The sequence below is a fragment of the Stutzerimonas sp. FeSN7 genome (assembly GCF_030263795.1).
GTDB classification, from domain to species: Bacteria; Pseudomonadota; Gammaproteobacteria; order Pseudomonadales; family Pseudomonadaceae; genus Stutzerimonas; species Stutzerimonas stutzeri.
This window is the reverse complement of the sequence record NZ_JARPMN010000001.1, coordinates 2872724-2929372: the sequence shown is the minus strand read 5'-3', so window position 1 is coordinate 2929372 and position 56649 is coordinate 2872724. Positions and strand designations below refer to the sequence as shown.

The 56649-nt window shown below is 62.6% G+C and carries 55 protein-coding genes (2 of these 55 only partly in view); 42 read left to right on the top strand and 13 right to left on the bottom strand.

Annotated elements, in window-relative coordinates; genetic code table 11:
* Positions 1-347 carry the 5' end (the start) of a LysR family transcriptional regulator gene (locus P5703_RS13730; RefSeq protein WP_013982310.1) on the bottom strand. The gene continues 580 nt to the left of window position 1, outside the view, so the window shows 347 of its 927 coding nt (coding positions 1-347); its start codon is at positions 345-347; its stop codon lies beyond the left edge, outside the window.
* Positions 348-457: 110 nt separating this feature from the next.
* On the opposite strand from P5703_RS13730, the gene fpr reads away from it, so the two are divergent.
* A complete protein-coding gene (fpr, locus tag P5703_RS13725; protein WP_013982311.1) occupies positions 458-1234 on the top strand; it encodes a ferredoxin-NADP reductase in 777 nt (258 codons plus the stop codon).
* 60 nt (positions 1235-1294) lie between these two features.
* Here the strand turns inward: fpr and P5703_RS13720 are convergent, their stop codons facing one another.
* Entirely contained in the window at positions 1295-1780 is a 486-nt protein-coding gene (locus tag P5703_RS13720) for a YchJ family protein (protein WP_013982312.1), read from the bottom strand.
* 1 nt (position 1781) lies between these two features.
* Entirely contained in the window at positions 1782-2282 is a 501-nt protein-coding gene (locus P5703_RS13715; RefSeq protein ID WP_285587452.1) for a DUF6231 family protein, read from the bottom strand.
* Positions 2283-2415: 133 nt separating this feature from the next.
* Here P5703_RS13715 and P5703_RS13710 point away from each other — a divergent pair, with 133 nt between their 5' ends.
* Positions 2416-3054: an OmpA family protein gene (locus P5703_RS13710; protein WP_011912684.1), complete on the top strand. Its 639-nt coding sequence runs from the start codon at positions 2416-2418 to the stop codon at positions 3052-3054.
* A 53-nt stretch (positions 3055-3107) separates the two neighbouring features.
* Here the strand turns inward: P5703_RS13710 and P5703_RS13705 are convergent, their stop codons facing one another.
* Both P5703_RS13705 and P5703_RS13700 read right to left on the bottom strand, forming a co-directional pair.
* Positions 3108-4310 (bottom strand): ISL3 family transposase, encoded by a 1203-nt coding sequence (locus tag P5703_RS13705; RefSeq protein WP_161612779.1) that lies wholly within the window; start codon positions 4308-4310, stop codon positions 3108-3110.
* Between the two features lie 116 nt (positions 4311-4426).
* A complete protein-coding gene (locus P5703_RS13700; RefSeq protein ID WP_279641663.1) occupies positions 4427-4891 on the bottom strand; it encodes a CopD family protein in 465 nt (154 codons plus the stop codon).
* A gap of 86 nt (positions 4892-4977) precedes the next feature.
* Here P5703_RS13700 and dinG point away from each other — a divergent pair, with 86 nt between their 5' ends.
* The 4 genes from dinG (at position 4978) to pdxH (ending at position 9986) form a co-directional block, all read left to right on the top strand.
* Positions 4978-7122 carry an ATP-dependent DNA helicase DinG gene (dinG, locus tag P5703_RS13695; protein WP_111481999.1) on the top strand — a complete coding sequence of 715 codons (2145 nt, stop codon included), beginning with the start codon at positions 4978-4980 and terminating at the stop codon, positions 7120-7122.
* A 111-nt stretch (positions 7123-7233) separates the two neighbouring features.
* The gene (locus P5703_RS13690) at positions 7234-8382 is read left to right on the top strand and encodes a serine hydrolase domain-containing protein (RefSeq protein ID WP_285590194.1); all 1149 of its coding nucleotides are present in this window, start codon (positions 7234-7236) and stop codon (positions 8380-8382) included.
* A gap of 135 nt (positions 8383-8517) precedes the next feature.
* Positions 8518-9147 carry an OmpA family protein gene (locus P5703_RS13685; RefSeq protein WP_013982318.1) on the top strand — a complete coding sequence of 210 codons (630 nt, stop codon included), beginning with the start codon at positions 8518-8520 and terminating at the stop codon, positions 9145-9147.
* A gap of 191 nt (positions 9148-9338) precedes the next feature.
* Positions 9339-9986 (top strand): pyridoxamine 5'-phosphate oxidase, encoded by a 648-nt coding sequence (gene pdxH / locus P5703_RS13680; protein ID WP_045158475.1) that lies wholly within the window; start codon positions 9339-9341, stop codon positions 9984-9986.
* A gap of 176 nt (positions 9987-10162) precedes the next feature.
* On the opposite strand, the gene P5703_RS13675 is transcribed toward pdxH, so the two are convergent.
* A complete protein-coding gene (locus tag P5703_RS13675; protein WP_014596291.1) occupies positions 10163-10399 on the bottom strand; it encodes a hypothetical protein in 237 nt (78 codons plus the stop codon).
* A 164-nt stretch (positions 10400-10563) separates the two neighbouring features.
* On the opposite strand from P5703_RS13675, the gene P5703_RS13670 reads away from it, so the two are divergent.
* The 7 genes from P5703_RS13670 (at position 10564) to P5703_RS13640 (ending at position 16952) form a co-directional block, all read left to right on the top strand.
* Positions 10564-11025 carry an outer membrane lipoprotein gene (locus P5703_RS13670; RefSeq protein WP_011912691.1) on the top strand — a complete coding sequence of 154 codons (462 nt, stop codon included), beginning with the start codon at positions 10564-10566 and terminating at the stop codon, positions 11023-11025.
* 219 nt (positions 11026-11244) lie between these two features.
* A complete protein-coding gene (locus tag P5703_RS13665) occupies positions 11245-14037 on the top strand; it encodes a monovalent cation/H+ antiporter subunit A (RefSeq protein ID WP_279645579.1) in 2793 nt (930 codons plus the stop codon).
* Positions 14037-14366, top strand: coding sequence for a Na+/H+ antiporter subunit C (locus P5703_RS13660; protein WP_011912693.1), 330 nt, complete (start codon positions 14037-14039; stop codon positions 14364-14366). Before P5703_RS13665 ends, P5703_RS13660 begins: the two co-directional genes overlap by 1 nt.
* Positions 14363-15862, top strand: a complete 1500-nt coding sequence (locus tag P5703_RS13655; RefSeq protein WP_045158471.1) for a monovalent cation/H+ antiporter subunit D — start codon at positions 14363-14365, stop codon at positions 15860-15862. The genes P5703_RS13660 and P5703_RS13655 overlap by 4 nt, the downstream gene beginning before the upstream one ends.
* A complete protein-coding gene (locus P5703_RS13650; protein WP_011912695.1) occupies positions 15859-16359 on the top strand; it encodes a Na+/H+ antiporter subunit E in 501 nt (166 codons plus the stop codon). Before P5703_RS13655 ends, P5703_RS13650 begins: the two co-directional genes overlap by 4 nt.
* On the top strand, positions 16344-16613 hold the full coding sequence (locus P5703_RS13645) for a K+/H+ antiporter subunit F (protein ID WP_011912696.1): 270 nt from the start codon (positions 16344-16346) through the stop codon (positions 16611-16613). The genes P5703_RS13650 and P5703_RS13645 overlap by 16 nt, the downstream gene beginning before the upstream one ends.
* Before the next feature lie 9 nt (positions 16614-16622).
* Positions 16623-16952: a Na+/H+ antiporter subunit G gene (locus P5703_RS13640; RefSeq protein ID WP_011912697.1), complete on the top strand. Its 330-nt coding sequence runs from the start codon at positions 16623-16625 to the stop codon at positions 16950-16952.
* A gap of 42 nt (positions 16953-16994) precedes the next feature.
* Here the strand turns inward: P5703_RS13640 and P5703_RS13635 are convergent, their stop codons facing one another.
* Both P5703_RS13635 and map read right to left on the bottom strand, forming a co-directional pair.
* The gene (locus P5703_RS13635) at positions 16995-19697 is read right to left on the bottom strand and encodes a [protein-PII] uridylyltransferase (RefSeq protein WP_011912698.1); all 2703 of its coding nucleotides are present in this window, start codon (positions 19695-19697) and stop codon (positions 16995-16997) included.
* A 36-nt stretch (positions 19698-19733) separates the two neighbouring features.
* Positions 19734-20516 carry a type I methionyl aminopeptidase gene (gene map / locus P5703_RS13630; RefSeq protein ID WP_017244594.1) on the bottom strand — a complete coding sequence of 261 codons (783 nt, stop codon included), beginning with the start codon at positions 20514-20516 and terminating at the stop codon, positions 19734-19736.
* A 286-nt stretch (positions 20517-20802) separates the two neighbouring features.
* Between map and rpsB the strand changes: the two genes are divergently transcribed.
* From rpsB to ispD, 24 genes are all read left to right on the top strand, one after another.
* Positions 20803-21543 carry a 30S ribosomal protein S2 gene (rpsB, locus tag P5703_RS13625; RefSeq protein ID WP_285587436.1) on the top strand — a complete coding sequence of 247 codons (741 nt, stop codon included), beginning with the start codon at positions 20803-20805 and terminating at the stop codon, positions 21541-21543.
* 129 nt (positions 21544-21672) lie between these two features.
* Positions 21673-22536: a translation elongation factor Ts gene (gene tsf, locus P5703_RS13620; RefSeq protein ID WP_285587434.1), complete on the top strand. Its 864-nt coding sequence runs from the start codon at positions 21673-21675 to the stop codon at positions 22534-22536.
* 199 nt (positions 22537-22735) lie between these two features.
* The gene (pyrH, locus tag P5703_RS13615; RefSeq protein ID WP_011912702.1) at positions 22736-23479 is read left to right on the top strand and encodes a UMP kinase; all 744 of its coding nucleotides are present in this window, start codon (positions 22736-22738) and stop codon (positions 23477-23479) included.
* On the top strand, positions 23476-24033 hold the full coding sequence (gene frr / locus P5703_RS13610; protein WP_013982327.1) for a ribosome recycling factor: 558 nt from the start codon (positions 23476-23478) through the stop codon (positions 24031-24033). Before pyrH ends, frr begins: the two co-directional genes overlap by 4 nt.
* A 126-nt stretch (positions 24034-24159) precedes the next feature.
* Positions 24160-24921: a polyprenyl diphosphate synthase gene (gene uppS / locus P5703_RS13605; protein WP_017244593.1), complete on the top strand. Its 762-nt coding sequence runs from the start codon at positions 24160-24162 to the stop codon at positions 24919-24921.
* Entirely contained in the window at positions 24915-25730 is an 816-nt protein-coding gene (locus P5703_RS13600) for a phosphatidate cytidylyltransferase (RefSeq protein WP_285587431.1), read from the top strand. Before uppS ends, P5703_RS13600 begins: the two co-directional genes overlap by 7 nt.
* Complete coding sequence (gene ispC / locus P5703_RS13595) at positions 25727-26917, top strand: 1-deoxy-D-xylulose-5-phosphate reductoisomerase (protein ID WP_285587428.1); 1191 nt, start codon at positions 25727-25729, stop codon at positions 26915-26917. The genes P5703_RS13600 and ispC overlap by 4 nt, the downstream gene beginning before the upstream one ends.
* A gap of 60 nt (positions 26918-26977) precedes the next feature.
* Positions 26978-28330, top strand: a complete 1353-nt coding sequence (gene rseP / locus P5703_RS13590) for an RIP metalloprotease RseP (RefSeq protein WP_045631944.1) — start codon at positions 26978-26980, stop codon at positions 28328-28330.
* A gap of 69 nt (positions 28331-28399) precedes the next feature.
* On the top strand, positions 28400-30751 hold the full coding sequence (gene bamA / locus P5703_RS13585) for an outer membrane protein assembly factor BamA (RefSeq protein ID WP_285587422.1): 2352 nt from the start codon (positions 28400-28402) through the stop codon (positions 30749-30751).
* A gap of 48 nt (positions 30752-30799) precedes the next feature.
* Positions 30800-31303 (top strand): OmpH/Skp family outer membrane protein, encoded by a 504-nt coding sequence (locus P5703_RS13580; protein ID WP_063544005.1) that lies wholly within the window; start codon positions 30800-30802, stop codon positions 31301-31303.
* 1 nt (position 31304) lies between these two features.
* Complete coding sequence (gene lpxD, locus P5703_RS13575; RefSeq protein ID WP_264884502.1) at positions 31305-32363, top strand: UDP-3-O-(3-hydroxymyristoyl)glucosamine N-acyltransferase; 1059 nt, start codon at positions 31305-31307, stop codon at positions 32361-32363.
* A gap of 102 nt (positions 32364-32465) precedes the next feature.
* Complete coding sequence (fabZ, locus tag P5703_RS13570) at positions 32466-32906, top strand: 3-hydroxyacyl-ACP dehydratase FabZ (RefSeq protein WP_264884526.1); 441 nt, start codon at positions 32466-32468, stop codon at positions 32904-32906.
* Positions 32903-33679, top strand: a complete 777-nt coding sequence (gene lpxA, locus P5703_RS13565) for an acyl-ACP--UDP-N-acetylglucosamine O-acyltransferase (RefSeq protein WP_063543797.1) — start codon at positions 32903-32905, stop codon at positions 33677-33679. The genes fabZ and lpxA overlap by 4 nt, the downstream gene beginning before the upstream one ends.
* A gap of 1 nt (position 33680) precedes the next feature.
* Complete coding sequence (gene lpxB, locus P5703_RS13560) at positions 33681-34814, top strand: lipid-A-disaccharide synthase (RefSeq protein WP_017244589.1); 1134 nt, start codon at positions 33681-33683, stop codon at positions 34812-34814.
* Entirely contained in the window at positions 34814-35452 is a 639-nt protein-coding gene (gene rnhB / locus P5703_RS13555) for a ribonuclease HII (protein ID WP_011912714.1), read from the top strand. Before lpxB ends, rnhB begins: the two co-directional genes overlap by 1 nt.
* Positions 35453-35608: 156 nt before the next feature.
* On the top strand, positions 35609-39130 hold the full coding sequence (gene dnaE, locus P5703_RS13550; protein WP_285587414.1) for a DNA polymerase III subunit alpha: 3522 nt from the start codon (positions 35609-35611) through the stop codon (positions 39128-39130).
* Between the two features lie 184 nt (positions 39131-39314).
* Positions 39315-40265 (top strand): acetyl-CoA carboxylase carboxyltransferase subunit alpha, encoded by a 951-nt coding sequence (locus tag P5703_RS13545; RefSeq protein WP_013982338.1) that lies wholly within the window; start codon positions 39315-39317, stop codon positions 40263-40265.
* A gap of 125 nt (positions 40266-40390) precedes the next feature.
* The gene (tilS, locus tag P5703_RS13540) at positions 40391-41680 is read left to right on the top strand and encodes a tRNA lysidine(34) synthetase TilS (RefSeq protein WP_168355695.1); all 1290 of its coding nucleotides are present in this window, start codon (positions 40391-40393) and stop codon (positions 41678-41680) included.
* Positions 41681-41847: 167 nt separating this feature from the next.
* Entirely contained in the window at positions 41848-43479 is a 1632-nt protein-coding gene (gene pyrG / locus P5703_RS13535) for a CTP synthase (protein ID WP_011912718.1), read from the top strand.
* Complete coding sequence (gene kdsA / locus P5703_RS13530) at positions 43476-44321, top strand: 3-deoxy-8-phosphooctulonate synthase (RefSeq protein WP_013982341.1); 846 nt, start codon at positions 43476-43478, stop codon at positions 44319-44321. Before pyrG ends, kdsA begins: the two co-directional genes overlap by 4 nt.
* 34 nt (positions 44322-44355) lie before the next feature.
* Positions 44356-45645 carry a phosphopyruvate hydratase gene (gene eno, locus P5703_RS13525; protein WP_014596300.1) on the top strand — a complete coding sequence of 430 codons (1290 nt, stop codon included), beginning with the start codon at positions 44356-44358 and terminating at the stop codon, positions 45643-45645.
* A 117-nt stretch (positions 45646-45762) separates the two neighbouring features.
* Complete coding sequence (locus tag P5703_RS13520; RefSeq protein ID WP_161612779.1) at positions 45763-46965, top strand: ISL3 family transposase; 1203 nt, start codon at positions 45763-45765, stop codon at positions 46963-46965.
* 133 nt (positions 46966-47098) lie between these two features.
* Positions 47099-47377, top strand: a complete 279-nt coding sequence (gene ftsB / locus P5703_RS13515) for a cell division protein FtsB (RefSeq protein WP_013982343.1) — start codon at positions 47099-47101, stop codon at positions 47375-47377.
* Complete coding sequence (ispD, locus tag P5703_RS13510) at positions 47374-48078, top strand: 2-C-methyl-D-erythritol 4-phosphate cytidylyltransferase (RefSeq protein WP_011912722.1); 705 nt, start codon at positions 47374-47376, stop codon at positions 48076-48078. The genes ftsB and ispD overlap by 4 nt, the downstream gene beginning before the upstream one ends.
* A 28-nt stretch (positions 48079-48106) precedes the next feature.
* Here ispD and P5703_RS13505 read toward each other — a convergent pair whose 3' ends face one another.
* From P5703_RS13505 to P5703_RS13495, 3 genes are all read right to left on the bottom strand, one after another.
* Complete coding sequence (locus tag P5703_RS13505; RefSeq protein ID WP_017245786.1) at positions 48107-49273, bottom strand: baeRF3 domain-containing protein; 1167 nt, start codon at positions 49271-49273, stop codon at positions 48107-48109.
* Positions 49274-49349: 76 nt separating this feature from the next.
* Positions 49350-49664 (bottom strand): HPF/RaiA family ribosome-associated protein, encoded by a 315-nt coding sequence (locus P5703_RS13500; protein ID WP_011912724.1) that lies wholly within the window; start codon positions 49662-49664, stop codon positions 49350-49352.
* Positions 49665-49781: 117 nt separating this feature from the next.
* The gene (locus P5703_RS13495) at positions 49782-50681 is read right to left on the bottom strand and encodes a LysR substrate-binding domain-containing protein (RefSeq protein WP_256518957.1); all 900 of its coding nucleotides are present in this window, start codon (positions 50679-50681) and stop codon (positions 49782-49784) included.
* Positions 50682-50832: 151 nt separating this feature from the next.
* Here P5703_RS13495 and P5703_RS13490 point away from each other — a divergent pair, with 151 nt between their 5' ends.
* Positions 50833-51948, top strand: a complete 1116-nt coding sequence (locus P5703_RS13490) for an S-(hydroxymethyl)glutathione dehydrogenase/class III alcohol dehydrogenase (protein WP_020308662.1) — start codon at positions 50833-50835, stop codon at positions 51946-51948.
* Between the two features lie 88 nt (positions 51949-52036).
* Positions 52037-52882 carry an S-formylglutathione hydrolase gene (gene fghA, locus P5703_RS13485; RefSeq protein WP_011912727.1) on the top strand — a complete coding sequence of 282 codons (846 nt, stop codon included), beginning with the start codon at positions 52037-52039 and terminating at the stop codon, positions 52880-52882.
* 94 nt (positions 52883-52976) lie between these two features.
* Here fghA and P5703_RS13480 read toward each other — a convergent pair whose 3' ends face one another.
* Together P5703_RS13480 and P5703_RS13475 are read right to left on the bottom strand one after the other, a co-directional pair.
* The gene (locus P5703_RS13480; protein WP_017245784.1) at positions 52977-54026 is read right to left on the bottom strand and encodes an alkene reductase; all 1050 of its coding nucleotides are present in this window, start codon (positions 54024-54026) and stop codon (positions 52977-52979) included.
* 37 nt (positions 54027-54063) lie between these two features.
* Positions 54064-54366 (bottom strand): ArsR/SmtB family transcription factor, encoded by a 303-nt coding sequence (locus P5703_RS13475; RefSeq protein ID WP_285587410.1) that lies wholly within the window; start codon positions 54364-54366, stop codon positions 54064-54066.
* Positions 54367-54547: 181 nt separating this feature from the next.
* Here P5703_RS13475 and ispF point away from each other — a divergent pair, with 181 nt between their 5' ends.
* The 3 genes in view from ispF to surE are tightly spaced (each overlapping or abutting the next) and all read left to right on the top strand, a layout consistent with a single transcriptional unit that may run on beyond the window.
* Complete coding sequence (ispF, locus tag P5703_RS13470) at positions 54548-55021, top strand: 2-C-methyl-D-erythritol 2,4-cyclodiphosphate synthase (RefSeq protein ID WP_011912729.1); 474 nt, start codon at positions 54548-54550, stop codon at positions 55019-55021.
* Complete coding sequence (gene truD / locus P5703_RS13465) at positions 55018-56058, top strand: tRNA pseudouridine(13) synthase TruD (protein ID WP_256518958.1); 1041 nt, start codon at positions 55018-55020, stop codon at positions 56056-56058. The genes ispF and truD overlap by 4 nt, the downstream gene beginning before the upstream one ends.
* Positions 56058-56649 carry the 5' portion of a 5'/3'-nucleotidase SurE gene (surE, locus tag P5703_RS13460; protein WP_011912731.1) on the top strand. It continues 158 nt past the right edge of the window, so only the first 592 of its 750 coding nucleotides appear in the window; it begins with the start codon at positions 56058-56060; its stop codon lies beyond the right edge, outside the window. Before truD ends, surE begins: the two co-directional genes overlap by 1 nt.

The window sequence follows — 56649 nt, the reverse complement described above, 5'->3', positions numbered from 1 at the left end:
CGCTGCATGAAGTTGCCGATCAACAGCGTGGCGAGATAGTTGCCGATGGTCAGCGTGGCGCCCACCGCGAGCGAGCCGAACCCGCTCTTGCCGTTCAGCAGATCCTCGATGGCCCGCGCCTGATCCAGCAGGGCGACCGCCTGCGGCAGCAGCTGCTGGCCCAGCGCGTTCAGGCAGAGCCGCTTGCCGGCCCGGTCGAACAGTTGGCAGCCGGATTGCCGCTCCAGCTCGGCCAGTGATGTGCTGGTTGCCGACTGGGACAGCGACAGGCTTTGTGCAGCCTTGGATACGCTTTCCTGGCGAGCAATGGCGGCGAAAACTTCGATCTGGCGCAACGTGAAATGCATATCTATATAACCGATAACCTATATCTTTATTATCCAGTTAACGAATATGGCTCCGCTCGCTAGACTGCCGTCATTATCGACGTCCGTCGACACCATGAGGAATTCGCAGCATGAGCAACCTGAACGTAGAGCGCGTTCTCAGTGTGCACCATTGGAACGATACGCTGTTCAGCTTTAAGACCACTCGCAATGCAGGCTTGCGCTTCGAGAACGGTCAGTTCGTGATGATCGGCCTGGAGGTCGAGGGGCGTCCACTGATGCGCGCCTACAGTATCGCCAGCCCGAACTACGAAGAGTACCTGGAATTCTTCAGCATCAAGGTGCAGGACGGTCCGTTGACCTCCCGGCTGCAGCATCTGCAGGAAGGCGATTCGATCATGATCAGCCGCAAGCCGACCGGCACGCTGGTCCTGGACGACCTGCTGCCCGGCAAGCACCTCTATCTGCTCAGCACCGGTACGGGCCTGGCGCCGTTCATGAGCGTGATCCAGGATCCGGAAACCTATGAGCGGTTCGAGAAGGTCGTATTGGTGCACGGCGTTCGCTACGTCAATGAAGTCGCCTACCGCGAGTTCATCACCGAACACCTGCCGCAAAACGAATTCTTCGGCGAAGCGGTCAAGGACAAGCTGGTCTACTACCCGACCGTGACCCGCGAACCGTTCGAGAATCAGGGGCGTCTGACCGATCTGATGCGCAGCGGCAAACTGTTCAGTGACATCGGCCTGCCGCCGATCAACCCAGAAGATGACCGCGCCATGATCTGCGGCAGCCCGAGCATGCTGGATGAAACCAGCCAGGTGCTGGACAGCTTCGGTCTGAAAGTCTCGCCGCGCATGGGCGATCCGGGGCACTACCTGATCGAGCGGGCCTTCGTCGAGAAGTAAACGACTGGGCTCATGTCGCCGCTGTCACGCAGCGGCACGTCCGCTCATGCTCCGCGCCGCTCAGAGGTAAGCCGCACAGCACTTCTTGAACTTCAGACCGCTCCCGCAGGGGCAGGGGTCGTTGCGGCCGGCCTTGAGCGGTACCGTCGGATCGATGAAATACCAGCGCCCGTCCCGCTGGACGAATGCCGATCGCTCCTGGTGGGCATGTTCGCCGCTCTGGTCGTGCCAGCGGGCGGTGAAGGTCACCAGCGCGTGCTCGGGCTTGCCGCCCAGCACGCTGCTTTCGTTTACCTCCAGCCCTAGCCAGGTGCTCTCCAGGCTCCAGCGGCGCATCCCCTCTACATCCAGTTCATCCTGCTGCGCGGGAAGCGTAGTGGCCCGCAGATAGTCCACCAGCCCCAGTACATAAGCGCTGTAGCGCGAGCGCATCAATAGCTCGGCGCTCGGCGCGGCCATGCCTGCGTGATAGCGCCCGCAGCATTCGCCGAGGGCATCGCCGCTGCCGCAGGGGCAGTTCAGGTCGGTTGGACGCGGTTCGCTCATGTCACCACCAGTACTTGCCGAACATTTCAGGATTGGCCCAGAACCTGGCATTGAGCCAGTCCGGAACCTGCTTGTATTGCAGCAGGTCGTAAGTGAAGAGCGTCAAGGTCTGTCCGTCGCGCTGGAAGCGTTCGCTGACCTGCAGTGCCAGTGCATAGAAGTCCGTAGTCAGCCATTCGCATGCGTCGAGGTCGACGAGTACCGCCATCCGGCTGGTATTCAGATTGCGGATGCTGCCGAGCAGCTCCAGGCCGTTGCGCTTGGAGAGATGTTCGAGGCAGTCGACGAATATGGCCAGGTCGTAGCGCTGGCTGGCCAGATCTTCAGGCAGCGGTGCGGGATCGGCGCGATCGAGCTGACACTCCGTGTGGCATTCGGCGTAGGCAGCCAGCGCAGGTTGATCGCTGCGCCCCACGAGCAGCACGCGTGTTGGGGCGTAATGGTCGAGCATTGCCGCAAGCGCTTGCTGCGGCGTATGCAGCGGTACAGGGTTTTCGCTCAACAGAGAATCCTCGTTTCAAAGGTGAAGACTAGCGCGGTGCCGTTTGTCGGCCTAGTCTGAAAAGTAACCGGAGCCGCCCGGATTCCCATGCGTGGCGTTTCTGGCTGAATGTCCATACTGGAGGTTTTGATCGATGAGTACATTACGGACAGCAGTACCCGTTATTGTCATGACCACGTTCCTGGCCGGTTGTGCAGGCGTGCAGAAGCAGGACTGGCCGACCTGTGCGGCTGTAGGTGGCGTGACTGGTGCCGCGCTGGGGGCCATCGAAAGCAGCACCTACGCCGGTTGGGGTGCGCTGATCGGTGGTGGCGTCGCGGCGGCCTATTGTTGGGCCAACGGCATGGAAGAGGAAACCGTCGCGGTCGTGGAAACGGTCGAGCCGATGCCCCAGACCCAGCCTGAGCCGGAACCGGCTGCCGCGCCGGTGCGCGTCGAACTGGACGTCAAGTTCGACTTCGACCGCGACGTGGTCAAGCAGGACAGCTACAGCGACATCCAGAACCTGGCCGATTTCATGAAAGAATATCGCCAGACCACCACCGTACTGGAAGGCCACACCGACTCGGTCGGCACCGACGCCTACAACCAGCGCCTTTCCGAGCGTCGTGCCAACGCCGTTCGCAGAGTGCTGGTGGATGAGCTGGGTGTCGAAGGCAATCGCGTAAATGCAGTCGGTTATGGCGAGTCTCGCCCGGTCGCCGACAACTCCACCGAAGAAGGCCGTGCGATCAACCGTCGCGTGGAAGCCGAGGTCGAAGCGCGTCCCTGATCAATTAGCTGAGTACTGATCCAGCCGGGCCTTGCGCCCGGCTTTTTTTTGGTTCATCGCGCTTTCCCGGGGAAGGCAGCCTTGATTTTCAGGAAGAAGTATTCCGAGTCCCGAAAACCATAGGCCATACGCTTGATCACCTTGATGCGGTTGTTGACGCCCTCAAGGACGCTGGTATGCATGTGGAAGTTGGCACTGGCGAGGATGCCTCGGGCGTATTTGCGCAGGTTGCGAGCGAATCGCTGTAGCGGCGCGAGGCCGCTGTCCCGGGCGTGCCGCAACCAGGTTCGCCAGCGGCGCCAGCCCTCTCGTACGCTGGGGGCGAACCAGACATCCTTCAGCGCATCCTTGAGGACATAGACCGTAGCCAGCGGCTGGTTGGCCGCGAGTAGTTCTTGAAGCTGCACGGCTTGTCCGTCCTTCAGGTTGTTGCGATTGCGCAGCAGCAGCCAGCGGCTTTGCTTGACCGCCTTTCGTGCCGGCTTGTCTTCGCGCAGGAGGTTGGCCTGGTCAACCCGGATACGGTCGATCACATCCCGACCGTAGCGCGCGACGACGTGAAACAGGTCGTACACCACTTCGGCTTGCGGGCAATGCTTCTTCACCTCCAGGTCGAAAGCCGTGTTCATGTCCATGGCCACCGCCTCAATCTGCTGGCAGTGCTCGCCGAGCAATTCAAAGAACGGGCGGATCGCCTCACGGCTGTTGCCGTGGCCGACCCACAACACCCGCGTTCGCTCGGCGTCCATGATGACCGTGGCATAGCGATGCCCCTTGTGCAGGGCGAACTCGTCCATCACCAACCGGCGGACACCGCTTGAATCGAAGGTGCCTACCTCGGCTTGAAGGCGTCGTTTATCGAGCGTTTTGAGGGTGTGCCAGTGCAGGCCGGTGAGCTGGCTGACGTGGCTGATCGGCAGCAGCCGCAGCAGGCTTTCGAGCCAGACCCGTAACCGCCGGGTCAGGCGAGATGCAGGCTCCAGCCAGTCGATCCGCTCGGTCACCCGCCCACAACTCAGGCAATCGACTCGGCGCACGGGTAGTTGAAGCAAGACGCGCTGATCGAACAGATCACGATCGCGCACCAGACGAATCCGGCGCTCGTGAATCAACGGGCTGAGCTGACCACAACGCCCGCACCTGGGCACTGAACCGGCTTGAGGCTCAAGCTCAATCAGAAGGGAGTTGTTGGCGGATGAACGGCAGGCAACGGCGTCATAGCCTGGCCAGAACGAGGCAAGATCAATAGGATGCACGGCGACAGCAGGGACAGGTGGATGGTTGGTTTGGCGACTACCAATTTACCTGCTTCCCTGACTGTCAACTCGCTCTTCCCCCAGAGTCCGCGAAGAACCTTTTTTTTGGGGGCGAGTCAGAACAGGGGGCGGGCGCTGGCCAGTGCGACCACCAGCAGGCCCAGAATCAGGTTGATTCCCACCAGCCGGCGAATCTGCCCCAGCACTGCGCCGCCTGCTGGCCATTGCTCGGCCTCGACGGTCCTTTTGAGCGAGGGTAGCTGCAGCAGCTGGATGCGCAGGAACAGCGCCAGCATCACCAGATACAGCCCCGCCATGATGTGCACATAGCGCGGCGCGCTCTCCAGCGGGCCGAATCGCATGTGCCACATGCCGATGCCGCTGATCGGCAGCACCAGCACCGCTACCCATACCCAGACGAAGAAGCGGCGGAATACATCGGTCCACAGCCGCAGCCGCTCCGGCGCCTGCAGCATCGCCACGGCCGCTGGTCGCAGGACCATCCAGGCGAAGAACATGCCGCCGACCCACACCGTTGCGGCGAGTACGTGCAGTGCGTAAAGCAAGGCAAAAGGTGTCATGGGAAAATCTCCGGTGGCGGTTGGGCGAACGCGCGCTATCATAGCCGCCCGATCGAAGTACTGAAAATATATACAGCTCCGCGCCCATGCTCAGCACCGAACTCAAGTCCCAGATCCAGGGCGCCTATACCCGTTTCCTCGAAGCCAAGGGGCTTAAGGCCCGCTATGGCCAGCGCCTGATGATCGCCGAAGTCGCCAAGGTGCTGGGCACGGTCAAGGTCGACGATGAAGGTCGTCGTAGCAGCGAGCCGGCTGTCGTTGCCGTCGAGGCGGGTACCGGCACCGGCAAGACCGTTGCCTACAGCCTGGCCGCGATCCCCACGGCCAAGGCTGCCGGCAAGCGGCTGGTGATTGCCACCGCGACCGTCGCGCTGCAGGAGCAGATCGTGCACAAGGATCTGCCTGATCTGATGCGCAACAGCGGGCTCAGCTTCAGCTTCGCCCTGGCCAAGGGTCGGGGGCGTTACCTGTGCTTGTCCAAGCTGGACATGCTGCTGCAGGAAGGTCAGGCACAGAGCGCCACCGCGCAGTTGTTCGAGGAGGAAGGATTTCGCATCGAGGTCGACGAGCGCAGCCAGAAGCTGTTCACCAGCATGATCGAAAAACTGGCCGGCAATCGGTGGGATGGCGATCGGGACAGCTGGCCGGAAGAGCTGGGCGATGCGGACTGGGGACAGCTGACCACTGATCACAGCCAGTGCACCGGACGACATTGCCCCAACTTCCAGCAATGTGCCTTCTACAAGGCGCGGGAAGGCATGACCAAGGTGGATGTCATCGTCACCAACCATGACATGGTGCTGGCCGACCTCGCGCTCGGGGGCGGGGCCGTACTACCCGACCCGCGTGACACCATCTATGTGTTCGATGAGGGGCATCATCTGCCCGACAAGGCCATTGGCCACTTCGCACATTTCACTCGGCTGCGCTCGACGGCGGACTGGTTGGCGCAGGTGGAAAAGAACCTGACCAAACTGCTGGCCCAGCATTCGCTACCGGGTGAGCTGGGGCGCCTGGTCGAAGGCATTCCGGAGATCGCCCGAGAGCTGCGTACCCAGCAACAGTTCATGTTCAGCGCCTGCGAGCAGGTCGCGGATTTCAAGGCCGGGGAGGACATGGAGGGGCGTGAGCGGCCGCGACATCGTTTCGTCGGTGGCGTCGTGCCAGGGCATCTGGTCGAGCTTGGCACTGAATTGAAGAAAGGTTTCGCCAAGCTGACCGATCTCTTCACCCGCATCGCCGAACTGCTCAAGGAGGCAATGGACGGCGAGACCGGCAGCGGCATCGCCAGCCACCAGGCGGAGGAGTGGTATCCCCTGTTCGGCAGCCTGCTGACGCGCTCGCAGGGCAACTGGGACCTGTGGACGGCCTTCACCGTCGAGGATCCGGAAGACAGCCCGCCGATGGCACGCTGGTTGACGCTGGCCGAAGGCGGCGCGCTGTTCGATATCGAGGTCAATGCCAGTCCGATCCTGGCTGCTGAAACGTTGCGGCGCAACCTCTGGAATGTCGCCTTCGGCGCCCTGGTAACCTCAGCCACGCTCACGGCGTTGAACAGCTTCGATCGCTACCGGATGCGTGCCGGCCTGCCCAAGGCGGCGGTCACTGCCGTGGTGCCGAGCCCCTTCCATCATGCCGATGCCGGCGAGCTCAGGGTGCCGGATCTGCAGGCTGACCCTCGTGATGCGCCGGCGCACACCGCCGCCATCGTCCGCGAGCTGCCGAAGCTGGTGGAAGGCGCCCGTGGAACGCTGGTGCTGTTTTCGTCGCGCCGGCAGATGCAGGACGTCTTCGATGGGCTGGAGCGGGACTGGCGCCGACGCGTGCTGATTCAGGGCAATCTGTCCAAGCAGGAAACGCTCAACAAGCACAAGGCGCGCGTGGACGAGGGCGAACCCAGTGTGCTGTTCGGCCTGGCCAGCTTCGCCGAAGGCGTCGACCTGCCTGGGGCCTATTGCGAACACGTGGTCATCGCCAAGATTCCGTTTGCCGTGCCGGACGATCCGGTCGAGGCGGCATTGGCGGAGTGGATCGAGGCTCGCGGCGGCAATCCGTTCATGGAGATCGCTGTGCCGGACGCTTCGCTGCGGCTGGTCCAGGCGTGCGGGCGTCTGTTGCGGACCGAACAGGACCGCGGGACCATCACCTTGCTCGACCGGCGAGTGGTGACACAGCGCTACGGCAAGGCGATTCTCAATGCCCTGCCGCCATTCAGGCGGCACATCGGCTGATCGGGCCGGATCACGGGTTGCGATAGCTGTCCATCACGGCATTGGCTGCCGGTTCCCTTGCCGGGCCGCGCTTGCAAGAATCACCCGCAATCAAACATGAGGGGTAGCGACGTGCAGGTTCAGGGTTATTTCGATCTTCGCTTCGAAGCGGTTCGCGATGCGTTTGCCGCATTGTTCGACGGCACCCAGCAACGTGGCGCCGCACTCTGTGTGCAGATCGGCGGCGAGACGGTGGTCGATCTGTGGGCTGGCGTCGCCGACAACCAGGGCGAGCAGGCCTGGCACAGCGACACGCTGGTCAACCTGTTTTCCTGCACCAAGACCTTTACCGCGGTGGCCGCGCTGCAGCTGGTCGAGGAGGGCAAGCTGGAACTGGATGCCCCGGTCGCGCGGGTCTGGCCGGAATTCGCGGCCAACGGCAAGGAATCGATAACCTTGCGCCAGCTGCTTTGTCATCGTGCCGGGCTGCCGGCCATTCGCCAGCCGCTGGCGCCCGAGGCGCTCTACGACTGGACCTGCATGACCGACGCGCTGGCCGCCGAGCAGCCCTGGTGGGCACCGGGTACCGACCAGGGTTACGCCGCCATGACCTACGGCTGGCTGGTCGGGGAGCTGCTGCGTCGTGTCGATGGCTGCGGACCGGGCGAGTCGATCGTTCGTCGCACCGCTGCGCCCCTGGGGCTGGACTTCCATGTTGGCCTGGACGACAGCCAGGCCGATCGCGTCGCTTACCTGACCAGGACCAAGAACGACTTCGGCGACGCCTGCGCCCAGCGCCTGTTGAAGGCGCTGATGAGTGATCCTGCATCCATCAGCGCCCGCGCTTTCAACAATCCGCCATCCATCATGAGCAGCGGCAACAAGCCGGAATGGCGACGCATGGCGCAGCCGGCGGCCAACGGCCACGGCAACGCGCGCTCGCTGGCCGGCTTGTATACCGGTTTGCTTCAGGGCAGGCTGCTCGATGAGGCGGTCCTGCGGGAGATGACCCATGAGCACAGCGCTGGCGAGGACCGTACCCTGTTGGCTTCGACGCGCTTCGGCCTGGGTTGCTGGCTCGATCAGCCTGACGTTGCCAATGCAACGTTCGCCATGGGGCCGCGCGCGTTCGGCCATCCAGGTGCGGGTGGCTGCATTGGCTTCGCCGATCCGGAGCGTGAGCTGGGGTTCGGCTTCGTCACCAATACTCTCGGGCCCTATGTGCTGATGGACCCGAGAGCGCAATCGCTGGCTCGCTGCGTAGCCGCCTGCCTGCATTGAACCACTCGTCACTTCAAGGCGGTCGGACTTTTCAAAAGAAGGACTTGCGTCCACAATTTCGAATCAAACTCAATAGTGGCATCTCATCTTCGATGCCCGTCCAAGAAACGCGTCTGGTGCACGGAAATTTTGCTCATGAACCTGCTGAAGAGCGCCTCCCTGATTCTCTGCATGATCGTCATCGCCGGCTGTAGCTCGAAGGGCGAGAAGAAACCCAGTGAGGCAGCGGCTCCGGTTGCGCCGAAGGTGGATTACGCCTGGCTTGACGAATATGAACCGAAGCTGCGCGATGCGCTGGTGGACAGCCGTTTCGAGGTCGAGCGCCGCGATAACGTGCTAGTGGTCACGGCACCGGTGGATTCCTCGTTCAATCCCGATCGTCCCGGCATGCTGTTGCCGGTGACCCTTGGCCCGATCACCCGCGTTGCGAAGCTGGTCGAGAAGGATGAGAAGACGGCGGTCGTCATCCTCGGGCATGCCGACAGCACCGGTGCGGACGACGTCAATCGCACCATCAGCCGTGAGCGCGCCAGCGCGGTCGCGGCGATCTTCCGCCTCAGTGGCTTCAAGCACGACCGCCTGCGCATTCGTGGGCTGGGCTCCGACATGCCGCGCGCGGCCAATGACAGCAAGGAAGGCCGGGCGATGAATCGTCGGGTGGAGATGGTGCTGGCGCCGCAGACCACGATGCTGGCACTTATCGCCAAGTACGAGCGGCCGGCAGAGCCTGCGACCCAGGTAGCCCAGGCCGAGGTCGCCAAGTAGGGGCTGGATCGAGTTCGACTGCAACAGGCCCGCATGCGGGCCTGTTTTCGTTGTGGCTGGTTGCCTTGAGTCAAGGCGTGACGGGCAAACGCGGATAAGCTTTTTCGGCAGGCCGGCTCGGTTCATGGTCGTCGCCCGATCCTGCGCCCTGATACGCTGAAAGCCTGCCTATTCGATGAAGGAGCCACGCGATGATCCAGACCCTGGCCGATATGCGCCGCGATTACACCCGCGACGGACTCAGCGAGGCCAACGCGCCCGACGACCCTTTCGGTCTGTTCCGTCAGTGGTTCACCGAGGCAACTCAGACCGAGCAGGCGCCCGTCGAACCCAATGCCATGTCTCTGGCAACCGTCGACGCCGACGGTCGGCCCCATTGCCGCATCCTGCTGCTCAAGGCGTTGGACGACCGCGGTTTTACGTTCTTCACCAACTACGACAGCGCCAAGGGGCAGCAGCTCGACGCGTCCCCCTATGCCGCCATGACGTTCTTCTGGCCGACGCTGGAACGACAGGTCCGTATCGAGGGGCGCGTCGAGAAGGTGACGGCAGAGGAATCGGATGCCTATTTCCAGGTGCGCCCGCTGGGCAGTCGGCTCGGAGCCTGGGCATCACCGCAGAGTCGGGTGATTCGCGATCGCGCTGAGCTGGAGCGGCTGCTGGCCGAGACCGAGCAGCGCTTCCTCGATAAGGCACCCCATTGTCCTCCGCACTGGGGCGGCTACCGGCTGCTGCCGGAGCGCATCGAGTTCTGGCAGGGGCGGCCGAGCCGCCTGCACGACCGACTCGACTATCGCCTGGTCGCCAATGGCTGGCAGCGCGAGCGCCTGGCGCCCTGATTCGGTCGCTGCATTCGTGCCACTCGCTCCCAGCGGGCCAGCGGCACGACAGTGAGCGGGTTGGTAATTTGCCGTAACCATCCGGCAAACCGGCGGGTTCGGAAAGTCACCTTTTATCCGGTGCGATATGGCAGGCTGGCCGGGCTCGGCGGATGGTGCCCGTCGTGTGGCCGCGCTCAGGCGTCGGGGTAGCGTTGGGCCTGTTGCTCGAGCCAACCTTGCAGGTCGCGCCGCTTGACCTTCTGCTTTTTCGCGTCGGCCAGACGTTGCAGCATCCAGGCGCGCCGGTCGGGGTCGCTTCCGGCAATCGACAATGCCAGGTCGCGATCGGCCCAGCGGCGGAAGCGAATGATCAGCCAGGCGTGAAAAGCCAGGCCAGCCACAGTAGTGATGGCTATGATGAAGTAATCCATGGTTCATCTCGTTGAAGGAACCTGATACGCCAGGTTCGACTCGCATAGGTATGCTTGGAAGATGGCGAATGCTGAGTCAGGGCGGTGAAGTTGCCAAGTGCCTTTTCGTCGCTGCCACGTAAGCCATCCCCGGGAACGAAACAGCAGTCTGCAGGAGACTTTCAATGCGTAAATCCATCGTTGTCGCGTCCTTTACCGCCTTGGCGCTGACTCTGGGCGGCTGCGCCTCGAGCCTTACCGGCGATACCTATTCCCGGGACGAGGCGCGTGCTGTTCAGACCGTACGCTACGGCACAATCGAATCGCTGCGGCCCGTGAAGATCGAAGGAACCAAGACGCCGATCGGTTCAGGCGCAGGCGCCGTGGTCGGCGGCGTGGCCGGCAGTGGTGTCGGCGGTGGGCGCGGCAGTGCGGTCGCCGCGGTAATCGGTGCGGTCGCTGGCGGTATGCTCGGCGCTGCGGCCGAGGAGGGGATCACCCGCACCCAGGGCGTGGAGATTACCGTGCGCGAGGATGACGGCAACATGCGCGCCTATGTTCAGGCCGTTGAGCCGAATCAGGTATTCCGCGTCGGTCAGCGGGTGCGCATCCTCACTGTCAGTGGCACCAGCCGCGTGGCCCCTTGAGCGCGCCGAACATCGCCCACAGCTGAAGCCGGGGCGCTGTCTTCCGTTCCGATAAACGGGACGGAGGCGGCGCCTTTTGTTTTTCGAAATACATGAGTCCATGACGTCGGCATCATCCGTATGGATAATCGGGCACACATTTGTGTGCCGTTTCAGGCAGTTGCCGTGCCTGCAAGGATAAGAATGCCATCCGGACTGATGGCTTAAGGGGTCTCGTTCATGGCGCTTGCGCTGATTATCGCTTTGCCATTTCTGGGCATCTTCCTGCCCCTGCTTCTGGAGCGTTTCGGTCGTTCCGCCTGTGCCTTCGGTGCAGGTCTGGCGCCACTGGCAGCACTGGTTCTGTTGCTGACCAAACGGGCCGATGTCTTTTCCGGCCAAACCGAGATCATCCATTACACCTGGTTGCCGCAGCTGGGCCTGAACCTCAGCCTGCGGCTGGACGGGCTGGGCTTTCTGTTCGCCCTGCTGATTCTCGGCATCGGGTTGTTGGTAATCCTCTACGCGCGCTATTACCTGTCGAAGAAAGATCCCATGGGGCGCTTCTACGGGTTCTTCCAGCTCTTCATGGGCGCGATGCTCGGCGTGGTACTGTCCGAAAACCTGCTGCTGATGCTGATGTTCTGGGAGCTGACGAGCCTGTCGTCATTCCTCCTGATCGGCTACTGGAACCATCGGGCCGATGCTCGTCAGGGCGCGCGCATGGCACTGGCGGTGACTGGTGGCGGAGGGCTGGCGCTGCTCGCCGGCATCCTGCTGATCGGCTACATCGTCGGAAGCTTCGAGCTGTCGACCGTGCTGGCATCGGGCGATCTGATCCGTGCCAATGCGCTGTACCCGCTGACGCTGATCCTGATACTGCTGGGCGTGTTCACCAAGTCCGCTCAGTTTCCGTTCCATTTCTGGTTGCCTCAGGCCATGGCTGCGCCGACGCCGGTATCGGCGTTCCTGCATTCGGCGACCATGGTCAAGGCCGGGGTCTTCCTCCTTGCCCGTCTGTATCCGGCCCTGGCCGAATCGGAGTGGTGGTTCTACCTGGTCAGCATGACGGGCCTGGCCACGCTGTTGCTGGGTGCCGTCATGGCGCTGTTCCAGCACGATCTCAAGGGACTGCTGGCCTATTCGACCATCAGCCACTTGGGGCTGATCACCCTGTTGTTCGGCCTGGACTCGCGTCTGGCCGCCGTCGCAGCGATCTTCCACATCATCAACCACGCGACCTTCAAGGCATCGCTGTTCATGGCCGCCGGCATCATCGATCACGAGACCGGCACCCGGGACATGCGGCGTATCAATGGCATGTGGAAGTACATGCCGCATACGGCTGCGCTGGCCATGGTCGCGTCCCTGGCCATGGCCGGTGTGCCGCTGCTCAACGGCTTCCTCAGCAAGGAAATGTTCTTCGCCGAGACCCTCGATCAGCACCTGCTGGGCAGCTTCTACTGGACGATTCCCGCTGCGGCCACGCTGGCTGGTGCGTTCTCGGTCGCCTATTCGCTGCGTTTCGTGCATGACGTGTTCTTCAACGGCGAGCCGGTAGACCTGCCGAAGTATCCGCCGCACGAGCCGGCGCGCTACATGAAGATCCCGGTGGAGATCCTCGTGCTGCTCTGCCTGCTGGTCGGCATGCTGCCCGCATTCACCGTTGGTCCGCTGCTCGCCGCCGCGGTGTCCGGGACGCTGAACGGCAACGTGCCCGAGTACAGCCTGTCGATCTGGCACGGCTTCAACCTGCCGCTGGCCATGAGCTTCGCGGCACTGATCGGCGGCATCCTGATCTACTCCCTGCGCAAGTGGGCGTTCCGCTGGTATGAGGGCTTGCCAACGGTCGATTCGCTGGAAGTGTTCGAGCGGGTGATGGCTGGTCTGACCCTGGGCGCACGTCATCTAACCTGCCTGCTGGATAATGGTTCGCTGCAGCGCTATGTCGCGCTTATGCTCATCAGCACCCTGGTGCTGGTGGTGTATGCGCTGACGCCGCTGCAAACGCTGCATGGTCCGGTGGCTCTGACGCCGCTCGACGCGATCACGGTGCTGGGCATGGTGATTCTCGCGCTCACGTCGCTGCTCACCGTGCTGTTCCACCGTCAGCGGTTAGTGGCGTTGATGGTGCTCAGCGTGGTCGGGCTCATGGTCGCCCTGGGCTTTGCCCGCTACTCGGCGCCGGACCTCGCGTTGACGCAGCTGTCAGTGGAAGTGGTGACCATCATCCTGCTGATTCTCGCGCTGTTCTTCATGCCTGATCGTACGCCGGCTGAATCCAGCAGTCTGCGGGCGTTCCGTGATTTCGTCCTGGCCGCCGGCTGCGGCACCATGGTGGCGCTGCTCGCCTATACGGTGCTGACGCGCCCCTACGACAGCATCGCTTCTTACTTCCTCGAGAACAGCGTCTCCGGCGGGGGCGGTACGAACGTGGTCAACGTGATCCTGGTCGACTTCCGCGGCTTCGATACCCTGGGTGAGATCGCCGTGCTGGCCATTGCCGGGGTCGGCATCTACAGCCAGCTCAGCGGCCTGCGCCTGCCACATCCGATCCGGGACGCCGGCGGGCGGTTGTGGTCACTGGACAAGCATCCGATGGTGCTGGACGCACTGGCGCGCGCGTTGCTACCGATGGCGCTGCTGATTTCCGCATTCATCTTCCTGCGCGGACACAACCTGCCGGGCGGCGGTTTCATCGCCGGCCTGATTACCGCCGTCGCGCTGATCCTGCAGTACATCGCCCATGGTGTGAGCTGGGCCCAGGCGCGGCAGCCGCTCAGCTACCACTCGCTGTGCGGCGCCGGCCTGCTCATTGCCGGAGCAACCGGCCTGGGCAGCCTGCTGCTGGGCTACCCGTTCCTGACATCCGCGTTCGATCATTTCCATCTGCCGCTCATTGGCGAATTCGAGTTGGCCACTGCAATGCTGTTCGATCTGGGGGTTTATCTGGTGGTTGTGGGCGCGACGTTGCTGATTCTTTCCAATATCGGCCAAGTCAGGCAGGACGATTCCAACAGGGAGGTGGTGTGATGGAAGCGGTATTCGCGATCACGCTCGGAATCATGACGGCAAGTGGTGTCTACCTGCTCCTGCGCGCCCGGATATTTCCAGTGGTCATGGGGCTGACGCTGATTTCCTACGCCGTCAACCTGTTCATCTTTTCCATGGGGCGCCTGGCTACCGGGGTTCCGGCCGTCATCGGCAAAAGTGCCGAGTACGGTGATCCGCTGCCTCAGGCATTGGTCCTCACGGCCATCGTCATCGGCTTCGCCATGACGGCCTTCGTCGTGGTGCTGTCGCTGCGCAGCATCGGTGAAGTGCGTACCGACCATGTCGATGGGCAGGAGCCCCGCAAATGAATCATGCGCTGATCCTCCCGCTGCTGGTGCCGTTGTTCGTTGGCGCGCTGTTGCTGCTGTGCCACCGTATGGGCAAGCCGGCCAAACGAATTCTCTCCTTGGCGGCGACATGGGCGCTGGTACCCATCGCGATCTGGCTGCTGCTGCTGGCCGACGACGGACAGCTGCGCGTCTATGCGCTGGGCAATTGGCAGGCGCCGTTCGGCATCATCCTTATGCTCGACCGTCTAAGCGCGCTGATGCTGCTGGTCACTGCGGTGCTGGCGGGCTTTGCCGTGCTGTACGCCTGCCGGGGCGACGACGAGCGTGGGCCGAATTTCCATGCGCTCTATCAGTTCCAGTTGCTCGGCATCAACGGTGCCTTCCTCACCGGCGACCTGTTCAACCTGTTCGTTTTCTTCGAGATCCTGCTGATCTCGTCCTATGCCTTGCTGTTGCACGGGCACGGCCAGCGCCGGGTTCGTTCGGGCATGCACTATGTGGTGCTGAATCTGCTCGGCTCGTCGCTGTTCCTGATCGGCGTAAGCATGCTCTACGGCCTGCTGGGCACCCTGAACATGGCCGATCTGGCGGGTCGCGTCAGTGCTGCCGATCCGGCGGACGCGCCCTTGCTCGCTGCGGCCGGCTACCTGCTGCTGGTGGTGTTCGCCCTCAAGGGGGCGATCCTGCCGCTGTATTTCTGGCTGCCGCGGGCCTATGCATCGGCTACGGCCCCGGTCGCTGCCTTGTTTGCAATCATGACCAAGGTTGGCCTGTACGCCATCGTCCGGGTGTTCACGCTGGTGTTCGGCAGCGAGGCGGGAACACTGAGCAACATGGTCGAGGACTGGCTCTGGCCGTTGGCGCTGCTGACGCTCGGCGCGGCCGTGATCGGTGCGCTGGCGGCGCGCAACCTGCAGGTGCTGCTCGCCTATCTGGTGGTGGTCTCGGTCGGCACCCTGCTGGCCGGCGTGGCGCTGGGCACCGACGTGGGGCTTGCCGCGGCACTGTACTACCTGGTGCATAGCACCCTGATTGCCGGCGGGCTGTTCTTGTTGGCCGATCTGATCGCTCGCCAGCGCGGAGACCTGGGCACCGATCTGATTTCCGCTCCGGCACTGCGGCAGCCGCTGCTGCTCGGCTCACTGTTCTTCATGGGCGCGATCTCGGTGGCCGGCTTGCCGCCGTTCTCGGGCTTCCTCGGCAAGGTGATGCTGTTGCGTGCCATCGACGTAGGCCCCGATGCGGTGGCGCTCTGGGCGGTTGTACTGGTCGGCGGGCTGGGCATGCTGATCGCCCTCAGCCGCGCCGGCAGTCTCGTGTTCTGGCGCCCGGCGTCAGAGGCGGTAGGGCAGGCGGCCGACCCGGTTCGCGTCATCGCCACGCTCGGTCTTCTGCTGGGTAGCGTGGTGCTGGTCGCCATCGCCGCGCCGCTGCAGGCGTTCGTGCAGGCCACGGCAGCGCAACTGCTCGATGTTGCACCCTATCTGCAAATCATCCAGGGAGGTGCGCAATGAAGGCTCGCTGGCTACCCAGCCCCGCGCTGACAATTTTCCTCGCACTGCTCTGGCTGCTGCTGCATAACACGCTGAGCTTCGGCCATGTCCTGCTCGGTCTGTTCCTGGGCTGGGGGATTCCGCTCCTGGTGCGGGGCTTCCTCATCGAGGTACCGCCGATACGCAAACCGCTGAAGCTGTGCCTGTTCACCCTCAAGGTGCTCTACGACATCGTCGTGGCGAATGTGCAGGTCGCCAAGCTGGTGTTGGGGCCGAAAGACAAGCTGCGCCCGGCGTTTGTCGAGGTGCCCATGGCGATCGGCAACGAATTCGCGCTGGCGACACTCACCAGCATCATTTCGCTGACGCCCGGAACGGTATCGGCCTGCCTCAGCCCGGATCGCCGCGTGCTCATGGTCCATGCGCTGGACGTGCCGGATGTCGATGCGTTGATAAGTGACGTCAAACGTAATTACGAAGCGCCACTGCTGGAGATATTCGAATGCTCGCCTACGTGATTCCGCTCTGCATGGCCGTGCTTGGAATAGCCGCCGTGCTGAACGTCGTTCGCCTGATCCAGGGGCCGGACATGCCTGATCGGGTGCTCGCGCTCGACACGCTGTATATCAACGCGCTGGCGCTTATCGTGCTGTTCGGCATCTGGCTGGCATCGGACCTGTTCTTCGAGGCGGCGCTGCTGATCGCGGTGATGGGCTTCGTCAGTACCGTGGCAGTCGGCAAGCATATGCTGCACGGCGACATCATCGACTGAGGAGGCGATATGCCATTCTGGATTGAAGTGCTGGTCAGCGTGTTCCTCATCATCGGCAGCCTGTTCGCGCTGATCGGAGCCATCGGGCTGTACCGTCTGCCGGATTTCTACACGCGTCTGCACGGGCCGACCAAGGCGACCACGCTTGGTGTGGGCGGCATCGTCATCGCCTCGATGCTGTTTTTCAGCAGCCGCAATGGCGGGCTGAGCCTGCATGAACTGCTGATCACGCTGTTTCTCTTCCTCACGGCTCCCGTCAGCGCGCACATGCTGGCCAAGGCTGCCATGCAGCAGAAACTGCCCGCAGTGGAGCAGACCCGCGGCAAACCCTGGGATTGATGCCCGCAGCTGACCGCGCGTCATGGCGCGGTCAGCCGCCGTTCAGATGACGATGCTGCTCGGCGAAGGCTGCTGCTCGTTTTCCTGTTGCAGTTCCTTGATGATCGCCTGTTGCAGGCGCAGGCAGAGTTGCGGGTCCGAAAGCGGCTGGTTGTCGGCGTCGGTCACGAAGAACACGTCTTCCACTCGTTCGCCAAGCGTGGCGATCTTCGCGTTCTGCACCGACAGGTCGAAATCCAGGAACAGCTGCCCGACCCGCGCCAGCAGGCCGGGACGGTCGGGCGCGATGATCTCGAGAATGGTCTGCGGGCGCTGCGTGTCGTTGTGAATGGTGACCTGCGGTGGGAAGGCGAAGTGCTTGAGCTGGCGCGGTACACGGCGCTGGATGATGGTCAGGTAGTCGTCCGGATTGCGCAGCGCGGCGATCAGTCCGCTGCGGATTTCCTCGATGCGCTCGGGGTTGTTGCCGATGGGGCTGCCGTCGGCTTCCAGCACGATGTAGGTGTCCAGGGTGAACTGGCTGCTCGAGGTGAGGATGCGGGCGTCATGGATGTTCAGGTTGAGCTGATCCATCGCCGCCACGGTTACCGCAAAGAAATCGTGCTGGTCCGGCGCATAGATGAAGATCTGCGTGCCGCCTTCGAACTCGCGCTGCGTGGTTTCCTTGATCAGGACCAGCGGGCCGCCATTGGCCGGGTGCTCGATGATCGCATCGGTGTGCCAGGCGACATCGGTGGCGGTGTGGCGCAGGAAATAGTCGTCACCCAGCTGCGCCCAGAGCTGCTCGGCATCATCCGGATCGGTGCCATGGCGCACCAGATCGTCGAGGGCGGCGCGCTGGGTCTGGCGAATCTGCTCCTCACGGCCCAGCGGATTCTCCAGCCCGCGCTTGAGCGCGCGCTTGGTCTCCGTATAGAGCTGGCGCAGCAGGCTGGCGCGCCAGGAGTTCCATAGCGTGGGGTTGGTGGCGTTGATATCCGCCACGGTCAGCACGTACAGGTAATCCAGGTGGGTCTCGTCGCCGACGCGCTGGGCGAAGTCGTTGATGACCTGTGGATCGGATAGATCCTTGCGCTGGGCGGTGGTGGACATGACCAGATGGTTCTCCACCAGCCAGACCACCAGCCGGGTATCCCACGCCGGCAGTTTGTGGCGACGGCAGAACTGCTCGGCGTCGACCGCGCCCAGCTCCGAATGGTCGCCGCCGCGACCCTTGGCGATGTCGTGGTAGAGGCCGGCGATGTAGATCAGCTCGGGCTTGGGCAGCTTCTCAACGAGTTTGCTGGCCAGCGGATACTTCTCGGCCACGCCTGGCTTGGTCAGCTTGCGCAGGTACTTGATGACGTTGAGCGTGTGCGCATCGACGGTATAGATGTGGAACAGGTCGTGTTGCATCTGCCCGACGATGTGGCCGAATTCGGGCAGGTAGCGTCCGAGGATGCCGTAGCGGTTCATACGGCGAAGGTTGCGGTGAATGCCTTCCTTGCACTTGAACAGCTCGATGAACAGGCTGGTGTTGCGCAGGTCCTGGCGAAACGTGTCGTCGATCAGGTAGCGATGGTCGCGCAGCAGGCGGATGGTGTCGGAGCGTACGCCCTGGATATCCGGATGCTGGGCGAGCAGCACGAAGGTTTCCAGGATCGCGAACGGCGTGCGCTTGAAGATCGCCGGGTTGCTGACTTCCAGATAGCCGTCGCGTACCTGGAAGCGGCTGTTGAGCGGAACGATCGGGCCTGATTCGCCTTCCCAGAGGATCACTTCGGCAAAGTGCTGGCCGACCAGATCGCTGAGCTCGGCGATGCTCATCACCACCCGGTAGTACTTCTGCATGAAGCGCTCGATGGCCAGCTTGGCATCGCTGTCTTCGTAACCGAGGAGGGCGGCAAGGCTGCGCTGGTGGTCGAACAGCAGGCGGTCCTCGGCCCGTCCGGCGAGCATGTGCAGCCCATAGCGCACCTTCCAGAGAAACTCCTGGGCGGCGGTCAGCAGACTATGTTCGCCTTCGGTAATGAACCCCTGGTCGACCATGGCCTGCAGGTTGAGGGTGCCGAACTCGCGACGCGCGATCCAGAGGATGGTCTGGATGTCGCGCAGACCGCCGGGGGAACCCTTGACGTTGGGCTCCAGGTTGTACTCGGTATTGTTGTACTTGGCATGGCGAGCGCGCTGCTCGTTGCGCTTGGCAAGGAAGAACTCCTTGCTCGGCCACATCTGCTGGGTACTGGTGACCTGCAGCATGGCCTGGCGCAGGCGCTCCGGACCGGCGATCGTGCGGCTTTCCATCAGGTTGGTGATGACGGTGAGGTCGGCACGCGCCTCATCGGCACACTCGGCCACCGAACGTACAGCCTGGCCGACCTCCAGGCCGATGTCCCAGAGGAGGGTGAGGAAGCCCTCGATCGGCTCGCGGAAGATTTCCTGGTCGTTCTCGTCCAGCAGGATCAGCAGGTCGATATCGGAATAGGGGTGCAGTTCGCCGCGCCCATAGCCGCCCACGGCGACCAGGGCGATGTCGGCGCCCTTGTCCCAATCGAAGCGGCTCCAGGCCGAGCGCAGGATCTGATCGACGAACCAGGCGCGATCCTCGATCAGGCGGCGAATGTCCCGCCCCGCCCTGAAGCGTTCGTCCAGCACCTGGCGTGCCTGGCGAATGGCCTTCTTGTACGCAGCGATGGGGCTGGCCTTGAGTGCGAGCTCCGCCTGGAACTGGCTGCGGTCAAACAGCTCCGGATCAACCTGGGGCATGCGAACGTCCTCCCATCAATGCGGCGGCGGGGTGTCTCAGGCTGAAGTGCGGGCGATGGTGTCGTCGCTGCGCAGCGTGAAGATCTCGTAACCATCGGCGGTGACCAGGATGGTGTGCTCCCATTGCGCCGAGAGCTTGCGGTCCTTGGTGATCGCGGTCCAGCCGTCGCCAAGCAGGCGTGTTTCCGGGCGGCCCTGGTTGATCATCGGTTCGATGGTAAAGGTCATGCCTTCCTTGAGCTCCATGCCGGTGCCGGCACGGCCGTAGTGCAGTACCTGAGGCTCCTCATGGAACACCTTGCCGATCCCGTGGCCGCAGTACTCGCGCACCACAGAGAAGCCGTTCTTCTCCGCATGCTTCTGGATGACTTCGCCGATGTCGCCGAGACGGGCGCCCGGACGGACCAGTTCGATGCCTTTATATAGGCATTCCTGGGTCACCTGGCAGAGGCGCTCGGCCCACTCGGGCACCTTGCCGACCATGAACATCTTGCTGGTGTCGCCGTGGTAGCCGTCCTTGATCACGGTGATGTCGATATTGAGAATGTCGCCGTCTTTGAGCGGCTTGTCGTTGGGAATACCGTGGCAGACCACATGGTTGATCGAGGTGCAGATCGACTTGGGGAAGCCCTTGTAGTTCAGCGGTGCCGGAGTCGCCTGTTGAACGTTGACGATGTAGTCATGGCACAGGCGGTCGAGCTCCTCGGTGGTCACGCCCGGCTTGACGTGTTCGCCGATCATTTCCAGAACCTCGGCGGCGAGACGCCCGGCTACGCGCATCTTCTCGATATCTTCGGGCGTCTTGATGGTGACTGTCATGCAAACCTCTTAGTGCGCCGGCAGGCGAAGGCAATAAACGGAAAGCCGCGATGATAAACCAAAGCAACCATGCCCTGCAGGAGAGGGGGCGATCGGCAGCCGAACATGCGGCGGATGGTCAAAGCAGTAGCCTGTCGATGGCCTTTATGCTATAAAACGCGCCGCTCGACGGGGACACCCCGTCGCGCTTAACCCCACACACGTGTCGACACGGTATCCTGGGTGCTCGCAAGAGTTGGATATCGGGACGCGTGGAGGCCTAACCCGACTTATTCGAGGACTTATCATGTCTCAAGTCACCATGCGCGATATGCTGAAGGCCGGTGTGCACTTCGGCCACCAGACCCGTTACTGGAACCCGAAAATGGACAAGTACATTTTCGGCGCGCGCAACAAGATCCACATCATCAACCTGGAAAAGACCCTGCCGATGTTCAACGACGCCCTGCGTTTCGTTGAGAAGCTGGCTGCAGGCAAGAACAAGATTCTGTTCGTCGGTACCAAGCGTTCCGCTGGCAAGATCGTTCGCGAAGAAGCTGCTCGTTGCGGCTCGCCGTATGTCGATCATCGCTGGTTGGGCGGCATGCTGACCAACTACAAGACCATCCGCGCTTCCATCAAGCGTCTGCGTGAGCTGGAAGCCCAGTCTCAGGATGGTACTTTCGAGAAGCTGACCAAGAAAGAAGCCCTGATGCGTACCCGTGACCTCGAGAAGCTCGAGCGCAGCCTGGGCGGCATCAAGGACATGGGCGGCCTGCCGGACGCCATGTTCGTCATCGACGTCGATCACGAGCGCATCGCCATTTCCGAAGCCAACAAGCTGGGCATTCCGGTAATCGGCGTGGTCGATACCAACAGCAGCCCGGAAGGCGTCGACTACATCATCCCTGGTAATGATGACGCCATCCGTGCCGTGCAACTCTACCTCGGCTCCATGGCTGATGCCGTTCTGCGCGGTCGTCAGAACGGTGTCGGTGGTGCTGACGAGTTCGTCGAAGAAGTAGCTTCCGAGGCGGCTCAGGGCTGAGTGCGACGCACTGCAGCGTGATACCCGAATAAACGAAAAGGGGGCTAGGCCCCCTTTTTGTCTCTTGCGAATTGATCACCTGTGTCTTTGGGTGAGTGGTTTAGAAACCAAATCGAGAGGATTCCCAACATGGCAGAAATCACTGCAGCCTTGGTCAAAGAACTGCGCGAGCGTACCGGCCAGGGCATGATGGAGTGCAAGAAGGCTCTGGTTGCCGCCGGTGGCGACATCGAGAAGGCCATCGACGACATGCGTGCTTCCGGTGCCATCAAGGCCGCCAAGAAGTCGGGCAACATCGCCGCCGAAGGTTCGATCGCCGTTCGCGTCGAAGGTGGCCGTGGTCTGATCATCGAAGTCAACTCGCAGACCGACTTCCTGGCTCTGCAGGACGACTTCAAGGCATTCGTCAAGGAGAGCCTGGACGAGGCCTTCGAGCAGAAGCTGACCGAAGTGGCTCCGCTGATCGCTTCCCGCGAACCCGCCCGTGAGGCCCTGGTTGCCAAGTGCGGCGAGAACGTCAACATCCGTCGCCTGAGCGCGGTTGAAGGCGAAGTCGTGGGTGCCTACCTGCACGGCCATCGCATCGGTGTACTGGTCACCCTGAAAGGCGGCGACGCCGAGCTGGCCAAGGACATCGCCATGCACGTGGCTGCCAGCAACCCGGCCGTCCTGAGCCCGGCGGATGTGTCCGAAGAGCTGATCGCCAAGGAAAAGGAAATCTTCCTGCAGCTCAATGCCGACAAGATCGCCGGCAAGCCGGAAAACATCGTCGAGAACATGATCAAGGGTCGTATCAACAAGTTCCTGGCCGAAGCCAGCCTGGTTGAGCAGCCTTTCGTCAAGGATCCGGAAGTCAAGGTCGGTGATCTGGCCAAGAAGGCTGGCGCTGAAATCGTTTCCTTCGTTCGCTACGAAGTGGGCGAGGGCATCGAAAAGGCCGAAGTCGACTTCGCTGCCGAAGTGGCTGCTCAGGTCGCTGCGACCAAGAAATAAGACCGCTTCGGTGGTTCTGGCAAAGAGGCTGCCCGCTCACGCGCGCGGCCTCTTTGTCGAATTGGGCAGCGGATTTGTTTTTTTGTCACGGTATGGTCATCGCTTGGCACCAACCCCGAGTTGCGCTGTCAAAGCGCAGATATTTTTTGTCTGAGTCATTCAGACTTGGTCATAGCACGCCGCAGGAGATAACACGCCAATGGCTCAGCAGATGAGTGCACGCAATCCTCGCTATAAACGCATTCTGCTCAAATTAAGCGGCGAGGCCCTGATGGGGTCCGAGGACTTCGGCATCGATCCCAAGGTGCTCGACCGCATGGCCCTGGAAGTCGGCCAGCTGGTTGGCATCGGCGTCGAAGTCGGTCTGGTTATCGGTGGCGGCAACCTGTTTCGCGGCGCGGCGCTCTCGGCGGCCGGCATGGATCGTGTGACCGGCGACCATATGGGTATGCTGGCCACGGTTATGAATGCATTGGCCATGCGTGACGCCCTGGAGCGCTCGAATATTCCCGCGCTGGTGATGTCCGCCATTTCCATGGTCGGTGTCACCGACCACTACGATCGTCGCAAGGCCATGCGTCATCTCAAGAGTGGCGAAGTGGTGATCTTCTCTGCTGGAACCGGCAATCCATTCTTCACCACTGATTCGGCGGCCTGCCTGCGCGCGATCGAAATCCAGGCGGATGTCGTGCTCAAGGCCACCAAGGTCGACGGCGTCTATACGGCTGATCCCTTCAAGGATCCGAACGCCGAGAAGTTTGCCGAGCTCACGTACGATGAAGTGCTCGATCGCAAGCTCGGGGTGATGGATCTGACTGCCATCTGCCTGTGCCGCGATCACAGCATGCCGCTGCGAGTCTTCAACATGAACAAGCCCGGCGCCCTGCTCAACATCGTATTGGGCGGTGCCGAAGGAACCCTGATCGAGGAATCGAACGAATGATCAACGAGATCAAGCAAGACGCGCAGGAGCGCATGAAGAAAACCCTGGAAGCGCTGGACCATGCGTTCGCCAAGATTCGTACCGGTCGCGCCCACCCCAGCATCCTCGACAGCGTGATGGTCTCCTACTACGGCGCCGACACGCCGCTGCGCCAGGTTGCCAACGTGGTGGCAGAGGACTCCCGTACCCTGGCCCTGACCGTGTTCGACAAGAGCATGATCCAGGCCGTGGAGAAGGCCATCATGACCTCCGATCTGGGGCTCAATCCTGCTACTGCTGGCACCACCATCCGCGTACCAATGCCGGCGCTGACCGAGGAGACCCGCAAGGGCTATACCAAGCAGGCGCGCGCCGAAGCCGAGAACGCCCGCGTTGCGGTGCGCAACATCCGGCGTGACGCGATCGCTCAGCTCAAGGACCTGGTCAAGGAAAAGGAAATCAGCGAAGACGAGGAGCGTCGTGGTCAGGACGATGTCCAGAAGCTGACGGACAAGTACGTTGCCGAAATCGACAAGGCTCTCGAAGGAAAAGAAGCCGATCTGATGGCCGTATAAGGCCGGCATCGAGCTTTCGCGGCCACACGGAAAACTTTCCGATGTGGTCGTGAGGATGCCATCGAGCTGTTGCTTGCAGCTTTTTCTTTTGGTTCGCAGCGTGTTTTAGCGCAAGTAGAGTTGTTCATGGAAAAGGTCAGGCGGATCCCTGGGCGGAACGTACCCCGCCACGTGGCGATCATCATGGATGGCAATAATCGTTGGGCGAAGCGACGTTTGCTGCCTGGCGTGGCTGGGCACAAGGCCGGAGTCGATGCGGTTCGCGCCGTGATCGAGGTCTGTGCCGATTCCGGTGTGGAGGTGCTGACCCTCTTCGCCTTTTCCAGCGAGAACTGGCAGCGTCCGGCCGATGAGGTCGGTGCGCTGATGGAGCTGTTCCTTTCCGCGCTGCGGCGCGAGGCGCGCAAGCTCGACGAGAACGGCATCCGCTTGCGCATCATCGGCGATCGCTCGCGTTTCCATCCCGAGCTGCAGGCGGCGATGTCGGAAGTCGAAGAAATGACCGCGGCCAACCATCGCTTCGTGCTCCAGGTTGCCGCCAATTATGGTGGTCAGTGGGACATCCTTCAGGCGGCTCAGCATCTGGCCACTGAAGCTCAGGCCGGGCGGCTCAATCCAGCCGAGATCACGCCGGCATTGTTCCAGAGCTACCTTGCTACAGGCGACATGCCGCTGCCGGATCTGTGTATCCGTACCGGTGGCGAGCGACGCATCAGCAATTTCCTGCTCTGGCAGCTCGCTTATGCCGAGCTGTACTTCTCCGACCTGTACTGGCCGGATTTCAAGCACGTGGCCATGCGCAAGGCGCTTGCCGATTTCGCGACGCGGCAGCGGCGATTCGGCAAGACGGGTGAGCAGGTCGAAAGCGAGGTCAAGGCCGAATGCTGAAGCAGCGAATCATCACCGCAGCCATTCTGCTGCCCATTGCGATCATTGGTTTCTTCCTACTCGAGGGGCTTGCCTTCGCGGTCTTCATTGGTCTGGTTGTAGCGCTGGGAGCCTGGGAGTGGGCGCGGATGGCGGGTTTTACCAGCCAGCCGGTACGCGTCGGTTATGCCGCACTGGTGGTGATTCTGCTAGGCCTGCTCTACCAGCTGCCGGAATTGGCGCCGTGGCTGCTGGCGGTGGCCGTACTCTGGTGGATGGCGGCCACCTACCTGGTATTGACCTACCCGCAAAGCAGCCGCCTTTGGGGCGGGGCGGGCGGTAGTCTGCTGATCGGCCTGGCGATCCTGCTTCCGTCGTGGCAGGCGCTTATCCTGCTCAAGCAGTGGGAGCTGGGCAACTGGCTGATCCTGGCTGTGATGATCCTGGTATGGGCCGCCGACATCGGCGCCTATTTTTCCGGCAAGACCTTCGGCAAGCGAAAGCTCGCTCCGCAGGTCAGCCCTGGCAAGAGCTGGGAGGGGCTGATCGGCGGTCTGCTGACCAGTCTTGTGATCACCTTGGCTGTGGGTGTCTATCGTGGCTGGTCGGCGCGCGAGTTGATCCTCGCACTGCTCGGCGCCGCGCTGGTAGTGGCGATCTCGGTGATCGGTGACCTCACCGAAAGCATGTTCAAGCGCAGCTCAGGCATCAAGGACAGCAGCCAGCTGCTGCCCGGCCATGGCGGTGTGATGGATCGCATCGATAGTCTCACCGCGGCCATTCCGGTCTTCGTTGTGTTGCTATGGCTTGCCGGTTGGGGCGCGTTGTGAGTCGACCTTTGCAGATCACCATACTGGGCGCGACCGGCTCGATCGGCCTGAGCACGCTCGATGTCGTCGCCCGCCATCCGGATCGCTACGTTGTTTTCGCCCTGACCGGCTTCAGTCGGCTTGCCGAGCTGCGTGCGCTCTGCCTCAAGCACCGACCACGCTATGCGGTCGTTAGTGATCAGGCGCAGGCGCGGATACTGCAGGATCAGCTGCATGCCGATGGCGTCAGCACTCGCGTGCTGGACGGCGAAGGTGGGTTGAGCGAAGTGGCAGCGCACCCGGAGGTGGACGTGGTAATGGCCGCCATCGTCGGGGCGGCAGGGTTGAAGCCTACGCTCGCGGCGGTGCAGTCCGGCAAGCGGGTGCTGCTGGCCAACAAGGAGGCGCTGGTCATGTCCGGTGCCTTGTTCATGCAGGCGTTGCGTGACAGCGGTGCCGTTCTGCTGCCGATCGATAGCGAGCACAACGCGATTTTTCAGTGCCTGCCGACGGACTATTCGCAAGGCCTTGGGACCGTCGGTGTGCGCAGGATCCTGCTCACCGCTTCGGGCGGTCCGTTCCGAGAAATGGCGCCCGACCTTCTGAGCGATGTGACTCCCGAGCAGGCGTGCGCTCATCCCAACTGGTCCATGGGGCGAAAGATCTCGGTGGATTCGGCGAGCATGATGAACAAGGGGCTCGAATTGATCGAGGCCTGCTGGCTGTTCGATGCACGCCCGCATCAGGTCGAGGTAGTCATCCATCCGCAGAGCGTCATTCATTCCATGGTGGACTACGTGGATGGCTCCGTACTGGCGCAGCTGGGCAATCCGGACATGCGCACGCCGATCGCGCATGCGCTGGCCTGGCCGGAGCGGATTGAATCGGGCGTATCGGCGCTTGATCTGCTGCGGGTCGGCCGTCTGGACTTCCAGGCTCCCGATGATCGGCGTTTCCCTTGTCTGCGACTCGCCCGGACGGCGGCGGAGGTCGGTGGGACCGCGCCGGCAATGCTCAATGCGGCGAACGAGGTGGCCGTCGACGCGTTTCTCAATCGTCGCATCCGTTTCACCGAGATCGCGAGTATCATCGACGACGTGTTGAATCATGAGGCGTCGGTTCCCACCGTTTGCCTCGAAGATGTGTTGGCGGCTGACAGGCGCGCCCGGGATGTCGCCGGGCAGTGGCTGTACCGCAACGGGCGATAGGGGTCTGCCGGCCGAGCGGCTTGCAGTCGAACGTCACCAGACCCACCCCGGAGGAAAGTTATGGGCGCGCTCTACATGATCATCGGCACCCTCGTTGCGCTCGGGGTGCTGGTTACCTTCCACGAATTCGGTCACTTCTGGGTCGCACGGCGTTGCGGCGTCAAGGTGCTGCGGTTCTCGGTCGGCTTCGGCAGTCCGCTGGTGCGCTGGCATGATCGGCACGGCACCGAGTTCGTGATCGCCGCGATCCCGCTCGGCGGGTACGTCAAGATGCTCGACGAGCGCGAGGGTGACGTGCCACCAGCGCTGCTCGACAGTGCGTTCAATCGCAAGACGGTGCGGCAGCGCTTCGCCATCGTCTCTGCCGGTCCGCTGGCCAATTTCCTTCTCGCTCTGGTGTTCTTCTGGCTCCTGGCCATGCTCGGCAGTCAGCAGGTGCGTCCAGTGGTTGGGGCTGTGGAGTCCGGCAGCCTCGCCGCGCAGGCCGGGATGGCGGTCGATCAGGAGATCGTCGCGGTCAACGGCAAGCCCGTCAGTGGCTGGGGTGAGGTCAACCTGCAGTTGGTACGGCGCCTGGGCGAAAGCGGTCAGCTCGATGTGACGGTGCGTGAGGTCGGCAGCTCTGCCGAAAGGCATCTGCAGATTCCGCTGCAGAACTGGCTTAAAGGTGTGGAAGAGCCGGACCCGATTACGGCGCTCGGCATTCGGCCATGGCGCCCACAGATCGCGCCGGTGATCGCCCGGCTCGATCCCGAAGGCCCTGCCCAGGCCGCCGGAATTCAACTCGGCGATCGGTTGATCAGCTTGAATCGGCAACCGCTTGACGATTGGCAGCAGGTAATCGACGCGGTCAAGGTTCTGCCCGGCGCGACAGCGGTTCTCGAGGTTGAGCGTGACGGGCAACGTGTTGATGTGCCGTTGACACTTGCCGCTCGCGGAGAGGGTGATGCGCGGCGCGGTTATCTCGGTGCGGGCGTCGAAGGCGGTGAATGGCCGGCCGAGATGTTGCGCGAGGTTCGTTTCGGCCCGCTGGATGCGGTGGTGGAAGGAGCGAAGCGCACCTGGACCATGAGCCTGTTGACGCTCGATTCCCTGAAGAAAATGCTCTTCGGGGAGCTCTCGGTAAAAAACTTGAGCGGTCCGATAACGATTGCTAAAGTGGCGGGCGCTTCGGCCCAGTCCGGCCTTGGGGATTTCCTCAATTTCCTCGCCTATCTGAGCATAAGTCTGGGGGTTCTCAATTTATTGCCTATCCCGGTGCTCGATGGCGGCCATCTGCTCTTCTATCTCGTCGAGTGGGTCCGCGGGCGTCCGCTTTCGGAACGGGTGCAGGGATGGGGGGTACAGATCGGCATCAGCCTCGTGGTAGGGGTGATGCTGCTTGCATTGGTCAATGATCTTGGCCGTCTGTAACGCCGAATCCGTAGTGTCGCCGCGCCTAATTGCCGGTTCATTTATCAGGTTTGAATAAGAAAGGACTTCATGAAACGTCTGCTGCTACCTGCGGTTATTTCCGCATTGATGATTGCCGAAGTTCACGCTGAGTCCTTCACTATCTCCGATATCCGAGTCAACGGCTTGCAGCGGGTTTCCGCCGGCAGCGTTTTTGGTGCGCTTCCGTTGAATGTGGGCGAGGCGGCCGATGATGCTCGACTTGTCGATGCTACTCGCGCGCTCTTTCGAACCGGCTTTTTCCAGGACATCCAGCTTGGTCGTGAAGGCGATGTGCTGGTTATCAGCGTAGTTGAGCGTCCGTCGATTTCTGCCATCGAAATCGAGGGCAACAAAGCGATCAAGACCGAAGATCTCCTGTCAGGCTTGCAGCAGTCAGGGCTCGCCGAAGGCGAGATCTTCCAGCGTGCGACGCTCGAAGGCGTGCGCAACGAGCTGCAGCGTCAATATGTCGCCCAGGGTCGTTACTCGGCCACCATCGAAACCGAAGTGGTCGCCCAGCCGCGCAATCGTGTCGCGCTGAAAATCAAGATCAATGAGGGCTCGGTCGCGGCCATCAAGCACATCAACGTTGTCGGTAACTCGGTGTTTCCGGACGAGGATCTGGTCGACCTGTTCGAGCTCAAGACCACCAACTGGCTTTCCTTCTTCCGCAACGACGACAAGTATGCCCGCGAGAAACTGTCCGGCGATCTGGAACGCTTGCGTTCCTATTACCTGGACCGTGGCTACATCAACATGGATATCACCTCGACCCAGGTATCCATCACGCCGGACAAGAAGCACGTCTATGTGACGGTCAATATCGACGAAGGTGAGCGTTACACGGTCCGCGACGTCAAGCTCAGTGGCGATCTCAAGGTTCCGCAGGAAGAGATCGAGGCGCTATTGCTGGCAAAGGAAGGGCAGGTATTCTCCCGCAAGGTGATGACGTCCACTTCCGAACTGATCACGCGGCGGCTGGGCAACGAGGGCTACACCTTCGCCAACGTCAACGGCATTCCCGAAGCCAATGACGAGGACAATACCGTCTCGATCACCTTCGTCGTCGATCCCGGCAAGCGCGCCTACGTCAACCGCATCAACTTCCGTGGCAACACCAAGACCGAAGACGAAGTGCTGCGCCGCGAAATGCGCCAGATGGAAGGCGGCTGGGCCTCGACCTACCTGATCGACCAGTCCAAGGTCCGCCTGGAACGCCTGGGCTTCTTCAAGGAAGTCAACGTCGAGACCCCGCAGGTGCCGGGCACCGACGACCAGATCGACGTCAACTACAGCGTCGAGGAGCAGCCGTCCGGTTCGATCATGGCGAGCATCGGCTTCGCCCAGAACGCCGGCCTGATCCTCGGTGGCTCGATCAGCCAGAACAACTTCCTGGGTACCGGCAACCGCGTCAGCATCGGCCTCAACCGCAGCGAATACCAGACGCGCTACAACTTCGGCTTCGTCGACCCCTACTGGACCGAAGACGGCGTCAGCCTGGGCTACAACGCTTTCTACCGCACCACCGACTACGATAAGCTGGCCTACGACGTATCCAGCTATTCGGTGGACAGCCTGGGTGGCGGTATCAATATCGGCTATCCGATCAGCGAGACATCGCGCCTGTCCTTCGGCCTTACATTGCAGCAGGATGATCTGGACACCGGTCGTTATACGGTGGACGAGATCTTCACGTTCATGGAAGAGGAGGGCGATAGCTTCCTCAACTTCAAGGCATCGGCCGGCTGGTCGGAATCGACCCTCAATCGCGGCGTGCTGGCGACACGTGGTCACTCGCAGAGCCTGGTTTTTGAAACGACCATCCCTGGAAGCGATCTGTCGTTCTATAAGCTCGACTACAACGGCCAGCTGTTCGTGCCGATGACCAAGGACTATACCCTGCGCATGCATACCCGCCTCGGGTACGGTGATGCCTATGGCTCGACCTCAAGCCTGCCGTTCTACGAGCATTATTACGCGGGTGGTTTCAATTCCGTCCGAGGTTTCAAAGATAGCCGTCTTGGCCCGCGCAGTACTCCGAGCGACGGTTCGCGGCCTGGCACCATTGCCGACCCGGACCAGGACCCGTTGCCGTTCGGTGGTAACGTGTTGATTCAGGGTGGTCTTGAAGTGCTGTTCCCGATGCCGTTCGTCAAGGATCAGCGTTCGCTGCGTACTTCCGTGTTCTGGGATGTGGGTAACGTCTACAACACCAATTGTCCTTCGGAATCGAAGAACTGCACCGACATCGACTTCGGCGACATGGCCAGTTCGGTGGGTGTCGGGCTGACCTGGATCACCGCCATGGGCCCGCTGAGCTTCAGTCTGGCGATGCCGGTGGTCAAGCCGGACGAGGCCGACACCCAGGTATTCCAGTTCTCGCTGGGACAAACGTTCTAGCATTGGGGCGCCATGCTTCAGTGCTTTCTTTCAGGAGTGGTGTGTACCGTGCGTAAGTTGACTCAACTGTTTCTCGTCGTTGCCGCGCTGGTGGCGACTCCCGCATTCGCCGAAATGAAGATCGCCGTCATGAACTATCAGATGGCATTGCTGGAGTCCGACGCGGCCAAGCGCTATGCGGTCGATGCCGAGAAGAAGTTCGGCCCCCAGCTGAGCAAACTCAAGTCGCTCGAAAGCGATGCCAAGCGTATCCAGGACCGTCTGGTCAAGGATGGCGACAAGATGCAGCAGGCCGAGCGCGAGCGCCTGGAACTCGAATTCAAGCAGAAGGCTCGTGACTTTCAGTTCCAGTCCAAGGAGCTGAACGAGGCCAAGGCCGTGGCTGACCGCGACATGCTTAAGCAGCTCAAGCCGAAGCTGGACCAGGCTGTCGAAGAGGTGATCAAAAAGGGCAATTACGATCTCGTGTTCGAGCGCGGTGCCGTGGTGGATGTCAAACCGCAGTTCGATATCACCCGCCAGGTCATCGAGCGCATGAATCAGCTGCGCTGATATGGCCGGTGCAGTTTTCGCGCTCGGTCAGCTGGCCGAGGTGTTGGGTGGCAGTCTGCGCGGCGACGCTGCGCAGGTCATCGATGGCTTGGCGACGCTGCAGGAGGCGGGCCCAACGCAGCTGAGCTTCCTCGCCAATGCCCAGTACCGCAAGTATCTGTCGACCAGCCGCGCCGCAGCGGTATTGCTGTCAGCCGAGGATGCCGGGAGTTTCGGTGGTTCGGCGATCGTCGTCAGTGACCCCTATCTTGCCTACGCACGTGCTTCCCATCTGTTCGAGACGCGTCCGGCTGTCCGCGCTGGGATCCATCCCACGGCAATAGTGGCCGATGATGCAGATGTCGATGCGTCTGCCAGCGTCGGCGCTTATGTGGTGATCGAATCCGGCGCGGTCATCGAAAAGGATGTGGTGATCGGTGCGCAGTCATTCATCGGCGCACGCTGCCGCATTGGCGAGGGTGGACGCCTTGCGCCGCGGGTCACGCTGTACCACGACGTTCTGATCGGCAAGCGTGTCGTCATTCAATCGGGTGCGGTGATCGGTGGCGAGGGATTCGGTTTCGCCAAGGAAAAAGGTGCCTGGCAGAAGATCGCTCAGATCGGCGGCGTGCGTATTGGGGATGACGTCGAGATCGGTTCCAACACCACGATCGACCGCGGTGCGCTCTCCGATACCCTGATTGGCAACGGCGTAAAGCTCGACAACCAGATCATGATCGCGCACAACGTGCAGGTTGGTGATAACACCGCCATGGCGGGTTGTGCGGGGATTTCAGGCAGCACCAAGATCGGGCGCAACTGCATGATCGCCGGTGGCGTCGGCATGGTCGGCCACATCGAGGTTTGCGACAACGTGTTCGTCACGGGTATGACGATGGTCACTCGTTCAATCACCGAGCCCGGCAGCTATTCATCGGGCACTGCGATGCAAAGCGCGGCCGATTGGAGAAAGAGTGCCGCGCGTATTCGTCAGCTGGACGACATGGCTCGTCGGCTGCAGCAGCTGGAGAAAAGCTTGGCAGCCGTGACTCAGGATCTGAATCCGACTTCTGATGCCTGAGCTTACCGTCTGATCCGGTTTTTTTCGGGGTGCTGTCTGTGAATGCTGGCGCGAGCTTTCGGCGCAGGCGGCCCTTTACTTTCTTACAGGCGCTTTCCTGACATGATGGACATCAACGAGATTCGCGAATATTTGCCTCACCGTTACCCCTTCCTGCTGGTGGACCGGGTGACGGAGATGGATATCGAGGCCAAGCGCGTTCGCGCCTACAAGAACGTCACCATCAACGAGCCGTTCTTCAACGGTCACTTCCCGCAACATCCGATCATGCCGGGCGTGCTGATCATCGAGGCGATGGCCCAGGCGGCTGGCTTGTTGGGGTTCAAGATGATGGGCGTCAAGCCATCCGATGGCACGCTTTACTATTTCGTCGGTTCTGACAAGCTGCGTTTCCGCCAGCCGGTTCGTCCAGGCGATCAACTGGTTCTCGAGGCGGCCTTCCTGAGCAACAAGCGCGGCATCTGGAAGTTCGATTGTCGCGCTACCGTCGATGGCAAGCCGGTCTGCTCGGCTGAAATCATCTGCGCGGAACAGAAAATATGAGTTTGATCGACCCTCGCGCCATTATCGATCCCGCGGCTCGGCTGGCGGATGACGTCCAGGTAGGGCCCTGGTCGATCATCGGCCCGGATGTCGAAATTGGCGAGGGTACGGTGATCGCGTCGCACGTGGTCATCAAGGGACCGACCCGCATCGGTCGCAACAATCGCATCTATCAGTTCTCCTCGGTCGGCGAAGACACTCCTGATCTCAAATACAAGGGCGAACCGACGCGGTTGGTGATCGGCGATAACAACGTGATTCGCGAGGGTGTCACCATCCATCGCGGCACCGTGCAGGATCGTTCCGAAACCACCATCGGTGATCACAACCTGATCATGGCCTATGCGCACATCGGCCACGACAGCGTCATCGCCAATCATTGCATCCTGGTCAACAACACCGCGCTGGCCGGGCACGTGCACGTTGGGGATTGGGCGATTCTTTCCGGCTACACCCTGGTACATCAGTTCTGCCATATCGGTGCGCACAGTTTTTCCGGTATGGGGACGGCGATTGGCAAGGATGTGCCGGCATTCGTCACCGTGTTCGGAAATCCGGCCGAGGCGCGCAGCATGAACTTCGAGGGCATGCGTCGTCGCGGCTTCAGCGCCGAAGCCGTGCATGCCTTGCGCAATGCGTACAAAGTCGTCTACCGCAAAGGCTTGACGGTCGAGGCAGCGCTCAGCGAACTGGCCGAGAGTGCGGCGGCCTTCCCGGAGGTGGCGATCTTCCGCGACTCCATCCAGGCTTCGACTCGTGGCATCACCCGCTGAGATGAGCAGGCCGCTCAGGGTTGCCCTGGTTGCCGGGGAATCCTCTGGTGACATTCTCGGCGCGGGCCTGATGCAGGCGCTGAAGGCGCAACACGCCGATGTCGAGTTCATTGGCGTAGGTGGCCCACGCATGCAGGCCGAAGGGCTGCAATCCTATTTCCCGCTGGAGCGACTGGCCGTGATGGGCCTGGTCGAAGTGCTCGGCCGTCTGCCGGAGCTGCTGGCGCGCCGCAAGCGCCTGGTGGATACACTGATCCAGCAGCGGCCCGATGTGTTCATCGGCATTGATGCCCCTGACTTCAACCTGGGGCTCGAGCTCAAGCTGCGTCGAGCCGGGATCAGGACAGTGCATTACGTCAGCCCATCGGTCTGGGCCTGGCGCCAGAAGCGGGTGCTGAAGATCCGGGAAGCCTGCGATCTGATGCTGACGCTGTTCCCCTTCGAAGCCAGGTTCTACGACGACCATCAGGTCCCGGTGCGCTTCGTCGGTCATCCTCTGGCCGATACCATTCCGCTATGTGCCGACCGAGCAGCCGCGCGGTTGGCGCTCGGTTTGCCGGAGCAGGGCACGATCGTCGCGCTGATGCCGGGCAGTCGGGGCGGCGAGGTGGCTCGCCTGGGCGAGCTGTTCCTCAGTGCCGCCGAGCGGTTGCGCGCCATGCGGCCCGGCATTCGTTTCGTCATGCCCTGCGCCAGCCCGGAGCGCCGGCTGCAGCTGGAGCAGATGCTGGCGACCCGCGACTTGCCGCTGACGCTGCTCGACGGCCGCTCCCACGAGGCGCTGGCCGCCTGCAACGCAGTGCTGATCGCTTCCGGCACCGCCACGCTCGAAGCGCTGTTGTTCAAGCGCCCGATGGTGGTGGCCTACAGCGTGGCACCGATGACCTATCGCATCCTGCGCCGGTTGGTTAAAAGCCCCTACGTTGCGTTGCCCAATCTGCTGGCGCAGCGCCTGCTGGTGCCGGAGCTGCTGCAGGACGCGGCGACACCGGAGGCGTTGGCCCAGGCGCTATCGCCGCTGCTGGACGATGGCGAAGTGCAGACGGAAGGCTTCGACAGCATCCATCGCACGCTGCGCTGCGATGCGTCGAGCCAGGCTGCGGACGCGGTTTTGCGGCTGGTAGGGGCGCGCTGATGCAGTTCGGGCTCGATTTCAATCTCGTGGAAGAGCTGGTCGCGGGTGTCGACGAAGTGGGTCGTGGGCCGCTGTGTGGGCCGGTCGTGACGGCGGCCGTGATTCTCGACCCGGCAAGGCCGATCGAAGGCCTGAACGACTCGAAGAAGCTGACCGAGGCTCGCCGAGAGGCCCTGTTCGACGAAATCCGGGAGAAGGCGGTCGCCTGGTGCATCGCCCGTGCCGAGGTGGAGGAGATCGACCAGCTCAATATCCTGCATGCCACCATGCTGGCCATGCAGCGCGCGGTCGAAGGGCTGAGTGTCACGCCGCGGCTGGCGCTGATCGACGGCAATCGTTGTCCCCAACTGGCTGTGCCCAGCGCGCCGGTGATCCAGGGTGATGCACAGGTTCCGGCAATCGCGGCGGCGTCCATTCTGGCCAAGGTCAGTCGTGACCGAGAAATGCAGGCGCTGGATCTGTGCTATCCGGGCTATGGTCTGGCCGGCCACAAGGGCTACCCGACGCCGAGCCACCTCGAGGCGCTTCGTCGCCTCGGGCCCACGCCCATTCATCGGCGCTCGTTTGCGCCCGTCCGCGCGATGCTCGAGCAGGTGAGCATCGAGGTAGAGGTTCCGGCCAGCGTCCTGCTGGTCTAGGGCTCGCCGGCTGCCACGGGCAGAGGTTCCGCTCTGCCTTCATGCGCTTCTGCGATCACGGTTTGCAATGGCTCTGGCGGTCGGTAGGTTCGCCAGCGGACGATTGCTTTCCGGTACAATCCCGCGCTTGTCGTTCTGCCAGCTCAAGGTCTGTTCATGCCTGCTTCCTTCGTCCATCTCCGTCTGCATACCGAGTACTCGCTGGTCGATGGCCTGGTGCGCGTCAAGCCGCTGATCAAGGCGGTGGCGGCGGGCGGAATGCCCGCGGTGGCGGTGACCGACATGAGCAACATGTGCTCGCTGGTGAAGTTCTACAAGACGGCGCAGGGCGCCGGAATCAAACCGATCTGTGGCGCCGATATCTGGCTGGCTGGCTGCGACGAGGATGGTCCGCTCAGCCGCCTGACGCTGCTGGCGATGAACCCCAAGGGTTATCGCAATCTCACCGAGTTGATTTCTCGCGGCTGGACCGAAGGCCAGCGCAACGATCTGGTCATCATCGAGCGGGAGTGGGTCAAGGAAGCGGCCGAAGGGCTGATTGCGCTTTCCGGTGCCAAGGAAGGGGAGATCGGCCACGCTCTGCTCAATGGCGACGAAGCGCTGGCGGCGTCGCGTCTTGCCGAATGGCGCGAGGTATTCGCCGATCGCTTCTACCTGGAAGTGCAGCGCACCAACCGGGTCAATGACGAAGAGCATCTGCATGCGGCCGTGGCGCTGGCCGAGCGCAGCGGCGCGCCGCTGGTGGCGACCAACGACGTGCGCTTTCTCAAGCAGGAAGACTTCGAGGCGCATGAAACCCGCGTCTGCATCGGTGAAGGGCGCACTCTGGACGACCCGCGTCGCCCGCGTACCTATTCCGATCAGCAGTACCTGAAGACGCCCGAGGAGATGGCCGAGCTGTTCGCCGACCTGCCCGAGGCGCTGGAAAACACCGTCGAGATCGCCAAACGCTGCAACATCGAAGTGCAGCTGGGCACCTACTTCCTGCCGAACTTCCCGGTTCCCGAAGGCATGACCATCGACGACTACCTGCGTCAGGTCTCGTTCGAGGGCCTGGAGGAGCGCCTGGAAGTCCTGCTGCCAAAGGACACGCCGGACTACGAGGCGAAGAAGCAGGTCTATATCGACCGCCTCGAGTTCGAACTGGGCACCATCATTCAGATGGGCTTTCCCGGTTACTTCCTGATCGTTATGGACTTCATCAAGTGGGCCAAGAACAACGGCGTGCCGGTCGGCCCGGGCCGCGGTTCGGGTGCCGGCTCGCTGGTGGCCTACGTGCTGAAGATCACCGACCTCGATCCGCTGGCCTACGACCTGCTGTTCGAGCGCTTCCTCAACCCCGAGCGTATTTCCATGCCCGACTTCGACGTCGACTTCTGCATGGACGGCCGCGACCGGGTCATCGATTACGTGGCTGAGGCGTACGGGCGCAATGCGGTGAGCCAGATCATCACCTTCGGCACCATGGCGGCCAAGGCGGTGGTGCGTGACGTGGCGCGGGTCCAGGGGAAGTCCTATGGCCTGGCCGACCGTCTGTCGAAGATGATCCCTTTCGAAGTGGGCATGACCCTCGAGAAGGCCTACGAGATGGAGGAGCCGCTGCGCGACTTCCTCGCCGTCGACGAGGATGCCCGCGAAATCTGGGAGATGGCGCTCAAGCTCGAAGGCATCACCCGCGGTACCGGCAAACACGCCGGTGGTGTGGTGATCGCGCCGACCAAGCTCACCGACTTCGCGCCGATCGCCTGTGACGAGGAGGGCGGCGGACTGGTGACCCAGTTCGACAAGGACGACGTCGAGCAGGCCGGCCTGGTGAAGTTCGACTTCCTCGGCTTGCGCACCCTGACCATCATCAAATGGGCGCTGGAGACCATCAACCGCGAGCAGGCCAAGAAGGGCCTGGAACCGGTCAACATCGACTTCATCCCGCTGGACGACAAGCCGACCTACCAGCTCCTGCAGAAGGCCGAGACCACGGCCGTGTTCCAGCTCGAATCGCGCGGCATGAAGGAGCTGATCAAGAAGCTCAAGCCCGACTGTCTGGAAGACCTCATCGCGCTCGTGGCCCTGTTCCGCCCCGGCCCGTTGCAGTCGGGCATGGTGGACGACTTCATCAACCGCAAGCACGGCCGTGCGGAAGTCTCCTATCCGCACCCGGATTATCAGTACGCCGGGCTGGAGCCGGTGCTCAAGCCCACCTACGGCATCATCCTGTACCAGGAACAGGTGATGCAGATCGCCCAGGTGATGGCCGGCTACACCCTCGGTGGCGCCGACATGCTGCGCCGCGCCATGGGTAAGAAAAAGCCGGAGGAAATGGCCAAACAGCGCGGTGGCTTCATCGAGGGTTGCGCCAACAACGGGATCGATGCGGACCTGGCGGGCAACATCTTCGATCTGGTGGAAAAATTCGCCGGCTACGGCTTCAACAAGTCGCACTCGGCCGCCTACGGCCTGGTGTCCTACCAGACGGCCTGGCTCAAGGCGCACCACCCTTCGCCGTTCATGGCGGCCGTGCTCTCGGCGGATATGCACAACACCGACAAGGTGGTGATCCTCATCGAGGAATGCCGCAGCATGAAGCTGCGCATCGATCCGCCCGATGTGAACGTCTCCGAATTCAAGTTCACCGTCAACGACGATGGCCGTATCGTCTATGGCCTGGGGGCAGTGAAGGGCGTGGGTGAGGGGCCGGTTGAGGCTATCGCCGAATGCCGTGCCGAAGGCGGCCCGTTCAAGGATCTGTTCGATTTCTGCGCACGCATCGACCTCAAGCGCATCAACAAGCGCACCCTGGAAGCGCTGATCCGCTCCGGCGCGCTGGACCGCCTGGGGCCGTACTTCTTCGAGGAGGCCAAGGCCTATCAGGCCAACATTGACCGCAATCGCGCGGTACTGCTGGCGGCGATGGAAGAGGCGGTGCAGGCCGCCGAACAGACGGCGCGCAGCGCGGAGAGCGGTCACATGGACCTGTTCGGCGGCCTGTTCGCCGAGCCGGAGGCCGACGTCTATGGCAATCACCGCAACGCCCGCGAGCTGTCGCTCAAGGAACGTCTGAAAGGCGAGAAGGACACCCTCGGCCTGTACCTCACCGGCCATCCGATCGACGAATACGAGGGCGAGATCCGTCGCTTCGCCCGCCAGCGCATCATTGATCTGCGCCCGGCGCGTGGCGAACAGACCATCGCCGGGCTGATCGTCAATTTGCGAGTGATGAAGAACAAGAAGGGCGACAAGATGGGGTTCATCACCCTGGACGACCGCTCCGGGCGCATCGAGGCCTCGTTGTTCGCCGAGGCGTTCAACAGCGCCCAGGCCCTGCTGCAGACCGACGCATTGGTAGTGGTGGAGGGCGAGGTGAGCAACGATGATTTCTCTGGCGGTCTGCGCCTGCGAGCCAAACGTGTCATGAGCCTGGAGGAAGCGCGTACTGGTCTGGCCGAGAGCCTGCGGGTCAAGGTCGCCGGCGAGGCGCTCAAGGGCGAACGCATGCGCTGGCTGGCCGAGGTCTGCGGTCGCCATCGCGGCGCCTGCCCGATCACCCTGGAGTACACCGGCAGCGATGCCAAGGCGCTGTTGCAGTTTGGTGAGAGCTGGCGCATCGACCCGGCGGATCAGCTGATCCAGGCATTGCGTGACCAGTTCGGGCGCGACAACGTCTTCCTGCAATACCGATAGAGGGCCATGGCCCGGGATGCCACCGAGGTGCGCGTTCCGAGCCAGGCCTGAACGGCCCGGCAGTGACCGGGTCATGGTTTCAGAACAATTTTTGTTCGACCTGAATGCGCCGCTCCCGTAAGGTAAGGCGCAAAAAACGGAACAGCCTCCCGGCCGCCTGGCCGTCGACGCATGACGGATGCCTATGAACCCGAACTTCCTGGATTTCGAACAGCCGATCGCCGACCTGCAAGCCAAGATCGAAGAATTGCGCCTGGTTGGTAACGACAACTCGCTGAACATCGGCGATGAGATTGCCCGCCTGCAGGACAAGAGCGAGTCGCTCACCGAAAGCATCTTCGGCAATCTGACCAGCTGGCAGATCGCCCGTCTGGCCCGCCACCCGCAGCGGCCCTATACCCTTGACTACATCAATCACCTGTTCACCGAGTTCGAAGAACTGCACGGTGATCGCCATTTCTCCGATGACGCGGCCATCGTTGGTGGTACCGCGCGTCTGGACGGCCAGCCGGTGATGGTCATCGGCCATCAGAAGGGCCGTGAGGTACGTGAGAAAGTGCGTCGCAACTTCGGCATGCCGCGCCCCGAGGGCTACCGCAAGGCCTGCCGTCTGATGGAGATGGCCGAACGCTTCAAGATGCCGATCCTGACCTTCATCGACACCCCAGGCGCCTATCCGGGTATCGATGCCGAAGAGCGCAACCAGAGCGAGGCCATTGCCTGGAACCTGCGCGTGATGGCGCGTCTGAAGACGCCGATCATCGCCACTGTGATTGGTGAGGGTGGTTCTGGCGGTGCGCTGGCCATTGGTGTCTGCGACCAGCTGAACATGCTGCAATACTCCACCTACGCGGTGATCTCTCCGGAAGGCTGCGCCTCTATTCTCTGGCGCACCGCCGAAAAGGCGCCGGAAGCCGCCGAGGCCATGGGTGTTACCGCCGAGCGCCTGAAAGATCTGGGTATCGTCGACAAGGTGATCCCCGAGCCGCTGGGCGGCGCGCATCGCAATCCGGCCGTCATGGCTGCGGCCATGCGCGAGCAGCTCAACAGCCAGTTGCACATGCTCAAGTCGCTGGATACCGATGCGCTGCTGGCGCGTCGCTATGAGCGTCTGATGAGCTACGGTATCGCCTGAGTCATCCCTGTGCGTGCTTCGCCTCTCTGAGCGAGGCACGCCAGGATTCGCTGTCGGGCCTTCGCTCGCGGCTTTCGCTCCTGAGCCTTATGCTTGCCGGCATTCTCGATTTTCGAAGCGCCCGCATGTCCCTCGATTCCCTTCTCCTTTCCCGTCTTGCTCCGTGGCGCAGCTCATCGGCGTGGTGGGTGGCGTTCTCCGGCGGTCTCGACTCCACCGTTTTGCTGCATGCGCTGACGCGGCTGTCTGAGCGTCAGGCGCTGCCGGTGATTCGTGCGATCCATGTGCATCATGGCCTGCAAGCCGCTGGTGATCACTGGCCGGCACACTGTCAGCGAGTCTGCGACCAGCTCGGCGTCACGCTGGAAATCGTGCGTGTGCGGGTGGTTCCCGGTGCCAGTCTGGAGCGGGCTGCGCGCGATGCCCGCTACCAGGCGTTCAGCGCCTGTGTAGGGGAGGGTGAGCTGCTGCTGACCGGGCAGCACCGCGATGACCAGGCCGAGACGCTGCTGTTCCGCCTGTTGCGCGGCGCCGGTGTGCGCGGGCTGGCGGCGATGCCGGATGTGCGATCGATGGGGCGCGGCAGCCTGGTTCGGCCGTTGCTGGAGGTCTCCCGGGCCGAGTTGGAGGATTATGCGCGTGCCAACGGTCTCGCCTGGGTCGAGGATCCCAGCAATCAGCAGCTGGAGTATTCACGCAACTTTCTGCGTCGGCAGGTCTTGCCTTTGCTACAGCAGCGCTGGCCTCGGGCGGCGTCCAACCTGGCGCGTACCGCCGCGCTTATGGCCGAGGCGCAGCACTTGCTCGACGAGCTTGCGCAGCAGGATCTCGCCGCGGCGCAGGCTGGCAGCGATTGCCGATGGTTGAACCTGCCGAGCCTCGCGCTAGCGCCGCTGCGCGAGCTGACATCGGCGCGGCAGCGTAATGCGCTGCGCCATTGGCTGGCAGGGCTGACCTTGGCGCCGGATGAGAATCACTGGGCCGGCTGGGAGTGTCTGCGTGACGCCAAGCCAGATGCCACGCCTCGCTGGCGGCTGGAAGGTGGCGAGCTCCAGCGCAGTGGCGAGCGCGTCTGGTGGCTGCCGGACGGCTGGCTTGCCTCTGTTAGTGGGCCGGTTGACTGGCCCGACCCGTCCGTCGAGCTGCAGCTTCCCGGCAATGGCTCGCTTCGGCTAGAGGGGGCGCCGCCCATTGGCAGGCTGCAGATTCGCTATCGAAGCGGCGGTGAAGTCATGGCTGTGTCCGGTCGCGGCCGGCGCGATCTCAAGCGCCTGCTGAATGAAGCCGCGGTGCCTGCGTTCGCCCGAAAGCGCCTGCCGCTGCTGTATTGCAATGGCGAGTTGGTCGCCGTGGCCAATCTGCCGCAACTGAGCGCTGGCCGGTGCGCCCTGAATTGGTGCGCGCCGGGCTGCTAAGTGGTTTGAGCTGATAGGGCCTTTCCGGTAGACTACGCTCCCGTCTCAATACAGCTTCTGCGGTTTCTTCGAATCCGTGGCAGTTGCGCTATTGCCGATCCGCGCAATGGCACCTTCGCTTTCCCCCGGCGGCGCCGGCCGCTTAACGCAGACTTCTAGGGTTTTTCATGACGCGCTACATCTTCGTCACGGGTGGTGTTGTTTCTTCATTGGGGAAAGGCATCGCCTCGGCTTCATTGGCGGCCATCCTGGAGGCGCGGGGCCTGAAGGTCACGATGCTCAAACTGGACCCTTACATCAACGTCGATCCGGGCACCATGAGCCCGTTCCAGCACGGTGAGGTGTTCGTCACCCATGACGGCGCCGAGACCGACCTCGATCTGGGGCATTACGAGCGGTTCATCCGCACCCGCATGACCCAGAACAACAACTTCACCACCGGTCGCGTCTACGAAGACGTGCTGCGCCGTGAGCGCCGGGGCGACTACCTGGGCGCAACCATCCAGGTCATCCCGCACATCACCGACGAGATCAAGCGTCGCATCATCAAGGGTGCCGGCGACGCCGACGTGGCCCTGGTGGAGGTCGGCGGTACGGTGGGCGACATCGAGTCGCAACCCTTCCTCGAGGCCATCCGCCAGTTGCGCGTGGAAGTCGGCGCCAAGCGCGCCATGCTGATGCACCTGACGCTGGTGCCTTACATCGCCACCGCCGGCGAAACCAAGACCAAGCCAACCCAGCATTCGGTGAAGGAGCTGCGCTCCATCGGCCTGCAGCCGGACGTGCTGGTCTGCCGCTCCGATCGCGCCATCGACGTGTCTTCGCGGCGCAAGATTGCGCTGTTTACCAACGTCGAAGAGCGTGCGGTGATCAGCCTGCCGGACGCCGATACCATCTACAAGATTCCGGGCATCCTGCACGCCCAGGGCCTCGATGACTATGTCGTCGAACGTTTCGGTCTCGAATGCCGTGGCGCCGATCTCTCCGAATGGGATCGTGTCGTCGATGCCAAGCTGCATCCAGAGAAGGAAGTCAACATCGCCATGGTCGGCAAGTACATGGAACTTCTGGACGCCTACAAATCTCTGATCGAGGCGATGAGCCACGCTGGCATCCAGAGCCGGACCAAGGTGAACCTGCGTTACATCGACTCCGAGGATATCGAGAACCAGGGCACCGGTCTGCTCGAAGGTGTCGATGCCATCCTCGTGCCAGGCGGTTTCGGCCTGCGTGGCGTGGAGGGCAAAATCGCCACCGTGCGCTATGCCCGCGAGAACAAGATCCCCTACCTGGGTATCTGCCTGGGCATGCAGGTTGCGGTCATCGAGTTCGCTCGCGATGTGCTGGGCTGGTCGGATGCCAACTCCACCGAGTTCGACAAGGACAGCGGTCACCCGGTGGTTGGTCTGATCACCGAATGGGCCGACGCCTCCGGCAACACCGAAGTGCGCACCGAAGCCTCCGACCTGGGCGGCACCATGCGTCTGGGTGCTCAGGAATGCGGCCTTGAACCGGGCTCGAAGGTATTCGAATGCTACGGCAAGGAGCGCATCGTCGAGCGCCACCGTCATCGCTACGAAGTGAACAACAACCTGCTGCCGCAACTGCAGGCAGCCGGACTGAAGATTACCGGGCGCTCCGGAGACGGTGCGCTGGTGGAAGTGGTCGAGGCTCCGGATCATCCGTGGTTCGTCGCCTGCCAGTTCCACCCTGAATTCACGTCCACGCCACGCGATGGTCACCCGCTGTTCAGCGGTTTCGTCAACGCAGCGCTGGAATACAAGGCGAAGAAGGCATGAGTCAGAAGACCATCCGCGTAGGCAACATCGAGATCGCGAACGACAAGCCGTTCGTGCTGTTCGGTGGCATCAATGTCCTCGAGTCCCGTGACCTGGCCATGCAGGCCTGCGAAGAGTACGTGCGGGTGACCGAGAAGCTCGGCATTCCTTACGTTTTCAAGGCGAGCTTCGACAAGGCCAACCGCTCCTCGATCACTTCGTTCCGCGGCCCGGGTCTGGAAGAGGGGATGAAGATCTTCGAGGAAGTGAAGAAGACTTTCGGCGTGCCGGTCATCACCGACGTACATGAGCCGTGGCAGGCGCAGCCGGTGGCCGATGTCTGCGACATCATCCAGCTCCCGGCCTTCCTCTCGCGGCAGACCGACCTGGTGGTGGCGATGGCCAAGACCGGTGCGGTGATCAACATCAAGAAAGCACAGTTCCTCGCACCGCAGGAGATGAAGCACATCCTCAAGAAGTGCGAGGAGGCCGGCAACGACCAGCTGATTCTATGCGAACGTGGCTCGTCCTTCGGTTACAACAACCTGGTCGTCGACATGCTCGGCTTCGGCATCATGAAGCAGTTCGAGTACCCGGTGTTCTTCGACGTCACCCATGCCCTGCAGATGCCCGGCGGTCGCGCCGACTCGGCCGGTGGTCGTCGTGCCCAGGTCACCGATCTGGCCAAGGCCGGCCTGTCCCAGGGGCTGGCCGGGCTGTTCCTGGAAGCGCATCCGGATCCTGACAATGCCAAGTGCGACGGCCCGTGCGCGCTGCGCCTGAACAAGCTCGAAGCTTTCCTCACCCAGCTCAAGCAGCTGGATGATCTGGTCAAGAATTTCCCGCCAATCGAAACTGCTTGAAAGCCTTGCAGCTATCTATGGAGTGTTAACAACAATGGCAAAGATCGTCGACATCAAGGGGCGTGAAGTTCTCGACTCCCGCGGCAACCCCACCGTGGAAGCCGATGTGATCCTCGATAACGGCATCATCGGCAGCGCCTGCGCGCCGTCCGGTGCATCCACCGGCTCCCGCGAGGCTCTGGAACTGCGCGATGGCGACAAGAGCCGTTACCTGGGCAAGGGCGTGCTGAAGGCCGTGGGCAACGTCAACGGGCCGATTCGCGATCTGCTGCTGGGCAAGGATCCGGCCGATCAGAAGGCCCTGGATCAGGCGATGATCGAGCTCGACGGTACCGAGAATAAGGCCAAGCTGGGCGCCAACGCCATCCTCGCCGTGTCCCTGGCTGCCGCCAAGGCCGCTGCCCAGGCCAAGGGTGTGCCGCTCTACGCGCACATCGCCGACCTCAACGGCACTCCCGGCCAGTACTCGATGCCGGTGCCGATGATGAACATCATCAATGGCGGCGAGCACGCAGACAACAACGTCGACATCCAGGAATTCATGGTTCAGCCGGTTGGCGCCAAGACGTTCGCCGACGCGCTGCGCATGGGCGCCGAGATTTTCCATCACCTGAAAGCGGTGCTGAAGGGCCGTGGCCTGAACACCGCCGTGGGCGACGAAGGTGGCTTCGCGCCGAACCTCGCTTCCAACGAGGATGCGCTGGGTGCCATCGCCGAGGCGGTCGAGAAGGCCGGCTACAAGCTGGGCACCGACGTTACCCTGGCGCTGGACTGCGCTTCCAGCGAGTTCTACAAGGACGGCAAGTACGACCTGGCCGGTGAGGGCAAGGTGTTCGACGCCGAGGGCTTCGCCGATTACCTGGCGGGCCTGACCCAGCGCTACCCGATCATTTCCATCGAAGACGGCATGGACGAATCCGATTGGGCTGGCTGGAAGGCGCTGACCGACAAGATCGGCGAAAAGGTCCAGCTGGTCGGTGACGATCTGTTCGTGACCAATACCAAGATCCTCAAGGAAGGCATCGAGAAGGGCATCGGCAATTCGATCCTGATCAAGTTCAACCAGATCGGCTCGCTGACCGAAACCCTGGAGGCCATCCAGATGGCCAAGGCGGCCGGCTATACCGCGGTGATCTCGCACCGTTCCGGTGAGACCGAAGACAGCACCATCGCTGACCTGGCCGTAGGCACTGCCGCTGGTCAGATCAAGACCGGTTCGCTGTGCCGCTCCGACCGCGTGTCGAAGTACAACCAGCTGCTGCGTATCGAAGAGCAGCTGGCAGGCAAGGCGCCATACAAGGGGCGCGCCGAATTCCGCGGCTGAGCCTGCGGCATTAAAAAAGGTTCTTCGCGGACTCTGGGGGAAGAGCGAGTTGACAGTCAGGGAAGCAGGTAAATTGGTAGTCGCCAAACCAACCATCCACCTGTCCCTGCTGTCGCCGTGCATCCTATTGATCTTGCCTCGTTCTGGCCAGGCTATGACGCCGTTGCCTGCCGTTCATCCGCCAACAACTCCCTTCTGATTGAGCTTGAGCCTCAAGCCGGTTCAGTGCCCAGGTGCGGGCGTTGTGGTCAGCTCAGCCCGTTGATTCACGAGCGCCGGATTCGTCTGGTGCGCGATCGTGATCTGTTCGATCAGCGCGTCTTGCTTCAACTACCCGTGCGCCGAGTCGATTGCCTGAGTTGTGGGCGGGTGACCGAGCGGATCGACTGGCTGGAGCCTGCATCTCGCCTGACCCGGCGGTTACGGGTCTGGCTCGAAAGCCTGCTGCGGCTGCTGCCGATCAGCCACGTCAGCCAGCTCACCGGCCTGCACTGGCACACCCTCAAAACGCTCGATAAACGACGCCTTCAAGCCGAGGTAGGCACCTTCGATTCAAGCGGTGTCCGCCGGTTGGTGATGGACGAGTTCGCCCTGCACAAGGGGCATCGCTATGCCACGGTCATCATGGACGCCGAGCGAACGCGGGTGTTGTGGGTCGGCCACGGCAACAGCCGTGAGGCGATCCGCCCGTTCTTTGAATTGCTCGGCGAGCACTGCCAGCAGATTGAGGCGGTGGCCATGGACATGAACACGGCTTTCGACCTGGAGGTGAAGAAGCATTGCCCGCAAGCCGAAGTGGTGTACGACCTGTTTCACGTCGTCGCGCGCTACGGTCGGGATGTGATCGACCGTATCCGGGTTGACCAGGCCAACCTCCTGCGCGAAGACAAGCCGGCACGAAAGGCGGTCAAGCAAAGCCGCTGGCTGCTGCTGCGCAATCGCAACAACCTGAAGGACGGACAAGCCGTGCAGCTTCAAGAACTACTCGCGGCCAACCAGCCGCTGGCTACGGTCTATGTCCTCAAGGATGCGCTGAAGGATGTCTGGTTCGCCCCCAGCGTACGAGAGGGCTGGCGCCGCTGGCGAACCTGGTTGCGGCACGCCCGGGACAGCGGCCTCGCGCCGCTACAGCGATTCGCTCGCAACCTGCGCAAATACGCCCGAGGCATCCTCGCCAGTGCCAACTTCCACATGCATACCAGCGTCCTTGAGGGCGTCAACAACCGCATCAAGGTGATCAAGCGTATGGCCTATGGTTTTCGGGACTCGGAATACTTCTTCCTGAAAATCAAGGCTGCCTTCCCCGGGAAAGCGCGATGAACCTTAAAAAAGGGCGGCGCGAGTCGCCCTTTTTTGTTTCAATCGGCGTCATGCCGGCGCAATCATTGTTGCACCGGCCACGCCGATGGCGTTCCGATACCCGAATCACAGCCGAAGTCGTTTCATGCCTGCTATGCGTCGCCCCTACTGGTTGTTCGTTGTCCTGCTGCTGCTTCTTGGCGGGCTGCAGTACCGTCTTTGGGTAGGCGAGGGCAGCTTGGCGCAGGTCAACAGCCTGAACAAGCAGATCGCCGATCAGCAGGGTGAAAACGAGCGGTTGCTGGAGCGCAATCGAATCCTGGAAGCCGAAGTGCTGGAGCTCAAGCAGGGCATGGAGACCGTCGAGGAGCGCGCCCGTCAGGAGCTCGGCATGGTCAAAGAGGGTGAAACCCTCTACCAGCTTATCGAATGAGCCAGCCTGCATTCTGGGTGGTGATTCCGGCAGCCGGCGTTGGCAGCCGGATGCGCGCCGATCGCCCCAAGCAGTACCTGCAGGTAGCCGGGCGCTGCATCATCGAACACACCCTCGATTGTTTCCTCGACCATCCGACACTCGCCGGATTGGTGGTCTGTGTCGCGGCCGACGATCCGTACTGGCCGGGTCTCCCCTGCGCCAGTGACCCACGCATCCAGCGCGCGCCTGGTGGTCGTGAGCGGTGCGACTCCGTGCTCAGCGGCCTGCAGCGTCTCGGCCTGTTGGGCGCTGCTGACCAGGACTGGGTGCTGGTGCACGACGCCGCTCGGCCCAATCTCGCCCGGGAGGACCTGGACAAGCTCTTGCACGAGCTGGCGGCGGACCCGGTCGGTGGGCTGCTCGCAGTACCTGCGCGGGATACGCTCAAGCGTGCGGACGCGGACGGGCGCGTCGCGGAAACCGTGGATCGCAGCGTTATCTGGCAAGCTTTCACGCCGCAGATGTTCCGCCTCGGAATGCTGCGCAACGCGCTGGGTGCGGCGCTTGGCGATGGCGTGCCGGTTACCGATGAGGCGTCCGCCATCGAGTGGGCGGGGTATTCGCCGAAGCTGGTGGAGGGGCGAGCGGATAACCTCAAGGTAACCCGCCCCGAAGATCTGCGCTGGCTCGCGCAGTGCTGGAATACCGGTCGTCAGTGATGGCGGGCAAGTCTGCCCGCCAACCTCGTCAGAAACGATAGATCGCCGCGGCACCCGTGCCGGTTGGCATGCGCTCGGTCGGCACCACGACCACATCGCCACCTTGCTCGAGCGTCCAGATCGTCAGTTCGTCGAGCAGGTCCGGCGTGTTGACCTCATCCTCGTTGGCCGCTGTGGCCGTGCCATCGTTACGGTCGACGTGCCCCGGTATCTGCCGCTCGGCTTCCACCAGAAGCGTCGCGACGCGGCCCTGACGCGTGGCCTGGCCGATGTCCTCGAGCTGATCCGACGCCAGGCCTTGGCCATGGGACGCGCCGAACTGGTCGAGCAGACCTTCCAGGCGCTTGAGGTAGCGCGGCTGCATCACCATCCAGCTCTTCTCGCGCAATTCCTGGAGGCTCAGCGTGCTCTGGCCGATCTCGATGCCTTCCGGCAGCAGGTTCTCGTTATGGCTGATGCGACGGAAGTGGGGTTGCTGCTCCGGCAGCGCGGCGAGAATCAACGGCAGTCCCGAGGCTCTCGAGTGGTGCTCGATGATGGCCCGGTCCACCTCGCGGAAATAGCGGTCGCGGTCGCGATCGATCTCCGCCTGCTTGCCGCTGCCGCCTGCTTCCACCTGCATCGGGTCGCCACGTTCACTGGCACGGCTGTAGCCCTGGGGAAAACCGCTCTGGCCCTTTTCGGTGAGATCGCCGCCCAACGCGTCCGCGAGTGTCTTGGGCACCGCTTCGTGCAGGTGCACCTCATCGAGCGCGTCGCGGTTGCCTTCGAACAGGCGCACCGAGTCACGCGAGAGGCAGAGGATCTGGAAGCGATCAGCTGACTGGGCGATGCGAACCAGCGGCTTGAGGTGCATGCGCGCATTGGCCACGGCCATTTCGGGCACGCTACGTTGCAGGCGATAGACCTGGAAATAGTCCTTGGCAGCGAAGGCTGCGAGGCCATCGAGGTTGTGGTTCCAGAAGTCGTTGTTGTCGATCAGTGCATGGAACGGCTCGAGCAGGCTGCGTGCCTGTTCGGCATGGCCCTGCTGCTTGAGGGATTCTTCCAGTTGCTTGACCAGTTGCTTGAAGCGGATCGGGTCCTGCTGGCGTTCCGGAAAGCTGCGATGAGTCGGCTGGTACAGGGAGAGGCAGGGCCCGTCCCGGTGTTTCAGCAGTTGGGTAAGGGTTTCACGATCGAGCAGTCGGTTCATGCGTGGCCTCCAGTTGCTGTGGTTCGGTCCCTCGCAGAGATGTCGATGGCCACTCAATGGCCAACGATGGGCCAGGTCAGTGGCGGTTGAGCTTGTCCAGGGCGTGACTGAGCGCGTGGTTCAGTTTCTCCGCGGCGCCGTTGATGGCGAGGTCCAGGGTTTCGGCCTTGTGGGTGGCGGAAATCGGGTCGTGGCCCTTGACGCGCGCCTCCATCTGGCAGCGTTTGTCATGCGGTCCGCTCTTGTTGCTGTTCTCGTCGTTGAGATGGACTTCGACGCGGGTCAGATGATCGTCGAAGCGGTCCAGCTCGGTCTCCACCGTCGCCTTGATTCGCTCTTCGAGATCGGCGGTAACGCTGATGCTGTGGTTGCTGTTCACCAGAACCTGCATGGTTTCCTCCTGATTTGCGGCGCCGCACGACGAGCTGCGGCTACAGAAGGTACGACGTGACGGATTAAGACGGGTTCCGCCTCGGCGCGGACCTCAGACGCGCGGTTCAACCTTTGTTCAGCTTTGCCCGCCGCGATACTCCGGGCGCGCGGCGAGACCGACCTTGAGCGCCTCGACGAGTAACCTGACCTTGGGCAGCGGGTAGCGCCGCTGCGGATACACCGCCCACACGGCGGTGTCCGGAGGCTGGTTGGCCTCGAGCAGCGAGACCAGCTCACCCCGGCGCAGCGGTTCGAGCACGTAGTAGTCCGGCAACTGGCACAGGCCGAAGCCACGCAATGCGGCATCCAGCACCGCCTGGCCGCTATTGCAGCGCCAGTTGCCGCTGGGCTTGAAGTGCTGCTCGCGCCCGTCGGACTGGAACGACCAGACGTCGCTGGTGCCGATCAGGCAGTTGTGCCGTGCCAGTTCTGAGAGCGTATGCGGCCGACCGTAGCGCTCCAGATAGCCCGGTGCGGCGCACAGGTACATGGCTCGCGGCGCGATCCGCGTGGCCACCAGGCGGGACTCGCCGAGTTTGCCGAGACGGATCGCCAGGTCATAGCCTTCCTGCACCAGATCGAGCGTGCGGTTGGACAGTTCGATGTCGACGCGCAGCTGTGGATGCCGCGCCATGAATTCATTCACCAGCGGCACGATGAAGCGCTCGCCGTAGGCCACCGCGGCGGTCATGCGCAGCAGGCCGGTGGGGGCACTGTGCAGGTCGCTGATGGCGAGGAAGGCATCGTCGCGCTCTTCGATCAAGCGCTGGCAGCGCGTGAAAAAGGTATGACCGGCTTCGGTCAGCGACACGCGGCGAGTGGTGCGGTAGAGCAGGCGGGCCTGCAGGCGCTCTTCCAGACGGGCGATCTGGCGGCTGACATGGGAGGACGACACCCGCAGACGTTCGGCGGCGCGCATGAAACTGCCGCATTCCACAACCGCGACGAATTCGTCGAGCCCTTCCCAGCGGTTCATGCTCACCTCCTTGAGGCAGGTTTATCGACGCACAAGATCCAGCATTCGCCAGATTATCCCTGTACGGCAACAATGTTTTCCAGAATCACCCATCAATCCCTGAATGAGCGTGAATTACACTCTCTGCTTTCCACACAGTCGAGTGATGTTCATGACCATCAAGTCGCGCGCGGCCGTTGCCTTCGGCCCCAACCAGCCCCTGCAGATCGTCGAAGTGGATGTCGCTCCGCCCAAGGCCGGCGAGGTCCTGATCCGCATCGTCGCCACCGGTGTTTGCCATACCGACGCCTACACCCTCTCCGGTGAGGATTCGGAAGGCGTCTTTCCCTGCATTCTCGGCCACGAAGGTGGCGGCATCGTCGAGGCGGTAGGCGAGGGCGTCACTTCGGTGGCGGTCGGCGATCACGTGATCCCGCTCTATACCGCCGAATGCCGGGAGTGCAAGTTCTGCAAGTCCGGCAAGACCAACCTGTGCAGCTCCGTGCGTGCCACCCAGGGCAAGGGTCTGATGCCCGATGGCACCACGCGCTTCAGCTACAACGGCGAGCCGATCTACCACTACATGGGCTGCTCGACCTTCTCCGAGTACACCGTGCTGCCGGAAGTCTCGGTAGCCAAGATTCCCAAGGAGGCGCCGCTGGAAAAGGTCTGCTTGCTGGGCTGCGGCGTGACCACCGGGATCGGTGCCGTACTGAACACCGCCAAGGTGGAGGAAGGCGCTACCGTGGCGATCTTCGGCCTGGGTGGCATCGGCCTGGCGGCGATCATCGGTGCGAAGATGGCCAAGGCCAGCCGGATCATTGCCATCGACATCAACCCGGGCAAGTTCGCTATTGCCGAAGAGCTGGGCGCCACCGATTTCGTCAATCCGAAGGATCACGACAAGCCGATTCAAGAGGTAATCGTCGAGATGACCGATGGCGGTGTCGACTATTCCTTCGAATGCGTTGGTAACGTGCAGCTGATGCGCGCAGCGCTGGAGTGCTGTCACAAGGGTTGGGGCGAGTCGACCATCATCGGTGTCGCCGGCGCGGGCCAGGAAATCAGCACGCGTCCGTTTCAGCTGGTCACCGGGCGCGTCTGGCGCGGTTCGGCATTCGGCGGTGTGAAGGGTCGTACCGAGCTGCCGAGCTATGTGGAGAAGGCGCAGAGCGGCGAGATTCCGCTGGACACCTTCATCACCCACAACATGCCGCTGGACAAGATCAACGAAGCGTTCGACCTGATGCATGAAGGCAAGAGCATCCGGACCGTCATTCACTTCTGATCCCCTGGGTGGATAACGCCGTCGTTCGGCGGCTTGTCCACCTCGACCGTGGAGGCCCGTGCGGTTTCCACCTTGCGCGAGGCCGCTCATGACCCCTGAAATCGTTTCCAGCAACAAGAGCTTCGGTGGCTGGCACAAGCGCTACCGCCACCGCTCCAACGCCCTGAACTGCGACATGGTATTTGCCGTGTTCCTGCCGCCGCAGGCCGAGCAGGGTGAAAAACTGCCGGTGCTGTACTGGCTGTCCGGCTTGACCTGCACCGACGAAAATTTCATGCAGAAGGCCGGAGCGCTACGCATGGCGGCCGAGCTCGGTCTGATCATCGTCGCGCCGGACACCAGCCCGCGTGGCCCAGGCGTGCCGGATGACGCCGACGGCGCCTGGGATTTCGGCCTGGGCGCGGGCTTTTATCTCAATGCGACGCAAGAGCCCTGGGCCCAGCACTACCGGATGTACGACTACGTCGTCGAGGAACTGCCGGCACTGGTCGAGGCCAACTTCCCGGTCTCCGACCGCCGCGGCATCAGCGGGCACTCCATGGGCGGACACGGGGCGCTCATCTGCGCGCTGAAAAATCCTGGCCGCTATCGCTCGGTATCGGCCTTTGCGCCCATCAGCAACCCGATCAACTGTCCCTGGGGAGAAAAAGCGTTCAGCCGCTATCTGGGCGCGGACCGTTCGCGCTGGCGGGAGTGGGATGCCTGCGCGCTGATCGCCGAAGCCAGCGAGCGGCTACCGCTGCTGGTGGACCAAGGCGACCGCGATGACTTCATGGATGGCCAGCTCAAGCCGCAAGCGCTGCGTGCCGCTGCGGACGCTGTCGGGCACCCGCTGACGCTGCGCATCCAGCCGGGCTACGACCACAGCTACTACTTCATTGCCAGCTTTATCGATGATCACCTGCGCCATCATGCCGAGGCGTTGACGGCGTAGGGTGGGCAACGGCGCTCGCGCCGACTGCCAGAAACGTCAGCCACAAAAAAGGCCCGAGCGGACATGCCGCTCGGGCCTTTCCATCGCCAGGAGCTTAGAGCGACGGATAATCGGTGTAGCCGTCCGGGCCCTGGGCATAGAACAGCTCGGGCTTGGGCTCGTTCAGTGGTGCATCCCGACGCAGGCGCTCGACCAGATCCGGATTGGCGATGTACGGAATGCCGAAGGCCACCGCATCGGCCTTGCCTTCCGCCAGCCAGGCGTTGCCTTGCTCCTTGGTGAAGCGTTCGTTGGCGATGTAGACGCCACCGAAGAGCTGCTTGAGCTGTGGGCCAAGGCTGTCTTCACCGGCCTTCTCGCGGGTGCAGATGAAGGCAATGCCGCGCTTGCCCAGTTCACGGGCAACGTAGCCGAAGGTCTCGGCACGGTTGGAGTCGCCCATGTCATGGGAGTCGGCGCGCGGCGCCAGATGCACTCCGACGCGCCCGGCGCCCCATACGGAGACGGCGGCATCGGTCACTTCCAGCAGCAGTCGTGCACGGTTTTCCAGTGAGCCACCGTAGGCGTCGGTGCGCTTGTTGGTGCTGTCCTGCAGGAACTGATCGAGCAGGTAGCCATTGGCGCCATGGATCTCGACACCGTCGAAACCGGCTTCCTTGGCATTCTCCGCCCCCTTGCGGTAGGCCTCGATGATGCCGGGGATTTCGTCGATCTCCAGCGCGCGCGGGGTCTCGTAATCCTTCTTCGGACGGACCAGGCTGACATGGCCCGCGGGTTTGAGGGCACTGGGGGCGACCGGCAACTGGCCGTCGAGGTAGAGCGGATCGGAGATACGGCCGACATGCCAGAGCTGCAGGACGATCTTGCCACCTTTGGCATGCACGGCGTCGGTGACCTTCTTCCAGCCCTGGACCTGCTCGGCCGACCAGATGCCCGGAGTGTCCGGATAGCCCACACCCATCGGCGTGACCGAGGTGGCCTCGCTGATGATCAGGCCGGCGTCGGCGCGCTGGGCATAGTACTCGGCGATCAGATCGCCGGGCACGCGGCCAGGCTCGGCGCGGCAGCGGGTCAGTGGCGCCATGATGATGCGGTTGTTCAGTTCCAGGTCGCCGATCTTGATCGGGTCGAAAAGCGTGGGCATAGCGATACCGCTCCTGTGTGGTGGTGCGAGAAAAGGCTCAGAGTTCCTGGCCGATGCGCTCGATGAAGGTCTGGATGACTGCGTCGTTGCGCTTGAAGAAGTGCCACTGGCCGATTTTCTGGCAGGTGACCAGCCCGGCCTTCTGCAGGGTCGCCAGGTGAGCCGAAACGGTGGACTGCGACAGGCCGGCGCGCTGGTCGATCTGGCCGGCGCACACGCCGTTCTCCAGCGAATGGTGCTGCGCGGCGAAATAGCGCTGCGGCTCCTTGAGCCAACGCAGAATGTCGCGGCGCAGCGGGTGGGCGAGGGCCTTGATGATGTCGTCGAAGTCGTCCGACATGAGTTTCGGCTGCCTGTATCGGATTGAGACGAACTATATATCGCCAACTGACGATACAAGATCGATTCGGCTGATGGTGCATATCGTCGAGGTCGATGATCGAGCGGACCGTGACGATCCGCCCGGGGTCATCCGGCTCCTGTAGAATCGCCGCCTCGAGTTATTCCAGGGTGTTTGATCTATGCGTATCGGCCACGGTTACGACGTGCACCGCTTCGGCGAAGGCGACCACATCACGCTTGGCGGCGTGCGGATTCCACACAGGTTCGGGCTGCTCGCCCATTCCGACGGTGACGTGCTGTTGCATGCCCTGAGCGACGCGCTGCTCGGTGCCGCGGCGCTGGGAGATATCGGCAAGCATTTCCCGGACACTGACCCGCAGTTCAAGGGCGCCGACAGCCGCGCACTGCTGCGCCATGTTCTGGCGCAGGTGCAGGCCAAGGGGTATGTGGTCGGCAATGTCGATGCCACCATCGTCGCCCAGGCACCGAAGATGGCGCCGCATATCGAGCGCATGCGCGCGTTGATCGCCGCAGATCTGCAGGTGGAGCTGGATCAGGTCAACGTCAAGGCCACCACCACGGAGAAGCTCGGCTTTACCGGGCGCGAGGAAGGGATCGCCGTGCACGCGGTCGCCCTGCTGGTTCGCCCATGACCGAGGATCAGCTGCTCGGCCCGCGTGCCCACGGCGAGCCTTGTGGCAGCGCTGTGCTGAAGGCGGTCGCCGAGGATTTCCAGGTCGACGAGGTGTTGGAAATCCCGTTGTCAGGCGAGGGTGAGCACCTCTGGCTCTGGGTCGAAAAGCGCAACCTCAACACCGAGGAAGCCGCCAAGCGCATCGCCCGTGCGGCCGGCGTGCCGCTGAAGCTGATCAGTTATGCGGGCCTGAAGGATCGTCAGGCGCTGACCCGGCAGTGGTTCAGCCTGCATTTGCCGGGCAAGGCCGACCCCGATCTGTCTGCCGCCGAAGATGACAGCCTGCGGCTGCTCCAGCGCGTTCGCCATCAGCGCAAGCTGCAGCGCGGCGCACATTCGGCCAATGGCTTTCGCCTGCGCCTGACCGATCTGCATGCCGATCACGCGCAGCTCGATGCGCGGCTGGAGCGGATCAGGGCGCAGGGCGTGCCGAACTACTTCGGTCTGCAACGTTTCGGCTATGAAGGTGGCAACCTCCTTGGCGCCCGTGATTTCGCCGCCAAGGCCGAGCTGCCGGTTCAGCGTAACCTGCGTTCGCGTCTGCTTTCGGCGGGGCGCAGCTACCTGTTCAATCGCGTGCTGGCCCAGCGTGTCGCCGATGGCAGCTGGGCCGAGGCGCGGGTAGGGGACCTGCTGGCGTTCACCGACAGCCGCAGTTTCTTTCCCGCCGCAGAGGCGGAGTGCAGCGATCCGCGCCTGGCGATCCTCGACCTGCATCCCACTGGCCCGCTTTGGGGTGAAGGGGGCTCGCCGGCGGGCGCCGAGATCCAGGCGCTCGAAGATGCAGTGGCTGCAAGTGAAGAACCGATCGCCAATTGGTTGGCGCAGGCGGGGATGAAGCACGAACGGCGCATTCTTCGCCTCCCCATTGGCGGTTTGTCGTGGCATTATCCCGGGCCTGACATTCTGCAACTGGAATTCGTCCTGCCGACCGGATGCTTCGCCACCGCCATGGTGCGTGAGCTGGTCAGCCTGGCAGGGCAGACGGACATCTGATGCGTATTCTGATCGCCAACGACGACGGGGTGTATGCACCCGGGCTCGCCGCGCTTTATGACGCGCTGGCGGATTATGCCGAGTGCACGGTGGTAGCCCCGATCCAGGACATGAGCGGCGCCAGCAGCGCGCTGACCCTGGACCGCCCGCTTCACCCCGTAAGCATGCCCAACGGCTTTATCGGCCTGAACGGCTCGCCTACCGATTGCGTTCATCTCGGCCTCAATGGCCTGCTCGAACATACCCCTGACATGGTGGTGTCCGGCATCAACCTCGGTGCCAATCTCGGGGATGACGTGCTCTATTCTGGCACCGTCGCTGCGGCCATCGAGGGGCGTTTCACCGGGCGGCCGGCGTTTGCTTTCTCGTTGTTGTCGCGCCTGCCCGACAATCTTTCTACAGCGGCGTACATCGCGCGTGCGCTGGTGGAGAAGCACGATCGGCTCGAGCTGCCGCCGCGCACGGTGCTCAGCGTCAATGTGCCCAATCTGCCGCTGGATCATATCCGTGGCATCCAGCTGACCCGCCTGGGCCATCGCAGTCGGGCCAAGCCGCCGGTCAAGCAGGCCAATCCGCGCGGCAAGGAAGGCT

Bases quoted from the DNA above. Each gene is read 5' to 3' on its own strand.
- lpxA (WP_063543797.1), top strand. From the start codon at position 32,903: ATGAGTTTGATCGACCCTCGCGCCATTATCGATCCCGCGGCTCGGCTG.
- lpxB (WP_017244589.1), top strand. From the start codon at position 33,681: ATGAGCAGGCCGCTCAGGGTTGCCCTGGTTGCCGGGGAATCCTCTGGT.
- uppS (WP_017244593.1), top strand. From the start codon at position 24,160: ATGGAAAAGGTCAGGCGGATCCCTGGGCGGAACGTACCCCGCCACGTG.
- fghA (WP_011912727.1), top strand. From the start codon at position 52,037: ATGACCCCTGAAATCGTTTCCAGCAACAAGAGCTTCGGTGGCTGGCAC.
- ftsB (WP_013982343.1), top strand. From the start codon at position 47,099: ATGCGTCGCCCCTACTGGTTGTTCGTTGTCCTGCTGCTGCTTCTTGGC.
- ispD (WP_011912722.1), top strand. From the start codon at position 47,374: ATGAGCCAGCCTGCATTCTGGGTGGTGATTCCGGCAGCCGGCGTTGGC.
- rseP (WP_045631944.1), top strand. From the start codon at position 26,978: ATGGGCGCGCTCTACATGATCATCGGCACCCTCGTTGCGCTCGGGGTG.
- P5703_RS13700 (WP_279641663.1), bottom strand. From the start codon at position 4,891: ATGACACCTTTTGCCTTGCTTTACGCACTGCACGTACTCGCCGCAACG.
- tsf (WP_285587434.1), top strand. From the start codon at position 21,673: ATGGCAGAAATCACTGCAGCCTTGGTCAAAGAACTGCGCGAGCGTACC.
- rnhB (WP_011912714.1), top strand. From the start codon at position 34,814: ATGCAGTTCGGGCTCGATTTCAATCTCGTGGAAGAGCTGGTCGCGGGT.
- P5703_RS13675 (WP_014596291.1), bottom strand. From the start codon at position 10,399: ATGGATTACTTCATCATAGCCATCACTACTGTGGCTGGCCTGGCTTTT.
- fabZ (WP_264884526.1), top strand. From the start codon at position 32,466: ATGATGGACATCAACGAGATTCGCGAATATTTGCCTCACCGTTACCCC.
- P5703_RS13480 (WP_017245784.1), bottom strand. From the start codon at position 54,026: ATGCCCACGCTTTTCGACCCGATCAAGATCGGCGACCTGGAACTGAAC.
- P5703_RS13685 (WP_013982318.1), top strand. From the start codon at position 8,518: ATGAACCTGCTGAAGAGCGCCTCCCTGATTCTCTGCATGATCGTCATC.
- tilS (WP_168355695.1), top strand. From the start codon at position 40,391: ATGTCCCTCGATTCCCTTCTCCTTTCCCGTCTTGCTCCGTGGCGCAGC.
- P5703_RS13670 (WP_011912691.1), top strand. From the start codon at position 10,564: ATGCGTAAATCCATCGTTGTCGCGTCCTTTACCGCCTTGGCGCTGACT.
- P5703_RS13665 (WP_279645579.1), top strand. From the start codon at position 11,245: ATGGCGCTTGCGCTGATTATCGCTTTGCCATTTCTGGGCATCTTCCTG.
- truD (WP_256518958.1), top strand. From the start codon at position 55,018: ATGACCGAGGATCAGCTGCTCGGCCCGCGTGCCCACGGCGAGCCTTGT.
- P5703_RS13710 (WP_011912684.1), top strand. From the start codon at position 2,416: ATGAGTACATTACGGACAGCAGTACCCGTTATTGTCATGACCACGTTC.
- bamA (WP_285587422.1), top strand. From the start codon at position 28,400: ATGAAACGTCTGCTGCTACCTGCGGTTATTTCCGCATTGATGATTGCC.
- map (WP_017244594.1), bottom strand. From the start codon at position 20,516: ATGACAGTCACCATCAAGACGCCCGAAGATATCGAGAAGATGCGCGTA.
- lpxD (WP_264884502.1), top strand. From the start codon at position 31,305: ATGGCCGGTGCAGTTTTCGCGCTCGGTCAGCTGGCCGAGGTGTTGGGT.
- P5703_RS13600 (WP_285587431.1), top strand. From the start codon at position 24,915: ATGCTGAAGCAGCGAATCATCACCGCAGCCATTCTGCTGCCCATTGCG.
- fpr (WP_013982311.1), top strand. From the start codon at position 458: ATGAGCAACCTGAACGTAGAGCGCGTTCTCAGTGTGCACCATTGGAAC.
- P5703_RS13720 (WP_013982312.1), bottom strand. From the start codon at position 1,780: ATGAGCGAACCGCGTCCAACCGACCTGAACTGCCCCTGCGGCAGCGGC.
- P5703_RS13660 (WP_011912693.1), top strand. From the start codon at position 14,037: ATGGAAGCGGTATTCGCGATCACGCTCGGAATCATGACGGCAAGTGGT.
- dinG (WP_111481999.1), top strand. From the start codon at position 4,978: ATGCTCAGCACCGAACTCAAGTCCCAGATCCAGGGCGCCTATACCCGT.
- eno (WP_014596300.1), top strand. From the start codon at position 44,356: ATGGCAAAGATCGTCGACATCAAGGGGCGTGAAGTTCTCGACTCCCGC.
- P5703_RS13545 (WP_013982338.1), top strand. From the start codon at position 39,315: ATGAACCCGAACTTCCTGGATTTCGAACAGCCGATCGCCGACCTGCAA.
- P5703_RS13495 (WP_256518957.1), bottom strand. From the start codon at position 50,681: ATGAACCGCTGGGAAGGGCTCGACGAATTCGTCGCGGTTGTGGAATGC.
- P5703_RS13650 (WP_011912695.1), top strand. From the start codon at position 15,859: ATGAAGGCTCGCTGGCTACCCAGCCCCGCGCTGACAATTTTCCTCGCA.
- P5703_RS13635 (WP_011912698.1), bottom strand. From the start codon at position 19,697: ATGCCCCAGGTTGATCCGGAGCTGTTTGACCGCAGCCAGTTCCAGGCG.
- rpsB (WP_285587436.1), top strand. From the start codon at position 20,803: ATGTCTCAAGTCACCATGCGCGATATGCTGAAGGCCGGTGTGCACTTC.
- pyrG (WP_011912718.1), top strand. From the start codon at position 41,848: ATGACGCGCTACATCTTCGTCACGGGTGGTGTTGTTTCTTCATTGGGG.
- P5703_RS13475 (WP_285587410.1), bottom strand. From the start codon at position 54,366: ATGTCGGACGACTTCGACGACATCATCAAGGCCCTCGCCCACCCGCTG.
- P5703_RS13500 (WP_011912724.1), bottom strand. From the start codon at position 49,664: ATGCAGGTTCTGGTGAACAGCAACCACAGCATCAGCGTTACCGCCGAT.
- P5703_RS13490 (WP_020308662.1), top strand. From the start codon at position 50,833: ATGACCATCAAGTCGCGCGCGGCCGTTGCCTTCGGCCCCAACCAGCCC.
- P5703_RS13645 (WP_011912696.1), top strand. From the start codon at position 16,344: ATGCTCGCCTACGTGATTCCGCTCTGCATGGCCGTGCTTGGAATAGCC.
- ispF (WP_011912729.1), top strand. From the start codon at position 54,548: ATGCGTATCGGCCACGGTTACGACGTGCACCGCTTCGGCGAAGGCGAC.
- pdxH (WP_045158475.1), top strand. From the start codon at position 9,339: ATGATCCAGACCCTGGCCGATATGCGCCGCGATTACACCCGCGACGGA.
- pyrH (WP_011912702.1), top strand. From the start codon at position 22,736: ATGGCTCAGCAGATGAGTGCACGCAATCCTCGCTATAAACGCATTCTG.
- kdsA (WP_013982341.1), top strand. From the start codon at position 43,476: ATGAGTCAGAAGACCATCCGCGTAGGCAACATCGAGATCGCGAACGAC.
- P5703_RS13505 (WP_017245786.1), bottom strand. From the start codon at position 49,273: ATGAACCGACTGCTCGATCGTGAAACCCTTACCCAACTGCTGAAACAC.
- P5703_RS13655 (WP_045158471.1), top strand. From the start codon at position 14,363: ATGAATCATGCGCTGATCCTCCCGCTGCTGGTGCCGTTGTTCGTTGGC.
- frr (WP_013982327.1), top strand. From the start codon at position 23,476: ATGATCAACGAGATCAAGCAAGACGCGCAGGAGCGCATGAAGAAAACC.
- P5703_RS13640 (WP_011912697.1), top strand. From the start codon at position 16,623: ATGCCATTCTGGATTGAAGTGCTGGTCAGCGTGTTCCTCATCATCGGC.
- dnaE (WP_285587414.1), top strand. From the start codon at position 35,609: ATGCCTGCTTCCTTCGTCCATCTCCGTCTGCATACCGAGTACTCGCTG.